This is a genomic window from Limosilactobacillus urinaemulieris (assembly GCF_014838745.1).
In the GTDB taxonomy this organism is placed as follows: domain Bacteria; phylum Bacillota; class Bacilli; order Lactobacillales; family Lactobacillaceae; genus Limosilactobacillus; species Limosilactobacillus urinaemulieris.
Genome location: NZ_JABUXR010000014.1, coordinates 1 through 42,528 on the forward strand (window position 1 = coordinate 1; position 42,528 = coordinate 42,528).

Sequence of the window (42,528 nt, forward strand, 5' to 3'; positions counted from 1 at the left end):
CATAACCTTCTTTACATGATTTTTGTGGTGAATTGATTGTACAACACGAGGACAGCAGTTGTCCTTTTTGTGTACAAAAAAACTGGCATTGATTTTTTATCAATACCAGAAAGTGTATACCTATTAATGAGAAAGGAGTGGGACGATGGATGACCAAGCAAAAATTGCCTTGTTACAAAAGGTAATTCAGTTTAATACCGTTAATGGCAATGAACAACCTTTGGCCGAATATTTGAAAGAGGTGCTTGTCCAACATCATATTGATAGTCAGTTGGTTAAGTTTGCGGATAATCGGACATGCTTAGTAGCTGAGATCGGTGACCAACCCGGGAAAGTGCTGGCTTTTGCTGGTCACATGGATACGGTAGCAACTAGTGATCCGGCAAAATGGAAGTACCCGCCTTTCTCAGGAGAAATCGTCAACGGTAATATTTACGGTCGTGGCTCGGTGGACATGAAAGGTGGTCTAACAGCCATGGTCATTAGCTTAATTCAGATGAAGAAAGCAGGACTGCCAAAGCATGGTAAGGTTCGCTTACTCCTTTCGGTTGATGAAGAAGTTGGTGGTCAGGGATCAATGTTGTTGACGCAAAAGGGATACGCTAATGATTTAGATGCAATGATAATGGGAGAAGCCAGTTCAAACCAGCTTGAATACGCTCACTGTGGTTCGTTTGATTATGAAATTGAATCATTTGGTAAGACAGCGCACAGTTCACGTCCTGATTTAGGCATTAACGCCGTAGCAAATTTGGCCCGCTTTATTGATGGTGAACGGCTTTTGCTGATGCTCAATCGAGTCCCGTCCTTGGTAAGGTGATTCACTCGGTAACCGTCTTCCATGGTGGTGAGCAGTTAAATTCAATTCCGGATTACGCTTACTTGAAGGGGAATGTGCGGACTGTTCCTGAATGTGATAATGAAGAGACACAAGCACGATTGCAAAAAATTATTGATCAGCTAAATAAGCAGGGTGCTCAGCTACGCCTTAAAGTAGTTGCTAGCTTTGCACCAGTCGTAACTGATCCGAATGATTCGTTCATCGATCTTGTTAGTGATGCGGTTGCGGCCACAAAAGGAAGTAAGCCCAAGGTGATTGTTTCACACGGGGCAACCGATGCGTCTCGGTATTCGTTAGCTAAAAAGCCGTTTTCGTTTGTTGAATATGGACCAGGGGATGATCGTCAATCTCACCAGATTAATGAACACCTTTCAGTTGATGATTTTTTGCAGGCACCGATGATTTATCAACAGATTGCTGAAAAGTTTCTAATTTAATTTTAATAAATTTGTTGACTTTATAAGAAATTAGACTATAGTAATAACCAATATTCAAAAACGATCAACAGAATTAGTACTAGGGAATTTTGTTTAGAGAGTTAGCGGTTGATGGGATGCTAACCAAATGACTCTAGGAAACACATCTGCTAGTTGAATTTCTAAAAAAAGTAGGAATGACCGGGGAGCCCGTTATCGCCAAGAGTTTATTGGTTGAACTTATTAAGGTTGTTTTTGTGAGAAAGCAGCAAGGACGAGGTGGGACCGCGGCAACGCCCTCGTTACCATTAATGTGGTAGCGAAGGCGTTTTTTGTTTAATCAACGAACTTAGTGAGTCGGTTATCGTGAGGTGATCGAAAAGTGGGGTGGAACCGCGCATTCGCGTCCTCTAAAGCAATGATGCTTTGGAGGGCTTTTTTATTTAGGAGGGAAATAGTCATGAGAACACAACGACTTATTCGCATATTAATCGCATTAACCTTAATGATTGTTCTATTACCAATTGCTGGCTGCAAGAGATCCGCTAATCCTAATTACCGTGCTAATCACGTTGATCAATGGTCACGGATTAAGAAATCGGGTCAGCTTAATATCGGGGTTGATGATAGCTTTGTGCCAATGGACTTTCGCCAGAAAAACGGGAAATTAGTTGGCTATGACGTTGATCTTTCACGAGCAGTCTGCAAAGTGCTTGGGTTAAAGGCTAACTTTCAATCGATCGACTGGTCAATGAAAGAAACCGAATTAAAGAATGGAACGATTGATGTAATTTGGAATGGCTATACCGCAACCCCAGAACGGCAGAAAAAAGAAGCTTTTAGCCGGGTTTACGAACGTTCTGGACAGTCACTGGTCGTTAAAAAGAACTCGGGAATTAATAGCTTCAAGGATATGCAAGGAAAAAAGCTTGGTCTTCAAGAAGGCTCGACAGCTTTTACTGACTTCAATAAGTACCCACAGTTGCTGAAAAAGTATATTAGCGGGTCGCCAATCATCTATCAGGATAACAACTCTGCCTTTATGGATTTAAAAGCGGGCCGGACACAAGGAGTTCTTGCCGGAACGATTTATGCTGGTTATTATGCAAAAAATTTAGCTAAGACTAACCAATATAAGCTTATTGGTAGTAATGTCTTTCCGCAAGATCGGGTTGCCGTGGGGATGCGAAAGGGTGACCGAACGTTAGTGAAGAAGATTAATTACGCTCTTGGCGTCCTCCAAAAAGACGGGACCCTTCGCCGAATTAATGAAAAATGGTTAGGGATTGATTCTAATTATTTGGGATCGACGAATGAGTTTAAGAATTAGTAGTAACTGAATTTTTAATCGTGCTTATACAAATAGAAAGCGGCTTGACCACAGGAAAATTCTGTAATCAAGCCGCTATTGTAATATTTAAAATTCTATGTAGACACATCCAGAAAACTTAATTAAATAAATTGAACCCCACCGTCAATTTGGATTGCTTGACCAGTCATGTAGTCGGACTTGGTTGAAGCAAGGTAAGATACAAAGTTAGCAACATCTGATGGGTGCTCGACACGACCAAGGGCGATTCCGTCAATGGCAGCCTTTAGGTATTGACCTTTTTCACCGCCGTTTTCTTCCACCATTTTTTCATCAATGAAGTCCCACATATCAGTACCAACGATACCAGGGCAATAGGCATTAACGGTGATGTTGAACTTAGCTAATTCTTTAGCAGCAACTTGAGTTAGGCCACGGATAGCAAACTTAGTTGAAGAGTAGGCACCGAGTTGTTCATAACCGATATGTCCAGCAATACTTGAAGCGTTGATAATCTTACGAATTTTATCACCATCATCTTGCTTCTTAAATTGTTCAGCAGCTGCTTGAATACCAAAGAGAACACTGTCAACATTTGTTGCATAGATCTTATGAAAGTCTTCTGCAGATTCGTCAAGTAAGTTGCCAATTTGAGCAATCCCTGCATTGTTAATGTAAGTATCAAGACGACCAAAGTTATCAACGGCTGTCTTAACAAGCATTTCGTGAGTACTCTTCTTGGAAACATCACCTGGCGCAGAAACAACTTTAAATCCCTTATCAGCTAATTCCTTAGTAGTTTTATCGGTTTCGTCTTTATGGTAGCCATTAATAACCATTGCATAGCCATCTTTACCGAGTTGTTCGGCAATTCCTTTACCAATACCACGACTACTACCAGTAATAACAGCGACTTTTTGTTCTTCAACCATACTAAGATCTCCTTTTATGATTCACAGAGTATCAATCAACAAGTTTATTATTGCACAAAATAGTTAAAATAGATAGAAAGCGCTTTAATTTTAATATCATATTTAGGTTAATTGGGAACTTTTCACGACTCCCTTTAAGATGATAATGCCGCGCGAGGGCGTCCGTCGCCTAAATCGTCTCTACATGAATCAACTTTAAAACAAAAGCCCAAGCGTCACTTCTTTGTCAACGCTTGGGATCATTCTTAAATTAATTTTCATTCCGTAAGCTAGGAATCTCTTGATCATTATCCTTATTTGGACTCCACCAACCTTGCTTGTTAATATAGTTGCTTGGTAAGCACATGAAGACCAATACAACGATTTCTAAAGCAGCCATTAGTCCTTCGCAAAATGCGTTATCAACATTTCCTAAAACAACTGAAAGGAGCCAAACGGCAAATAGAAACCAACCGGAGATACCAACATCTCGAATACGCCGAACAGCAATTGAAATTGCGGGGAAAATATTCGCAAAGCCGAATACTCCCATGATAACCACGATGATTAGTACCATCCCCAGTCCTTGGGTTGTTCCGTTTACCAGTGAGCCAATTGATGAAACCCCAGAAGCGGCTAGTAGCAGCCATAAAATAGCATAAATAATGACATTCATTAACACTGCCCACCAGTAATCCGCCCGGGTTGAAGTTGCTTGGTATTTAAATCCATTTTCCCAATAATATTTGTAAGCCTTTAACATAATTACATTCCTCCTAATCATTATATTTACTATAGCATATTAATGGAGGCCTTAATTATTAAAAACCTCCCTAATGCATATCAGTTTATATTATCCTGTATTCACACTAGAATATAAGTATGGGAAGGAAAGGTATTGGATTTTTATATAAAGGAGCTGTTTTTAATGAAAATTGCCAAAAAGCCACTTTCTAAAAAGCAAAAAATTGCGGCTGTTAGTTTGATCAGCAGCGCAATTGCCTTACCCGTATGTATTTTTGCCAAAAAGCATTCAAAATAAAGAGTAAAATATAACAGTAACTTAAAAACTGTCACCTGAGTTAATAACTTGGGTGGCAGTTTATTTTTGGTATTAATGGCTAAAAATTAAGGATTTATATTTATTGAGCAGTGTAACCCCCGTCAGTAACAAATTCAGAGCCAGTACTGAAGGAAGAACGATCAGAAGCGAGGAAGACACACATGTTGGCAATCTCATCTGCGTCACCGAGCCGGCCCATCGGGTGAAGTGCTTCCAAATCAGCCCGCATTTCTGGGTAGGCGTCAACCATTGGTGTATGAGCGTATCCAGGGTGAACAGAATTAATCCGAATTGGGTAATTCTTGTCACAGCAGTAAAGGGCAGCAGACTTAGTGATCAGGCGGACAGCCCCCTTAGCAGCATTGTAGGAGAAGAGATTTGGAATCCCAATTAATCCAGCGATTGAGCAAAGGTTAATGATTGATCCGCCATTCTCCTTCATGTGCTTGATGGCATACTTTTGACCAAGCATAACTCCATCAAGGTCAACCGAAAGAATCTTGTGGAAGTCCTCCATCTTAACGTCTTCAGCATTATCGAACAGCAGGATTCCGGCGTTATTCAGCAAAACATTCACTGGCCCAAAAGTTTCTTCAGCTTTCTTAAATACTTCTGGCCATGAAGCTTCATCAGAAACATCTTGCTTGATGAAAATGGCCTTATCACCAAATTGTTCAGCCTGTTTTTGACCTTCAGCATCATCAACATCGGTCATGACAACCTTAGCTCCTTCATCAATGAAGGCCTTGGTACTTGCAAGACCGAATCCCTTAGCCGCACCAGTTACAATCGCGATTTTACTTTCTAGTTCACCCATAACGAAACACCCTTTCTATATAGAAACCAACATTAATTTATTTGTAATTGCTTACATGTTAATGTTATCACTAAGTAATAGATAAAACAAACTTAATTGATGATAAAAGATGATTAACTATGTGGCTTCATGGCAGGAACTCCTTTGTTGACTAAGTTTTAATGTTAAATAACTCGTTTAATTGCATTTTTATTTTGATATATTTAATATAATGTATTATTATTCATTAACAACAAATGATTTTAGTATTATATGAATATCAGATGTATGATATGATTTTGTTGTAAGCGATTACCTTAGCAAATCTTTTTTCAGGAGGGGTTATCATGGAAAAACAGAAGCAGATTGAAATTTTATCGAAGCTGATCAGTATTAAGTCAGTAAACGATAACGAGGGTGAAGTCGCTGACTATATCGAATCACTTTTTGCCCCATATCAAGATCAGGGGGTTCAGATTGATCGGATTCAATACGCTCCGGGACGAGATAATTTGGTAGTGACAATTGGTTCTGGTGACCGGATTTTGGGTTTTTCTGGTCATGAGGATGTGGTTTCTGCTGGGGATGAAGCTGATTGGCAGACGGATCCATTCCAAGCAACGATAAAAGATGGCAACTTATACGGTCGTGGCGCTTCTGATATGAAGAGTGGGTTAGCTGCTTTAATTATCAGTATGCTTGAGATGCTCGAAGATAATTCAGTTCCCGGGAAAATTAGGTTACTTTGTACGGTTGGTGAAGAAACTGGCGAGTATGGTGCGGCCCAGCTCACTAAGGAAGGTTATGCGGATGGCCTAGCCGGTCTAATTATTGCTGAACCAGGGAATGATATGACTGAGATCGGCTACACATCAAAAGGAGTCATTGACTATATTGTTACTTCAGTAGGAAAGCAGGCCCATAGTTCTCAGCCGGAAAAGGGAATCAATGCGATTGATCACCTAATTGATTTTGCGACCCAAGTAAAGCCGTTAATGGCACAATTTGATCAGGTAGACCCAATTCTGGGTAAGCTGACCCATGTTCAATCCGTTTTCCAGGGTGGTTCACAGATTAATTCCGTTCCTGATAAGGCAATTATTAAGGGAAATATTCGAACGATTCCGGAATATCCAAATAAGGTCGTCTTTGCTGCCTTGAATAATCTGGTGGAGGAGTTGAATCAAAAGGATGGCTATGATTTAAGTATTCGTTATAGTTTTCCAGAAGAAGCAATGCCGGGAGACAAGAATGCTCCATTGATTAAGCTGATGGAAAAGGTTCATGGTGAAATATTTACGGATCGTCCAGTAAAAGCCATTGGTCAATCTGGTGCAAGTGATGCTTCGGAATTTCTTCATGGAAAAGGTGATTTTGCAATCGCAGAAATTGGACCAGGGAACAATACACAACACCAAACTGATGAATTCGTGAATATTGAAACTTTTTATAAGTCAGTCGAATTCTATAAACAAGTAGCTAAGGAATTCTTTACAAAGTAGGTGAACTTATGGAGGAAAAAGTACAAAAGAAGCATCGGTTTCATATGCCCTCGGCTTTTACAATTCTTTTCTTGCTGATTGCTTTAATCGCAGTCTTGACCTGGATTATACCGGCTGGGGAATACAAAGTTAACGGTGCGGGAAATATGATTTCTGGGACCTATCACACGGTTGCTAGTCACCCGCAAGGAATTTGGGACATCTTTATGGCACCGATTATTGGAATGATTGGTGATAAGGCAACTACTGGAGCAATTGACATTGCATTATTTATTCTGGTAATTGGTGGCTTCCTGGGAGTTGTTAATAAGACTGGCGCATTGGACGACGGTATCCGTTCAATAGTCGAAAATTCTAAGGGTCACGAGAAACGATTAATTATTGTACTGACGATTATCTTTGCGATTGGTGGTTCCACATACGGAATGGGTGAAGAAACTCTCGCATTTTTCCCGTTGATCGTTCCAATCATGATGGGAGTCGGTTATGACTCGCTTGTTGCTGCCGGGATTATTTTGCTCGGTACCAGAGTTGGTGACTTAGCCTCAACGGTCAACCCGTTCTCTACCGGGGTTGCTTCTGGCATTATTAAGATTTCTCCTGGATCAGGACTCGGTTCCCGGATCATCTTATTGATTATTGTGACCGCCCTAACGATTGCTTTTGTATTACGCTATGCTGACAAGATCAAAAAGGATCCGACAAAATCATTAGTTTATTCGCAACGAAAAGCGGATATGAAGTTCTTTGAAGTTGACAAGCGAACGACAAAACCACAACCGTTAACCAAGATTCAGAAGCATGTCCTCTGGGTCTTTGCTTTAACGTTTATCATTATGATTGTGGGGTTAGTTCCCTGGACAAGTATTAATAAGTCCTGGACATTCTTCGAAAGCTTTACTAAATGGCTCACCCAGATTCCGTTCCTTGGCGACTTCTTAGGTGCTGATATGACCGCATTGGGTAGTTGGTAGTTTAACGAAATTACAATGCTATTCTTATTTATGTCAGTCGTCATTATGTTTGTTGGTTACATTAAAGAAACCGAATTTATTAATTCCTTTATGAGCGGGATGAGTGACCTGCTGAATGTTGCAATTATTGTTGCGGTTGCTCGGGGAATTCAAGTTGTTATGAACAATGGTAAGATTACCGGAACAATCCTTCATTGGGGTGAAATTTCTTTAGCTGGAATGCCCAAAGCCGCTTTTATTATCCTGGCCTTTATATTCTTTATTATTCTCTCATTCCTGATCCCATCAAGTTCTGGATTAGCAGCAGCAACGATGGGGATTATGGGTTCGCTAGCTCAATTTGCCCACGTTGACGGGAGTGTGTTAGTTACTTCTTACCAGGCTGCTACGGGATTAATTACTGCGATTACACCGACTGCCGGAATGCTGGTTGGTGCCCTCGCTCTTTCACGGATCCCAATTACGATCTATTGGAAGTGGGTTTATAAATTTATTCTGCTCCTATTCTTAGTAACTTGTGTTTACCTCGCAATCCTAACAGCACTCTAAAAAGAAAAACAGGCAAGCGATCGTCAACCAATTCGATCTCTTGTCTGTTTTCGATTACCTAAATTCTTAAAATTCACCCGGCTTAGCGATGTAATCATCACGACCATTTGGGTTTCCAGACCACTTATACTTGTCATACCAAATTGAATGCTTCTCTTCATCAAGCATTGCAATTGCTTCCATCTCATCCGCATCTAATTCAAAATCATTAATATCACGATTTTCTCGCATCCGTTCTTCATGAACTGACTTTGGGATAACGATGAAGTCTTGCTGAAGCTCCCAGCGAAGGATCACTTGTGCTGGTGTCTTTCCATGTTCCTTCGCAATTTTACTAATTACAGGACTGCTTAGTAGTTGCCCATTACCTAGTGGTGACCAGGCCTCTAATTGAATGTGGTTGTCCTGACAGAAAGCAACGGTATCCGGTTGATGAATTCGTGGGTTGAACTCAATCTGGTTGACCATTGGCATGATATTAGCGTGATCCATTAAATTTTGGAGGTGGTCAACGTCAAAATTGCAAACCCCAATTGCTCGCGCTTGTCCATCGTTATAAATTGCTTCCAGTGCTCGCCAGCTTTCAATATATTTATTAAACACGGGCCAGTGAAGAAGGAGGAGATCAACATGGTCGGTTCCAAGCTTCTTTAGTTGTTCATTAAAATGCATTCCGAAGTTTATCAATGTCTCCTTGATCCCCGTTAAAAATTTTAGTAGTAAGAAAAAGTTGCTCTCGCTCAATTCCTGAGTCTTTAATTCCTTGACCGACTTGTTTTTCATTTCCGTATTGTTTAGCAGTATCAATTAACCGATAGTGATTTTTAATTGCGTTAGTAACAATTTTGGCGGTTTGATTAAACGGAATTTTCCAAACACCAAAACCAATTTGCGGCATTTCAATTCCGTTACTTAGCTTAATTAATTTTTGTTGATCTTCATTCAACATTTTCACCTTCTTAGGTTAATTTTAGCAGTGATTGTTCTGGGTGATGAAGGTGAATTATATTTAACTGGTTTATTTCCATTGATAATTCTTTTGGTTAGGCTTTTTAAGGCCAATTACTTTCTTATTCCGTTTAACCTTAATTGTCACTTGATATTTATCGTTATTTGATTGAACCGATCTGGTAAGAGCGGCGGCTTGATTGCTAATGCTGGTCTTATCATTTTTGGTCATTTCTTGAAAGCCGGACTTAACTTGAATGATAATTGTTTTGCGATCACGGTAATAGATTTTCTGAATATATTTTGCATAATCATAATTCCCTGGATCATTATCGGCATATTCCTGATGTTCTTCAAGGTTATCGGTAAGCTGTTGATTAATCCTTCTTAAAGAGCGTTGCTTAGCGTTTGCATTACCAATGGTTAAGATTAAACTAAAAGTTAAGACTAATAAAATAATGAACAGTTTTTTATGCATGATGTACTCCTTAGTAACTTAGAATAGATAAAGGTGCGAGGTGCTTTTAATGAAAGATGAATTAACGATTTCTAAAATAACGACTGAAGTGATCAAGATACCTTTGGAGCGACCATTTATTACTCATCTCCATACGGTTAATTCAATCCATGCAATCCGGGTGAAGGTAAAATTGAAAAATGGGCTGGTTGGTACCGGTGCCGCAACTCCGAATGAGGTGGTTACGGGCGATAATATTGACACTCTTAAAATAATTATTGAAGAAGTAATTGCACCGCGATTGATTGACTCTTCCCTAGCTAATGTCGAACCCCTGATGAAACGACTACATACTGCTGTAGTAGCAAACGGCCCAGCAAAAGCCGTGGTTGATATCGCAATTTATGATCTTTTAACCCAGATTTACCATGTATCACTTAACCATTTACTTGGTGGGAGTAAACAATCAATGGCGACCGACTATACTATCAGCATTGGTAAGCCAGCTGAAATGGTGGAGCAGGCAAAGAAGACGGTTCAACGTGGGTTTACTGCATTAAAGATTAAACTTGGTGACCATTCCATTGATGAGGATGTGGAGAGTGTTGAGCAAATCGCTCAAGCTGTCGGATCGGACGTCGCATTACGTCTTGATGTTAATCAAGGATGGAGTTATAAGCAAGCCTTGCGAGCCTTCAAAATGCTGGCTGACGCAGCGTTAAACCTTGATTTTATTGAGCAGCCACTACCGGCAAATCAGTTACGTGAGTTAGCGTTGCTCCGTCAACAATCAACCATTCCGTTAATGTTGGATGAAAGTGTATTTACATCAGCGGATGCCTTACGGGTAATTAAAGCGGGAGCAGCAGATTATGTTAACATTAAGTTAATGAAGTGTGGCGGAATCTACGAAGCAACTAAGATTAATCAGTTGTGTGAAAGTGCAGGAATTCCGTGCATGGTTGGTAGTATGATTGAGGCTCCTGAAAGTATTGCGGCTGCGGTAGCCTTTGCTAATGCTCACGCTAATGTTTACTTTATTGATCTTGACTCAGTTTATATGATTAAAAATGATCTCGATTTGGGTGACCTTAAGCGGGTTGGAATCCATTTATGGCACGTGTAATTCTAAATTTCCTGGCATTATTTTATGATGCTAGGATTTTTCATTTTCCACATTACGTCTAAATTCGTTATAATTAATGTATTATTTTTTTCGAGGTTAGACATGAGTAAAGTATATGCAGTTAGGAAGGGGCGGCACCCAGGAATTTATCTTACCTGGCCAGAATGTCAGCAGAAAATTAATGGTTATCCGGGTGCAGTGTATAAGAGCTTTTCCAGTAAGTCGTTAGCTAGAGAATGGCTTGCTGGCGATAATAAAAGTCAAACAAAAGATCATGATGGTAAGCTAAATGATCCAAATATCATTTACCTGTATACAGATGGTGGTTCACGCAATCACGGTAATAAGCCGGGGCAGCACGTTAAGCAAACAGATAAAGCGGCTTGGGCATTGTTGATCAGTAAAGGCAGTCAACGATTTACTAAGACTGGTGGTGAGTTTGGCGCAACGAATAATCGGATGGAATTAATGGCGCTCCGGAATGCTCTCCAGATTTTAGTAAAGAACCGAAAACAAGAGGACCCAATTATTGCAGTTCTTGACTCACACTATGTCCTAGACCCGATCATGAAAGGCTGGCTTAATGGCTGGGCCCGTCGTGGTTGGCAGACTAGTAGTGGTTCACCAGTGGCTAATCAAGAGTTGTGGCAAGAGGTTATTCAATTACTACCACAGTTTAAGCAGCTACATTTTCAATGGACTAAGGGACATGCAAATAACCAAGGAAATATTATTGTTGATCACTTATTAAATCAAACAATGGATCAAATGGGGGAAGAATAATGAAAATCGGAATTGATAAGATGGCATTTGCAACTACTGATGAGTATATTGATTTACGCGAACTAGCTCGTAAACGGGGGGATGAACCTGATAAGTACACAATTGGAATTGGTCAGGATCGACAGGCAGTTGTTCCGCCAACCCAAGATATTGTTACTTTAGGAGCAACGGCTGCCAAGAAGCTTTTATCCCAAGATGATAAAAAACATCTTTCCACCGTGATCGTAGCTACTGAATCAGGGATTGATAATTCCAAGGCAAGTGCCATTTATATCAAACATCTTTTGGGACTGGATGATTTTACCCGTGCAGTTGAACTAAAGGAAGCCTGTTATTCGGCAACGGCAGGGATTCAGTTTGCTAAGGGATTAGTCGCAATGAATCCCCAGTCGACAGTCCTAGTAATTGCAGCTGATATTGCTCGTTATGGGTTAAAAACACCTGGTGAGGTTACCCAAGGGGCTGGGGCAGTTGCAATGTTGATTTCTGCTGTTCCTCATATCTTAGCTCTTGAGGATACTACGGTTTCATATACCAAGGATGTTATGGACTTTTGGCGGCCACTTTACGCAACTGAAGCACATGTGGATGGCAAATACTCGACTAATGTTTACGTTGACTTTTTCCTTCAGTGCTGGCAACGCTACCAGCAAATGACTGGACGACAACTGGATGATTTTGCTGCCTTAACTTTCCACTTGCCATTTACCAAGATGGGAAAGAAGGCACTGGAGGCACTCCTTAAGGACAATCAATCACTGGTTGCTGACAAAATGCGTGAGCAACTGACCGCAAGTCAAAAGTACTGTCGTGAGGTAGGAAACCTCTATACTGGTTCACTTTACCTTGGAGTAATGTCATTGTTGCAAAATGGTCAGGTTAATCCTGGGGACCGGATTGGTCTTTTTAGTTACGGTTCTGGAGCAGAGGGTGAATTCTACAGTGGGATCCTTCAGCCTCACTTTGAAAAATACTTGAGTGACGTTAAGGATGATCTAGCAAATCGTCATCAGGTTTCAATTGCTGAATATGAGAAGCAGTTCAATTCACAACTAGGGATGAACCCGGATGATGTTGAATTAGATTGGCAATCAGATCCAGCACCGTTTATATTAAAGGGTCAAAAGGAACACAAACGGATTTATCAGGAAAAGAAATAAAGTGTTACAATATAATTAACACAAACGGGGAGCTTGTATAACAGGCTGAGAGGAAGATGTGATCTTCGACCCATGGGACCTGATTTGGATAATGCCAACGGAGGGAATTCAGTTAAGAATTTTAAAATCGATCAGGTAGGTGCCTGGTCGATTTTTCTTTATCAAGATCAAGTTTCGCTAATCGATAAAAGGATGGTGGAACTGATGCAACATAAGACATCACTGGTAGAAAATGGAATGATTTGGTGCGGCGCGGGAATATCAATTGCAGAGATTTTGACAGGAACTTACTTAGCGCCATTGGGAATGGTTAAAGGAATAACAGCCATTATCTTAGGTCATTTAATTGGCTGTGGGTTGCTTTTCCTTGCTGGAATAATTGGTGGTCAGCTACACATTAGTGCAATGGAATCGGTAAAAATCAGTTTTGGCCAATTGGGTGGAATCTTTTTTGCTAGTCTAAATGTTTTACAATTGATTGGCTGGACGGGAATCATGATTTATGATGGTTCGCTAGCGGCTAATGGTCTTTGGAAATTGGGCCGGCCACTATGGTGCGGATTGATTGGCTTCCTAATCATAGTGTGGTTAATTATCGGGATTCGTCGCTTAAAATGGCTGAACACCGTTGCCTTAACTGCTTTATTACTTTTAACGGTTTGGTTGTGCTATTTAATCTTTGCTGAACCACATGTAAATAATCATTTAGGGGCATTATCATTTGGACAAGGATTAGAATTAGCCGTTTCGATGCCCCTATCCTGGCTTCCCTTAATTTCTGATTATACTTCGGTTGCCCAAAACCCGATCCAAGCGAGTGGAGTTAGTGCAATCACTTATGGTGTCATTAGCTGTTGGATGGCAATTGTCGGCCTTGGCGCAATCTTATTAACCGGGCAGACAAATATTGCTAAAATAATGGTTAGTGCTGGCGTTGGGATTAGTGGCCTGATTATTGTCCTCCTGTCAACAGTCACTACAACATTTATGGATGCCTATTCTGCAGGAGTCTCTGCACAAACATTAAAGGTTAAGTGGTCTTCACGTTTAACAGCAATTATTGTAACTAGTATTGGTAGCCTTGGCGCAATCGTTTTGCCGATGGATAATTTTAGTAACTTCCTTTATATCATTAGCTCAGTCTTTACCCCGATGATTGCCATTCAGATTATGGATCGCTTTGTTCTTCGACTTGACAATAAGGATCGCTGGATTAGTTGGACTCATTTTATCTTATGGCTAATTGGTTTTATAGTATACCGCTGCTTAATGTTAATAGATCTTCCCGTAGGAAATACGTTGCCCGATATTTTAATTGTGATCTTTTTGGTGTGGATTGTCGATCACAAAAAGGCAGGAATGAACAAAATTATTAGTTCATTCCTACCCTCAATAAAGAAATATTGCTAATTAAAAGGAAAGTTTAGAAAATGTGATCACGGTATAAGACAATAACCTTACCAAGGATAGTAACGTTATCCAGATAAATGGGTGCCATCGCATCGTTCTCAGGTTGAAGACGGAAGCGGTGGTTTTCTGGTTCTTTATAGAACCGTTTGCAAGTAGCTTCATTATCACTTGTCATTGCAATTACAATCTCGCCATCTTTAGCGGTTGATTGCTTACGAACGATTACGTCATCACCATCAAGAATTCCGGCTTTGATCATACTGGTGCCGTGAATTTTTAACATGAATAATCCAGAGGCATCTTTAATTGAAGGTGGTAAAGGAAAATAATCTGTAGTGTCTTCTACCGCTAAAATAGGCTGTCCTGCGGTAACAACACCGATCATTGGGATTTCTTTTTGCTCTGGTTCAATTCCCAGGAGATCTAATCCCTGTTTAGTAATCTCAAGTGCCCGCGGCTTGGAGGGATCCTTTTGTAAGTAGCCTTCCTTGATTAGATTGTTTAGGTGAGAATGAACGGTGGAGGTTGAGGAAAGCCCAACGGTTCCGCAGATTTCACGGACTGTTGGTGGGTACCCGTGATCCTTAACGTGTTTATAAATGCAACTTAATACGGCAATTTGTTTTTGACTTGCTGCTTTTGCCATTTTGACACCTCATTTGGCTAGATTATTATTAAGTCTAGAATATCATAGTAATCGTCAACTTTCAAACGTACGTTCGCGGAGAAGTTAGTACATATCTTGAAAATAGTTATTAAGTTAGCTAAGATCAAGATAAATAGTTAAATTAAGGATATCTGGAAGGTGAGGAGATAATTATGGCTGAATCTACAGACCAAGAAAAATTATTAAAGCGAATTAACGAACTCGCTCATAAAAATAAGGAAGAAGGACTAACAGAGGCCGAAACTAAGGAACGAGCAAAGCTACGGAAAGAGTACCTTAAGAACTTCCGTGAAGCAATGCGGAGTAATATCGAAATGATGCGAATCTTTGATGATAATGGTAAAGAGGTTACTCCAGAGAAGGTTCGTGAAATTCAACGGAAAAAGGGATTACGTGATGATTAACCTTGTTTAGCCCTTTTCAATTCGACTACTTTCGTGTACTATTGAACAGTAACTAAAAAAGGAGGAAAGTAGTTGTGGCATTAACAATTTCATTGGTAATCCTCGCCTTACTAATCGGTTTAGTTGGCGGTTTCTTTGGTACTCGTCGTTACATGGAAAACTATCTCCGCAATAATCCACCTATTAGTGAAGAAATGTTGCGGACGATGATGTTGCAAATGGGCCAAAAGCCATCTAGTCGAAAGTTACATCAAATGATGCAAACCATGAAGGCACAAGCCAAAAAAGCAAATAAGTAATCTTAAATAAAAAAGAAACCGGAAATTTAATTTCCGGTTTCTTTTTCTTTAGAAATCATCGTCTTTTGGTTTAGGCGGCATGATGTATTTATAATTAGGATTGATTTGGTGATCTAACTTATCAAATGATTGCTGCATTTCACTCTCTAATTTAGCTTGACTTTCTTCGTCGAGTTTGTTCTTCCGGTCAATATAAATTGGCTTTCCAAAGGCAATGTGACGGGGATGCCGTTTGAATAATTCGCTAAATTTGAGAGGCCCTTGATACACTGCAGGAACTAGCGGAACGTTTGCTAATTTGGCAATTAATGTTGCACCGCCCTTTAATTTACTGGAATAACGAGAGCCTGATGGAAAAATAATTGTTGATAGATCAGTTTTTCGTAAGATTTGCACTGGCTTTTTTATTGCTGAAGGGCCAGGATGCTTGCGGTCAACCGGGAAGGCATTTAACTTTTTTAAAAAGTAAGCAGCAATTGGGTTCTTGAATAACTCTTTCTTTGCCATAAAACTAAATTTCTTGGGGTAGATCGCGAGGGCAATCAAAACTGGATCCATCCATGTCCGATGGGGAGCAATAATGATATAATTGCCGTCAGGTATATTTTCCTTATTATAAATTTTTGCTTTGCCATTGATTAGGTTTAAGAATGGTTGAACAATGGCAACGAGAAACGAATATAACATAAAATCATCCAATCTAATGTGTATAATAACTGGCATTATTATGACTAAAAAAGTAACTCCTTGCAAGTCTAAAAGAGGTGAATAATAAATGGATAATGATAATTTATTAAAGACAGATGAACGAATTGACCAACTATATAGTCAGGATGTTCAAATTATTCAGAATCCCCATTGCTTCGCTTTTTCGCTTGACGCTGTTCTCCTAGCTGACTTTGTTCGCCCTAATAAGAAGCGTCAGGCAAAAATTGTTGATCTTTGTGCTGGTAATGGTGCGATTGGCCTTTTTCTTCATAATAAGCTTGGCGGTCACTTTACAGAGGTCGAGTTGCAGAAGCCAATCGCCAATATGGCAGAACGAACAATTAAGCTGAACCATCTTGAGGAACGCTATGATGTCTTAAATATGGACATTAAAGATGTTTATAATAAAATTCCCAAGGATTCCGCGGATATCGTCTTGTGTAATCCACCATATTTCCCTAATAATGAACATAGTCAAAAGAATCCTAATCGCGCTTTAGCAATTGCGCGTCACGAAATCACGACTAATTTGACAATGGTTGTGGAAAAAATGAGTGGCTTATTGAAAATGAATGGTCGGGGATATCTTGTTCATAGGCCGGATCGTTTAGCAGAAATCTTGACTGAATTAACTAGCCACCGACTTGCACCCAAGCGAATTCGTTTTATCTATCCTAAACCGGATCGGGAAGCTAATATTGTCTTGATTGAAGTAATTAAGGATGGGGGAACTGGTGGGATTCGGATTGTCCCACCATTAGTGGTTAATCAGTCTAATGGTGAATATGGGGCCGAGGTGCAACAATTATTATATGGAGATAAAAAGTAAACATTATTATATATATGTTCTTCATTGCGCGGATGAGACCCTTTATTGTGGTTTTACCACTAATGTACGGCAACGGTTCAATACTCATCAGTCTTATAAGGGAGCTAAGTATACCCGTGTAAAATCACGGCATCCGCTCCGACTGATGTATTGGTGTGAATACCCAACAAAGCACAAGGCGTTAAGTGCTGAATACTATTTCAAACATCAGAGCAGACGACAAAAGGAACGCTATCTTCATGTAAGAGGAATCAAGATTTAAATTAATTCATTAAGTTAAGGATAAATGCTTGTCAGATGAGATGCTTTTTTGTATACTATATTTCGGTGTTAAACGCCAATTTCACACCCAATAGGATGGTGGTCGATGTGCTAATTTAGTTTGACTGCCAGATGATTATTGGGGAGGAAAAAACATTTTGGAGGTACATATTTTATGTCTGTTGTTACTATGAAGCAATTGCTTGAAGCCGGTGTTCACTTCGGTCACCAAACTCGCCGTTGGAACCCAAAGATGGAAGAATACATCTTTACTGAACGTAACGGTATCTACATCATTGACTTACAAAAGACTGTTAAGTTGATCGATACTGCTTACAACTACATGAAGGATGTTGCTGCTGATGGCGGTGTTGTTCTTTTTGTTGGTACTAAGAAGCAAGCTCAAGATTCAATTGAAGAAGAAGCTACTCGTGCAGGTCAATACTACGTTAACCATCGTTGGTTAGGTGGTACTTTGACTAACTGGAAGACTATCCAATCACGGATTGCTCGTTTGAAAGAATTGAAGAAGATGTCTGAAGACGGTACTTTTGATGTTCTTCCAAAGAAGGAAGTTGCTGTTTTAACTAAGCAACGCGAAAAGCTTGAACGCTTCTTAGGTGGTATTGAAGATATGCCAAAGATCCCTGATGTAATGTTCATCGTGGACCCACACAAGGAACAAATTGCTGTTAAGGAAGCTCAAAAGCTTCACATTCCAATCGTTGCTATGGTTGATACCAACACCGACCCTGACGACATCGACTACGTAATTCCATCAAACGATGATGCTATTCGTGCCGTTCGTCTTATCACTTCAAAGATGGCTGATGCTGTTATCGAAGGTAAGCAAGGTCAAGATGACAACAAGCAAGCTGATACTAACGACGCTACCGAAGAACATGAAGAAGTTTCTGAAGATTCATTAAAGAACCTTAAGGACAGCGTTGAAGGTAAGTAATTAAACGATAATTAAGTATTAAATACTTGGGCTGTTTGCGTACGGACCATTGTGGCCTGAGTACCAAATGGCCTTTTTTATTAAAAAGTTAAACGAAGGAGAGATCTAATCATGGCTGAAATTAAAGCTGCTCAAGTTATGGAATTACGTAAGAAATCTGGTGCTGGTATCATGGATGCTAAGAAGGCATTAGTTGCTAGTGATGGTGACATGGATAAGGCAATGGACTACTTACGTGAAAAGGGTATTGCCAAGGCCGCTAAGAAGAGTGATCGTGTTGCTGCCGAAGGGTTAGCTGACATTGCTGTTAGTGGCAATACTGCTGCGATCGTTGAATTAAACTCAGAAACTGACTTTGTTGCTGCAAGTGACCCATTCAAGGACTTACTAAAGAAGGTTACTAAGTTGATCAGCGAAAACAAGCCTGCAAACGTGGAAGAAGCGCTTGCTATGAAGACCGAAAACGGTACTTTAAATGACGACTTGATCAGCACTACTCAAAAGACCGGTGAAAAGATTAGTCTTCGTCGTTTTGAAGTTATTGAAAAGAACGATAATGACAGTTTTGGTGCATACCTTCACCAAGGTGGCCAAATTGCTGCTCTTGTTGTTCTTGAAGGTGGAAATGAAGATGCAGCTAAGGATGTTGCTATGCACGTTGCTGCCATCAACCCTGAATTCATGACTCGTGATGATGTATCTCAAGATCGTCTTGATCACGAACGTGAAGTCTTCAAGGAAGAAACCTTAAATGAAGGTAAGCCTGCTAAGATCGTTGACAAGATCGTTGAAGGTCGTTTAAACAAGTTCCTTTCACAAATCTGCTTGGCTGACCAAGACTTTGTTAAGAACCCAGACCAAACTGTTGCAGAATTTGTCTCTGCTAACGATGGTAAGTTGAAGTCATTTATTCGTTACGAAGTTGGTGAAGGAATCGAAAAGAAGCAAGATGACTTTGCTCAAGAAGTAAAGGACCAAATGAACTAAACAACGTTCGGCTAAAAAGGGCGTACTCTTTGAAGTGCGCCTTTTTTTGAAAACATTACCATTAGGAGGCAGGTTTATGTCAGACATTAAATACAATCGTGTCATTTTAAAGCTTAGCGGGGAAGCTCTAGCCGGTGAAAAGGGTTTTGGAATTAATCCACCAGTGCTTAAAGATGTTGCCAAGGAATTAAAGGAAGTTCATGAATTAGGTGTCCAAATTGCGATCGTCGTTGGTGGCGGAAATATGTGGCGTGGTGTTACCGGGGCAGAACTTGGTATGGAACGTGCTCAGGCTGACTACATTGGAATGTTAGCAACCATTATGAACGCACTATCTCTTCAAGATGCCCTAGAATCACTTGATGTTCCAACGCGAGTACAAACTTCTATCGAAATGCGTCAAATTGCTGAGCCATATATTCGACGGAAAGCAATTCGCCACCTTGAAAAGGACCGGATTGTGATTTTTGCTGGTGGGACAGGAAGTCCATACTTCTCAACCGATACTACTGCCGCATTACGTGCAGCTGAAATTAATGCCGATGCTATCTTAATGGGGAAGAACGGCGTTGATGGTGTTTACAATGCTGATCCAAATAAGGATGCTAGCGCGGTTAAGTTTGATCATCTAACTCACATGGATTTGATTGAAAAGAACCTCCATGTTATGGATACTACCGCAAGTTCACTTTCTATGGATAATCATATTCCGTTAGTTGTATTTAACCTAAACACTCCCGGAAATATTATGAAGGTTGTTAAGGGACAAGAAGTTGGAACCACGATTGAGGGGGATTAACTTATGGCTACAGGTAAACAAATTTTAAATGAAGCAAAGGACAAGATGGCAAAGTCTGGAGATGCATTACGCCGGACATTAGCTGATATTCGTGCAGGACGAGCAAATGCTAGTTTGCTTAATGGTGTGAAAGTAGATTATTATGGTGCTCCAACACCACTTAATCAGGTGGCATCAATTACAATTCCTGAAGCACGTCAACTACTTGTTACTCCATATGATGAAAGCTCATTGGATAACATTGAAAAGGCAATTTATGCTGCCAATCTCGGCTTAACACCACAAAATGATGGTTCAGCAATTCGGATTTTGATTCCGCAATTAACAGAAGAACGGCGAAAAGAGCTTGTTAAGGATGTTAAGGCTGAACTTGAAAAGGCCAAGGTTGCTGTTCGAAATGTTCGTCGTGAAGCGATGGATGACTTGAAGAAGGGTAACAAAGACGGCGATTTCAATGATGATGAATTTCACGATCTTGAAAAGAAGGTTCAAACCGAGACTGATAACAGGATCAAGAACCTTGAAAATATTGCTGCCGATAAGGAAAAAGAATTAATGGGCTAGATTAGCCTCAATTACTAATTAGGAGTAGGAAAACGAATTAGGAAGCTAGTTCATTCCTGCTCTTTTTTTGGTTGGGGTTGGCTTTTCTCCTTAATACATTTATAATTGATAAGTAGTTTTTACTTTAAACACAAAATTTTGTCTGGAGGGACTATTTTGTTTGGCAAAAAAGAAGGATCCTCGACTAGTAATGCGAAATTAGACCCAAACCGAATTCCCAACCATATCGCGATTATTATGGATGGAAACGGTCGCTGGGCTCAAGAACGTCATTTACCACGAGTTGCAGGTCATAAACAAGGAATGCAGACTGTGAAGAATGTGACGATCGCTGCTAGTGAATTAGGGGTAAAGGTTCTATCACTCTACGCTTTTTCTACCGAGAATTGGAAACGACCTTCGAGTGAAGTTAATTATTTGATGCAACTACCAATCAAGTTCTTTTCAACTTTTGTTCCAGATTTAGTTAAGCATAATGTTCGGGTGATGGTGATGGGCGACATTACTAAATTGCCCCACGGAACTCAAAAAGCAGTTAATGATGCAATTGCTGATACAGCTGATTGTAACGGGATGATTTTGAACTTTGCTTTAAACTATGGCAGTCGTGACGAAATCATTCGTGCTACTCAACGAATTGCAGAGAAAGTAGCTGCTAAAGAGATTAGTGTTGATCAAATTGATGAACAGTTACTGTCTCAAAATATGATGACAGCAGACCTAGATGAGTTAGCAGATCCTGATCTTCTTATCAGAACAAGTGGTGAGGAGCGGATTAGTAATTTTATGCTCTGGCAAATTGCTTATAGTGAGTTAGAATTTACTGATGTTTATTGGCCTGATTTTGATCGGCATTCATTAGAAGATGCTATTGTTAAATTTCAGGGACGTCACCGTCGTTATGGTGGCTTAAAAAATAACTAAGTTTGGGGAGAATAATATTGAAAACACGGATAATAACAGCTGTTGTTGGTTTAGCAATCTTCATTCCGTTAATAGTTTATGGTCACTGGCCATTAACAATTGCCGCAATTGTACTTGGAATTGTTGCTATGAGTGAGATCTTAGCAATGAAGCGGATGTTTTTGATTTCGTTTGAGGCAATTGTTTCCTATCTTGGAGTTGCGCTATTGATCTTACCTGATAGTTGGTTAGACTTCTTACCAAGTGTTGCAACGCGTTGGTTTGCATTCTATTTCTTGGTAATTTTATTACTATTACATACGGTGATTAGAAAGCAGCGGTTTACCTTTGATGATGCTGGTGTGTTAACATTAGCAATTCTTTACATTGGATTAGGTTTTCGTTACTTTGTCGAAGCACGAGCAGTCAACTTCCAAACCTTACTATACGGGATGTTAATTGTTTGGATTACCGATAGTGGAGCATACTTGATCGGAAGAAAAATCGGAAAAAATAAGTTAGCACCCAAAATTAGCCCGAACAAGACTTGGGAAGGCTCAATTGGTGGGACCGTTTCTGCCACAATTCTGATTGCTATTTACCTATACTTTATTCCGGTTGGTGGATCTTTCATTCCAATGGTTTGCCTAACGTTAATTTTGTCAATTATGGGCCAGTTTGGTGATTTGATTGAATCATCGCTTAAACGGTTCTATGGCGTAAAGGACTCTGGAAAAATTTTACCGGGACATGGCGGTATCCTTGACCGGTTTGATAGTATGTTAATCGTTATGCCAATGATGCACCTCTTAGGTATTATTTAGTTCTGAAAGAAGAGGGGATTTTGTGATAATAACAATCATCACCTTTATAATCGTTTTCGGAATACTGGTCTTAGTCCATGAATTTGGTCACTATTATTTTGCAAAGCGAGCAGGGATTCTAGTCCGTGAGTTTTCAATTGGAATGGGTCCCAAAATTTGGTGGAAACAGTCTGGTGGTACGACGTATACTATTCGGATCTTGCCATTAGGGGGATATGTTCGTCTTGCTGGTGCGGATGATGAGGACGAAGATGAATTACGTCCAGGAACTCCAGTAACTATTCAACTTAATGATCAGGATCAAGTTACTAATATTAATGCAAGTCAAAAGGCAACATTATTCCAAGGGATCCCGTTGCAAATTGTTGATTCCGATCTAGTTAATGATTTATGGATTAAAGGATACGTCAATGGTGATGAAAACGATTTGAAAGTTTACAATGTTGCTCATGATGCTTTAATTACTGAGCATGATGGTACAGTTGTTCAAATTGCACCTAAGGACGTTCAATTTAATTCTGCTAGTTTACCAGCACGAATGATGACTAATTTTGCCGGTCCAATGAATAATTTCATTTTGTCCCTTGTTGTTTTTATTATTCTCGGGTTCCTCTTAAGCGGTGGCATTCCGGTGAATAGCAACAAGATCGGGCACGTTAATGCCAATTCAGTTGCTGCGCGGGCGGGTCTCGTAAGCGGCGATCGGATTAAGCAAGTTAACAATACTAAAATTAAAGATTGGACAGCTTTGTCAACTGCAATCTCTAGTCACCCGGGGAAGAAAATTACCGTAACTTATGAACACCGCGGGAAACAGCACACCATCACAATGGTCCCTAAAACAGTCAAACGGTCAGATCAAAAGGTTGGTCAAATTGGGATTCTTGAAGAAACGGATAAGAGTTTCTCAGCACGGCTTAATTTTGGTTGGCAACGGTTTGTTCAAGCAGGTACACTAATTTTTAGTGTTCTCGGTCACATGTTTACCCATGGCTTTTCATTAAATGATTTTGGGGGACCAGTCGCAATTTATGCAGGAACGTCACAAGCAACGGCGCTCGGATTTACGGGTGTTTTGAATTTCTTAGCACTTCTTTCAATTAACCTCGGAATTGTTAACCTATTACCAATTCCGGCGTTAGATGGAGGAAAACTGTTGTTAAATATCATTGAGGCGGTTATTCGTCGCCCAATTCCGGAAAAAGCCGAAGGAATTGTGACGATGATTGGTTTCTTCTTGCTGCTAGTGTTAATGATTTTGGTTACGTGGAATGACATTCAGCGTTATTTCATTCGATAAGGGAAAAGGAGTATTTTAATGCAACAATCAAAGATTTTAATTCCAACAAAAAAGGAAGCGCCAAGTGATGCGGAAGCGCTTAGTCATAAGATGATGGTCCGCGCCGGCTACATTTATCAAGTATCTGCTGGTGTTTGGGCTTACTTACCAATGGCCTACCGGGTAATTCGGAAGGTTGAAAATATCATTCGTGAGGAAATGGAAAAAGCTGGTGCGGTTGAAATGATGATGCCAGCACTTCTTCCTGCTGACTTGTGGAAAGAATCTGGTCGGTATGAAAGCTATGGCGATAACCTATTTAAGTTAAAGGATCGTCGTGATCGTGACTTTATCATGGGACCAACTCATGAAGAAACGTTTACTGAAGTTATCCGTGACAGTATCAAGTCATATAAGAAGTTGCCATTGGTTGTTTACCAATTGCAGGATAAGTTTCGGGATGAAGATCGCCCTCGTTATGGGATCCTTCGTGGTAAGGAATTTGAAATGCTTGATGGTTATTCATTCTCTGCTGATCAAGCAGGTTTAGATCAGGCATATGATCTTCAAGCAAGAGCATACCGTAATATTTTTGACCGGATTGGCTTAGACTACAAGGTAATCCTAGCCGATTCAGGAACAATGGGTGGTAAGAACTCACAAGAATTTTCTGCTCCAGCAGAGGTTGGTGAGGATATCATTGCTTATACTGACGGGGATTACGCTGCTAACTTGGAAAAGGCTACTAGTAAGTTTACCGGTGTTCAACAAACCGCTGAACCAGAAAAGCTTGAAAAGAAGCCAACTCCAGGGGCTCACAGTGTCGACGAGGCTGCGGAAAGCCTTGGAATAGACTCAACGCAAATTATCAAGGCAATGTTCTACATGGCTAAAATGAGTGAAGAGGAAACGCAACCAGTTCTTGTTTTGATGCGCGGTAACGATGAAGTTAACGAGGCAAAGCTGAAGGATGAACTAGGCTGTGAAGAATTAGAGTTAGCTGATGAAGAAGACGCTGTGAAGTATTTAGGAGCACATCCAGGTTCACTTGGTCCAGTTGGTGTTGGTGAAGATGTTAAAATCTATGCTGACAATTACGTTAAAGTAATGGTTAATATGGCCTGTGGGGCTAACGATGACGGTCACCACTACATTAATGCCAATATTGATCGTGACTTCCGGGTGGATCAGTTTGGTGATTTCCGTAACGTTAAGGAAGGCGAAATTGCACCGGATGGTCATACAATCAAGTTTACCCCAGGGATTGAAATTGGGCATATTTTTAAGTTAGGGACCCATTATTCAAAGAAGCTTGGTGCACAAGTGCTCGACAATAATGGCCGCCTAGTTGATGTTATTATGGGAAGCTACGGGATAGGTGTTAGTCGGTTGCTTTCTGCAGTTGCTGAACAAACTGCTGATGACAATGGATTAGTATGGCCCGACAGTATTGCACCATTTGATGTTCATGTAATTCCTGTAAATGCCAAAAAAGCAGATCAAATGGAAATGGCAAATGAACTTACCGTAGCTCTTGAAAAAGCTGGCTATGATGTCTTAGTGGATGACCGAAAAGAACGTGCTGGTGTTAAGTTTGCCGATTCTGACTTAATTGGGATTCCAATTCGGATTACTGTTGGTAAGAAGGCTTCAGACGGTATTGTTGAAATTAAGATCCGGAAGACCGGTGAAACAGTTGAAGTTAAGACTGAAGAAGTCGTTAATACTGTTGCAATTTTGCTTAAGCAACTTAGTGGACAAGATGCTACTGAAGCTAAATAATTAGTCTAATCATTAATTGGTGGTGACGATGGTAGAATTTAATTTATCAACGCGCCACTTTTTATTGTAGGAGGATAAAAAGTGAGTTTATCACGACAAGAATTATTTCAAAAGCTACTTGAACAAATTCACTTTCCCGAAAAAGATAACCCTGCCTTTCATGATGCAAAGGTTCAATCTGTCGTGGTTCATAAGGATTCGCGTTTATGGGAATTTCATTTAATGCTTCGACAGCCGTTACCATTTAACCTTTTTAGTGAATTTTCTAATGCACTAAAAATTGGTTTTCGGGATATTGCTAATACGCGGGTGAAAATTAGCAGTCCAATGACTGATCTTGATCCCAAACTAATTGGTGATTATTGGGAGTATGTAGTCCGGCAAACGGCACCTGATTCACCGATGACTCAACAAGTTTGTACACAGACAGCACCTGAGGTTAAGGACGGTCGAGTAACTCTTGTTATTGAAAACGAGATGATGAAAGACTTCCTTACTAAAAATATTTTAGGAAAGATTGAAGAGGACTATGTTGACCTTGGTTTTCCTAAATTTCGGATTCACCCATTTGTTGATGAATCTGCTTCGGAGGCCCGGATTAAGGAATTGAAGGCCAAGCATGAAGCAGACGATGCCGCACTTGCTGCTAAAGCAATGGAACAGATTAAAAAGAATAACGTTGCTAAAAAGAAAAAGCAGCAAAGTAAGGTTGCTCCTGCCGATGGACCTGTTCAACTTGGCCGAGTAATTAATGATTCTCAAGAAGTTAAGCAAATGAAAGATATTGCTGAGGAAGAACGCTCGGTTGTCGTTGAGGGCTATGTCTTTAGTACTGAGGTACGGGAACTACGCTCAGGTAGGCAATTACTGACATTTGAAATTACCGACTATACTTCTTCGTTTGCGGTAAAGAAATTCTCTCGCAATGAAGCTGATGAAGCCCAATTTGCAAATATCAAAGAGGGAATGTGGCTTAAAGTTCGTGGGCCGGTACAAGAAGATACATGGATGCATGATTTAGTTATTAATGCCTTTGACGTTAATGAAATTAAGCATGAAGAGCGTCAGGACAAAGCGCCGGCTGATGATAAGCGAATTGAGTTACATGCCCATTCAGAAATGAGTCAAATGGATGCCACTAATTCAATTACCGAATTAGCTAACCGTGCTCATTCATGGGGACAGCCTGCAATTGCAATTACGGATCACGCAGATGTTCAAGCGTTCCCAGAAGCGTTTAAGGCAGCTAAAAAAACAGGAATTAAGATGCTTTATGGTGTAGAAGCAAACGTGGTTGATGACGGGATCCCGTTGGTGTACAACGAAAATGACACACCGCTAGATGGTCAGACATATGTTATCTTTGATGTTGAAACAACGGGGCTTTCAGCTATTTATGATAAGGTGATTGAACTTTCCGCTTCGAAGATGAAAGATGGTGAAGTCTTGGAGCGGTTTGATGAATTTATTGATCCAGGGTTCCCTCTTTCTGAACAGACAACTAACCTAACATCAATTACTGATGAAATGGTTCAAGGCTCAAAAAGCGAGGAAGAAGTCTTTAAGATGTTTAGGGACTTCTGTGAAGGGTGCATTATTGCTGGTCACAATGTCTCCTTTGATATGGGGTTCATGAATACTGGTTACCGTCGCCATAACATGGAAGAAATTACGGCTCCTGTTATTGATACTTTACCGTTGGCCCGGTTCCTCTATCCTCATATGCGAGGATATCGTTTGAATACCTTAAGTAAGAAGTTCAAGGTTGCTCTTGAACACCACCACCGGGCAAACTATGATGCCGAAGCAACAGGGAAGCTGCTGCATATCTTCTTAAAGGATGCGGAAAAGCGGTATGGAATTAAACTAATCAGTGACTTGAATAAACACATGACTGATAATGATGCTTATCGGCATGCGCGACCATTTCATGTTACGATTCTTGCCCAGACTCAAGCAGGACTGAAAAACCTCTATAAGTTGGTTTCACTGTCTAACGTTAAGTATTTTGCACGAGTACCGCGGATTCCGCGTAGTGTTCTAACTAAGTATCGCCAGGGACTCCTTTTGGGTACTGCCTGCTCTTCTGGTGAAGTATTTACCGCAATGATGGAAAAAGGATTCGCTGAAGCTGAGCGAAAGGCTAAGTATTATGACTTTATTGAAGTTCAGCCGAAGCCTAATTACCAGCCATTATTAGAGCAGAAGGTTATTGCTGATGATGCCCACTTGGAAGATATTTTGAAGAACATGGTTAAACTAGGTGAAAACCTAGAGAAGCCAGTTGTTGCAACGGGGGATGTCCATTATTTAGATGCTCATGATGCCATTTACCGTAAGATCCTTATCAATTCTCAAGGTGGTGCTAATCCACTTAACCGAACTAGAAGACCAGATGTTCATTTTAGGACAACGGATGAGATGCTTAATGAATTTAGTTTTCTTGGCGCTGATGAGGCTCATCAAATCGTTGTCACAAATACCCATCAGGTTGCTGATCTGATTGATGACGGTATTTGTCCGGTTAAGGATAAGCTCTATACTCCTCATATGAAGGGAGCAGAGCAAGAAATTCAGGATCGTACGTGGGACACTGCTAAGAAATGGTATGGTGATCCGTTACCAAAGATTGTTCAAGACCGGGTTGAACTTGAGCTAAATAGTATTGTTAAAAACGGGTTCTCGGTAATTTACCTGATTGCTCAACGGCTAGTAGCAAAGTCAAATAAGGATGGTTATTTAGTAGGTTCTCGGGGATCCGTTGGTTCAAGTGTGGTTGCTACGCTGTCTGGTATCACGGAGGTTAATCCGTTGCCACCACACTATCGATGCCCGAAGTGTCATTATTCCCACTTCTATACCAAGGGGGAATACAGTTCAGGATTTGACCTTCCAGAAAGAAAGTGTCCTAAGTGCGGAACGCTATTAGTTAAGGATGGTCATGATATTCCGTTCCAAACTTTCTTAGGGTTTAAGGGAAATAAGGTTCCAGATATTGATTTGAACTTCTCTGGAGACTACCAGCCAATTGCTCATAACTACATGAAAGTGTTGTTCGGTGAAAAGAACGTTTTCCGTGCTGGAACGATTGGTACTGTTGCTGATAAGACTGCCTATGGTTATGTTAAGGCCTATGAACGTGATACGGATAAGCAGTTCCGAGGAGCGGAAGAGGATCGGCTTTCCCATGGTGCTACTGGTGTTAAACGAACAACAGGACAGCACCCGGCTGGAATTATTATTGTTCCTGATGATATGGAGATTTATGATTTTACGCCAGTTCAATACCCGGCTGATGATCAAGAGGCAGCTTGGGAAACAACTCACTTTGATTTCCACTCCATCCACGATAATATTTTAAAGATGGATATTTTGGGACATGATGATCCAACGATGATTCGTGCATTACAAGACTTATCTGGGGTTGATCCACAGACTATTCCGATGAACGATCCGGGAGTAATGAGTTTATTCTCTAGTCCCGAGGCATTAGGGGTCAGTGAAGAACAGATCCAAAGTAAAACGGGAACTCTTGGTTTACCAGAATTCGGGACCCGTTTTGTTCGGGGAATGTTTGAGGATACCCACCCGAAGAATTATTCGCAACTCTTGCAAATCTCCGGACTTTCTCATGGAACGGGCGTGTGGTTGGACAACGCTCAAGAGTTAATTAAACAGGGCGTTGCAACAATCGCCAATGTGATCGGGTGTCGGGACAACATTATGACCGACTTAATTCACTATGGTCTTGATTCTGAAACCTCATTCCAGGTAATGGAATCAGTTCGTCACGGTCGGGGAATCCCTGATGATTGGCAAAAGAAAATGCGTGAGGCTAATGTTCCGCAATGGTACATGGACTCATGCTTGAAGATTAAATACATGTTCCCCCGAGCTCACGCGGCCGCCTATGTTTTAATGGCATTACGGATTGCGTACTTCAAGGTATACTTCCCGCTTGTTTATTACTGTGCCTTCTTCTCTGTCCGTGCTGATGACTTTGACGTAGTTGCAATGTCACACGGTAAAGATGCCGTTAAGACACGGATGAAAGAAATTAGTTCGCAAGGAAACGACGCAAGCGCTAAGGACAAGAGTTTATTGACGATCCTCGAATTAGCTAATGAAATGCTAGAACGGGGCTTTAAGTTCAAGATGGTTGATCTTGAGCGATCTGATGCAAGTAATTGGCTAATTGATGGTAATTCATTAATTGCTCCATTCCGTGCAGTTCCTGGTTTGGGATTGAATGTTGCTAAGCAGATCGTCGCTGCTCGTGAAGAAAAGAAGTTCCTATCGAAGCAGGACCTAGCTGAGCGGGGAAAGGTTTCCCAGACAATTATAGATTTTCTTACTCAGAACCATGTCCTAGACGGATTGCCGGATGAAAACCAATTAAGTCTGTTCTAGGGATAGTTGCTTGCTAGTTGAGCAAGTTCATGCTACAATTAATTATGGTAAATAACTCGTTGGAGTGAGCAGAGATGCTCGCTCTTTTTATTGCAAATAATGGAGGTGACGCAGTTGAGCAATGTCGTTGAAATAGTAACCGGATTAGCTAAGCCGATTTTAGCCAAGCATGATTGCTACCTTTACGATCTTGAATTTGTTAAGGAAGGCAAAAGCTGGTACTTACGAGTTTATGTTGATAAGGATGGGGGAGTTACCCTAGAAGACTGTGCAGATATTAGTGATGAACTAAGTGAGGCACTTGATAGCACCGAGCCTGATCCAATTCCTCAGGCATATTTCCTTGAGGTTTCTTCTCCTGGTGCCGAACGTCCATTAAAGAAGGAAGCTGATTATGAGCGAGCAATCAATGATTATATTCACGTTTCCCTTTACCAGCAGATAGAAGGGAAAAAGGCATATGAGGGAACGTTGGTTGAACTTACGCCTGACGAACTAACATTGGAATATATGGATAAAACTCGTCAGCGTCGAATTAAGATTGAACGTAAAATGATCGCACAAGCACGATTGGCAATCGACTTTAGTAAGATTTAAAGGGAGTGTTAAAAGGTGAGCAAAGCAAAAACAAACACTGAAATGATCGCCGCTCTAGATTACTTAGAGAAGGAAAAAGGGATCAAGAAGGAAATTGTTATTGAAGCCTTGGAACAGGCTTTGGAACTCGCATATAAGCAAAATTACGGTGAAAAGAACGTTGAAGTTGACTTCGACGGGGTTACTGGTAATATCAAGGTTTACGCTGTTAAAACGATTATCGATAATGAAGACTTGGTTGAAGAAGATGAGAACGAGTATATGAGCCTTGCTGATGCGCGAAAGTTGCCACATGGCCAAGGATACGATGTTGGTGATGAGATTCGTGAAGAAGTTACGCCACGTGATTTTGGCCGAATTGCAGCCCAAACAGCAAAGCAAGTGGTAATGCAACGGTTACGCGAAGAAGAACGCAAGATCATCTATAATAAGTACAAGACTTACGAGAATGAAATTATTACTGGTGAAGTTTCTCGTGAGGATAAACGTTTTACGTGGGTTGACCTTGGTGATGGTGTTGAAGGTGCCATGGGTTACCGGGATAAGATGCCTAATGAACACTACCACATTCACGATCGGATCCAGGTTTACGTTTCAAAAGTAAATGATGATCGTCATGGTCCACAAATCTTTGTCAGTCGAACAGCTCCAGAATTATTAAAACGGCTATTTGAACGGGAAGTTCCTGAAATCAAGGACGGGACAGTTTTAATTGAGAATATTGCCCGTGAGGCTGGAGATCGTGCTAAGGTAGCTGTTTATTCCAATGATCCAAACGTTGATCCTGTTGGTACTTGTGTCGGTCCTCGTGGTTCACGCGTTCAAGCAATTGTTAATGAACTTGACGGTGAGAACATGGATATTGTTGAATATGTTAAGGATCCGGCTCAATTTATTGCTAATGCTCTTAATCCTGCAGAAGTTCTGGATGTTATTTTTAATGAACCAGAAGCTCCAGTTACTGAGGAACAATCAGAAGAAGATTCAACTGATGCCTCTGTAACGGAGAACACCGATGCCGTAACTGAGATGGAGAATACTGAAGAAGCGGAACCTGTTGCAACAACTGAAGAACGTTCATGCACGGTTGTAGTTCCTGATAGTCAGCTCTCACTTGCAATTGGTAAGCGGGGTCAAAATGCACGGTTAGCTGCTCGGTTAACAAAGTATAAGATTGATATTAAGCCAGCTTCTGAGATGGAAAATAGTACTGATACACTCAAAGAAGAAACAGACGCTTCAGAAGATTAAAGCAGCGGGGTGAAATAAATGAAAAAGAGAAAAGTACCGATGCGTAAAGATATTGTTACCGGCGAAATGATGCCGAAGCGACAATTAATCCGGGTAGTTAAGAACAAGGAAGGCGAAGTTACGCTTGATCCAACCGGTAAGAAGTCTGGTCGGGGCGCATACATTGCAGTAGATGTAGAGATCGCTAAGCGGGCAAAGGAAGAAAAAACCTTTGAAAAGGCTTTTCATGTTAAGTTGGATGATTCATTTTATGATGAATTGATTCAATACACGGATCACCTTCAAGCACGACAAGCTTTATTTGGTAACAATGAAAAATAATCAACAATCCGTTTTAAACTTACTCGGATTAGCACGCCGCGCCAAACAAATTCAAAGTGGCGAAGGCGGTGTCTTAAAATTAATTCAAACAGGAAAAGCCCAGTTTGTTTTCTTAGCTCAGGATGCTGGTTCAGCAACACTAAAGAAGTTTACGGATAAATGTACCTTTTACAAGGTTCCACTCTGTACACTTTTTACTAAAGAACAACTAAGTCAAGCAATTGGACAGTCAAGAACTGTTATTTGTGTAACGCAATCTGGATTTGCAAGAAAGTTTGAGGAACTACTAACGATGAATTAAGGAGCGTGAGTACATGGCCAAAGAACGAATTTATGAATTAGCCAAAGAACTCAAGATGCCAAGCAAGAGCCTTGTAAATGTAGCTAAGGATCAAGGGATGGATATTAAAAGCCATATGTCATCTGTAACACCTGATCAAGCACAAAAGTTACGTCAAGTTGTTAAGGGGAACAACAAGAATGACGCTAACCAATCAAAAAAGCAGGCTAAGCATCACGAAAAAAATTCTCAGGTAAAAGCAGGTCATAAGGGAAACCAACAATCAACAAATCAAGCTAACCATAACAAGAAAAATGAACATCATGATCAAAAGCATCATGATAATAACCATTCCTCTAAGCAATCAGGCCAAAGTAATAACCGTCATCAAAATGATAACAACGGTCGCTTTGGTGGCAGCTTAAATGAATCTGGTCGAAAGGGTAAGCGATTCAACAAGAAAAACAAAAAGCGAAACAAGAAACATAACAACAATGGTCGCCTTCGTGAAGTTAAGCATCAACAACCTACTCAGCGAAAGGATAAGCCATTACCAGATGTTCTTGAATATACCGAGGGAATGAATGCACAAGATCTTGGAAAAATCTTGCACCGTTCACCAGCCGAAATCATTAAAAAGCTCTTTATGCTCGGTGTAATGATTAATCAAAACCAATCCTTAGATAAAGATACGATCGAATTGTTGGCAACTGATTACGGCATTGAAGCTAAGGAAAAGGTTGAAGAAGACATTTCAGATATCGATAAGATGTTTGAAGAAGAGCAAAACAATACGGATCACTTAGTTTCTCGTCCGCCAGTTGTTACGGTTATGGGGCACGTTGACCATGGTAAGACTACGTTGCTTGATAAGCTTCGTCACTCACATGTTACTGAACATGAAGCTGGGGGAATTACTCAGGAGATCGGTGCTTACCAAGTTCATTACAAGGATGATCTAATTACATTCTTGGATACGCCAGGACACGCTGCCTTTACAGAAATGCGTGCTCGGGGAGCTAATATCACTGATATTACCGTATTGGTTGTTGCCGCAGATGATGGTGTTATGCCTCAAACTGTTGAAGCTATTCACCACGCCCAAGCTGCTAAAACACCAATTATTGTTGCGGTTAATAAGATCGATAAGCCAGGTGCTAATCCAGAACGGGTAATTGAGGAATTGGCTAAGTACAACTTGATTCCGGAAGACTGGGGTGGTGACACAATCTTTGTTAACATCTCAGCTAAGTTTGGAAAGAACATTGATGAATTGCTTGATATGATTCAACTCCAAGCTGAAATGATGGAATTGAAGGCTAACCCAGACCAAAATGCTGCTGGTTCCGTTGTTGAAGCACGACTCGATCAAGGTAAGGGATCTGTTGCTACCGTTCTGGTACAACAAGGAACTTTGCATGTTGGTGACCCAATTGTTGTTGGAAACACCTATGGCCGTGTTCGGACGATGACAAACGAAAATGGTCGGCGGATTAAGGAAGCGACCCCATCAACTCCTGTCGAGATTACCGGGCTTAATTCTGTTCCGGAAGCAGGGGACCGCTTTGTTGTCTTTGACGATGAAAAGACTGCTCGTGCTGCTGGTGAGAAGCGTGCAGAACAAGCCCAAGAAGAGGAACGGAAACGGACTTCTCACGTTACATTGGATAACTTATTTGATACGATGAAGAAGGGGCAAATGAAGACTCTCCCATTAATCATTAAGGCCGATGTTCAAGGTTCAGTAGAAGCACTTAGTCAAAGTCTTCAAAAGATTAAGGTTGATGGTGTTCGGGTTGATATAATTCACCAAGCTGTTGGTGCAATTAATGAATCCGATGTAACATTAGCTGAAGCTTCTAATGCCGTTATTATTGGGTTCAATGTGCGGCCAACTTCGCTTGCTAAGTCATTAGCTGATTCAAATAAAATTGATATTCGTCTCCACCAGGTGATCTACAACGCAATTGAAGAAGTTGAAGACGCAATGAAGGGGATGCTTGAACCAGTTTATAAAGAAGAAACTATTGGTCAAGTTGAAGTACGGCAAATCTACAAGGCTTCCAAGGTTGGGACAATTGCTGGGGGAATGGTAACTTCTGGTAAGATTACCCGTGATTCCAAGGTTCGGCTTGTTCGTGACGGGATTGTCGTTTATAGCGGTGAACTTGGTAGTTTGAAACGGTTCAAGGATGATGTTAAGGAAGTTAAGGCTGGCTTTGAATGTGGTTTGACAATTCAAAATTACAATGACATTAAGGAAAATGATGTTATTGAAGCTTACCAAATGAAGGAAGTACCAGTTAAGTAAACCGAGGTGAATAAAATGCCTAATAAGCAATATTGTGTTGATCGGTTAGCTCAAGAAATTCAACGTGAAGTTGACGATATTCTCTTAAAGCGGGTTCGTGATCCTCGCGTACAAGGAGTAACCATTACTGGTGTAGATGTTACTGGCGATCTTCAACAAGCAACAATTTACTACAGTATCTTGTCCGATAAAGCTTCTGATATGGAAAAAGTTCAAGCTGGTTTGGATAAGGCAACTGGTTTAATTCGGAGTGAATTAGGTGCACGGTTGAATATTTTCAAAACACCTGAAATTAAATTTGAACGAGATAAGTCAATTGCCTACGGAAGTCGGATTGATCAACTGATCAATAAGCTTCACCAGCAAGAACAAGATAAGTAATTAAGGATGAACGAGCTGGGAGCTATCTCTTAGTTCGTTTTTTTATGGAGAGAATTATATGGATGGAATTATTCCCTTGTACAAAGAACGTGGAATGACAAGCTTTGATTGTGTCAGTCGATTGCGGCGAATACTAAAAACTAAGAAAATTGGCCATTCAGGGACGTTGGATCCGTCTGTTGATGGCGTATTACCAATTTGTGTCGGTAATGCGACTAAAGTGGTAGAATATTTGATACAGTCTGGTAAAGAATATCAGGGAGAACTAGTAATTGGGAAAGCAACAACGACTGAAGATTTTGACGGTGAAGTGATTGAAACTAAGCCAGTTGAAGCGTCAATTAGTAGTGAACTAATTAAAACAGCAATGCAGAAAATGACGGGAGAAATTATTCAAATTCCGCCAATGTACTCTGCCGTCAAGGTAAATGGTAAACGTCTTTATGAATATGCTCGTGCTGGTGAAATTGTGGAACGCCCACGACGGAAGGCAATAATTAGTAGTTTTATAATGTGTCGGAACGAATATGATCCAATACACCAAGAACAACATGTTTATTTTAAGGTAAAGTGTAGTAAGGGAACTTATATTAGAACACTTGTCGCTGATTTAGCGCGCTCACTTGGCTATCCTGGTGCGATGAAATGGCTAACCCGGCTTGAAAGTGGCGGCTTTACACTTGATCAAACGTTGAGCCTGAACGATATTCAAGATGCGGTAGCTCACCAAACAATCAACCGGCATCTTTACCCAATTGATTATGCATTAAAAGAATATCCAGCAGTAGAATTAACTCCGGCACAATGGCATTCTGTCCAGCATGGGGGTTGGCTTAAGAAAGATGAGCTACAAACGGTGGCAAGTGATGTGGTCCTGAAATATGATGGGTCGACTAAGGCACTATACCACTTAACTGCTCAAGGATATAAACCAACAAAGATGTTCTCTGTAAAGTGAAGGAGGAAGAACAAGTGGAAGTAATAAGGATCCACCACCCATTGCAGAAAGAGTTAGTGCCTGCTGGTCCAGTAGTGCTCGCAATGGGCTTCTTCGATGGTGTTCATCGTGGTCACCAACAAGTGATTAATACTGCCAAAAGGGTTGCTGAACGGGAAGGCCTCCCGCTAGCGGTATTAACTTATGATCATGCGCCTGGAATCGTTTATCAACAATATCCTGGTGGTTTTAAATATCTGTCAACAACGCCACGAAAGTTAAATCTTCTAAAACAATTAGGGGTTGATTTGGTATATTTAGTTAGCTTTACTTCTTCATTTGCGAGTCTCTCACCACAAGAATTCGTTGATCAATATTTAATTGGATTTCACGCCAAAATTGTGGTGGCGGGCTTTGATCATACTTACGGTAAAGCTGCGGTGGCAACAATGGCGCGTTTACCGAAGTATGCTAACGACCGATTTAACGTAATTACGGTTCCCAAGTTTACCGGTAATGGCAACCATAAGATTGGTTCACGGGTTATTCGTAAAGCTATTGATCGGGGGGATGTTGAGCTGGCTAACCAGATGCTCGGTTATTATTACACGACAACGGGAATCGTTGTTCATGGTTTGGCACGAGGACGAACACTGGGCTTCCCTACAATTAACGTTGAAACTCCTGAAGGTGAACGTCTTCCTGGTATTGGCGTATACACTGTTCAAGTCCAGATTGGTCAAAAATGGTATGGTGGGATGGCAAGTGTCGGTCATAACATTACTTTTGGTGATCAAAATAGTCTTACTGTTGAAATATACCTTTTTGACTTTGATCAGCTGGTATACGGTGAAGAAGTCAGGGTTCGGTGGTTTTATTATCAACGTGGTGAAATGAAATTTAGTGGTGCTGACGAACTTGTTATCCAGATGAGGCAGGATGAACAGTTAGCCCGCCAGAATTTACAAAAAATTACTCCTGACATACAACAACTATTAATTTAATTCTTTCAATTGAGTTTGGAAGTTGAGAAACCGTTAATTATAGAAAAGGCCAGAGAAGCATTTTGCTTTTCCGGCCTTTTTCCTTTATTAATGACGACTTGCCCGATGATTGGTTGATTGATTAATTTTATGAATATGGCGCTTAAACTTTGTGCCGCCGTCCGTAACTAACTTGAAGTGGCGCATTTTAGCGTTAAACGGGCGGTTCGATAGGCGAATTGAAACCCAGCGACGCATAATCTCTATCATTTCATCAAGATCTTTACTGAGACGCTCGTTATCGGCTTTTATTACGGCATCGTGAATATCAGTCTGTAACCGATTAATCAAATTATTATGATAGTCAAGCAGCTCCCTTGTTAGGGGGGCGTTCCTGTAACTATTGAAGAGCTTCTGAATAATTCGCATAGCATCTTCGGGACCACTTGGCTGAATAAATCGTTGCTTCTTATGTTTCATTAAAAAACTCCTAGATTTTATTTGACGTTTCTTGACTTTTACTATTCAGATTGTTATATTATACATGTGTTTAGCACTTAACCCTATAGAGTGCTAAAAGGGGAAGTGATACAAATGCTAACACAGCGTCAAAACAAGATCCTGCAAGCGATTGTACGTCAATATACCGCAACAGGTCAACCTGTTGGGTCAAAACACCTGGCAGAACAGTTGCCTTTTAAGGTGAGCTCTGCTACGGTTCGAAATGAAATGGGGGTTCTTGAAGAAGTTGGTTTTGTTACCAAAGAGCACTCATCTTCAGGACGGGTACCTTCTAAAAAGGGTTACCGTTATTATGTTGACCATTTGCTTGATCCAGAGGTTATTACTGACAATGATTTAGTAGTAATCCAAAATTCACTAGGAACAAGTTTTCAAAAGATTGATGAGATCATTTCGCACTCGGCTGATATTTTATCTGATCTTACTTCCTATACAGCCTTTACACTGAAGCCCGAACAAGCCGATGTCCGGTTGAGCGGCTTTCGGGTTGTTCCGTTAGGTAATCGAAAGGTAATCGCCATTTTAGTCACTGATAGCGGTGATGTCGAAAGTCAGGCATTTACGTTACCACGAAATTACGATACAGATGCTCTCCAGGCCGTTATTCGGATGATTAATGACCAGCTAGTGGGGCAGCCATTAGCTAACGTGATGAAACGACTGAACGATGATATTCCGCTTCGGGTGATGCACTATATGCAAAGTGCAGATGGCTTTTTGGATCTGTTTGATAGTGTCGTGTCAAGGGCAGCACGTGAGCAATTCTTTGTTGGCGGCCGGTTAAATCTCTTAGATTTCTCAGAAAAGCATGATTCGGTTGACTTACAGACACTGTATAGTTTGCTTGACCATAACGATCAATTATCTCATTTATTAGATTCAAATGTTTCTGATGATGGGGTAAACGTTAAAATCGGTTCCGAGATTTCTAAAGATAAGGCCTTAGATAATTATAGTTTGATCACGGCAACTTATGATGTTGACCAATATGGTAAGGGCATTATTGCGGTACTAGGTCCAACGAGAATGCCTTATTCACGGACGATTGGTTTAGTGAATGCATTCCGTCAGGAGCTAGCAAAACGACTCTTAAACTTTTACCGTCATTACTACGATTCATAGGAGGCGAGTCGATTGGCAGAAGACAAAGCTGCAAAGCAAACAGGTAAGGAAGCAAAGCACCAAAGTAAAAATGCTGCTTCTGAAAAAAACGACCAGTTTGATGCTAAAGAGTTACAGACTCAAGTGACAAAATTAGAAAGTCAAGTTAAAGATTTACAACAGCAATTAGATGAGAAGGACGATAAGTATTTGCGGGCTGAAGCAGAAATTCAGAATATGACTACCCACTTTAAGAAAGAGCGTGCTCAACTGCTAAAGTATGATGGTCAAGATTTAGCGAAGTCCGTTTTACCTGTTCTGGATAACCTTAAACGAGCACTGACGATTGAAGTTCATGACGAAAATGGTCAGCAGCTAAAGAAGGGGATCCAGATGGTTCATGACCACTTAATCAGTGCATTAAAGGACCACGGAATTACTGAGATTGATGCAGACGGTAAGCCGTTTGATCCGACCCTTCACCAGGCAGTGCAAACAGTACCGGTGGAAGGTGATCAGAAGGCCGAAACAGTGGTGAAGGTACTCCAGGCCGGCTATCAATTAAAGGATCGGGTTCTTCGTCCCGCAATGGTTGTAGTTGCACAATAAAAATAAGAGAGGGAATAAACAATGGCAAGTAACAAGATTATTGGTATTGATTTAGGTACTACTAATTCCGCCGTTGCCGTTATGGAAGGTAACGAGCCAAAGATTATTACAAATCCAGAAGGAAGTCGGACAACTCCATCTGTAGTTTCATTTAAGAATGGTGAAACTCAAGTTGGTGAAGTAGCAAAGCGTCAAGCAATTACTAACCCTAATACTATTTCATCAATTAAGAGTCATATGGGTGAAGCCGGATATACCGTTGAGGTTGACGGTAAGAAGTATACTCCACAAGAAATTTCTGCAATGATTCTTCAATACTTGAAGAAGTACGCTGAAGATTACATTGGTGATACAGTTAGCCAAGCAGTTATTACTGTTCCTGCATACTTTAATGATGCTCAGCGTCAAGCCACTAAGGATGCTGGTAAGATTGCCGGATTAGATGTTAAGCGGATCATTAACGAACCAACCGCTTCATCACTTGCTTATGGTCTTGATAAGAAAGACAAGGATGAAAAGATCCTTGTTTATGACCTTGGTGGTGGGACCTTTGATGTTTCCATCCTTGAATTGGGCGATGGTGTCTTCCAAGTTCTTTCTACTAATGGTGATACTCACCTTGGTGGGGATGACTTCGATAAGAAGATCATGGATTGGTTAATTGACGGTTTCAAGGAAGAAAACGGTGTTGACCTTTCTAAGGATAAGATGGCTCTTCAACGGTTGAAGGATGCTGCTGAAAAGGCAAAGAAGGACTTATCAGGTGTTCAAGAAGCTCAAATCAGTTTGCCATTTATTTCTGCTGGTGAAAATGGTCCACTACACCTTGAAAAGACATTAAGTCGGGCACAATTTAACCAATTAACTAATGATTTGGTTGAACGGACTAAGCAACCAGTTATGAATGCTTTGAAGGATGCCGACTTAACCTTTGATGATATTGATGAAGTAATCCTTAATGGTGGTTCTACTCGTATTCCAGCTGTTCAAGAAATGGTTAAGGAATTGACTGGTAAAGAACCTAACCACTCTATTAACCCAGACGAGGCGGTTGCCCTTGGTGCTGCTATCCAGGGTGGTGTCCTTACTGGTGATGTTAAGGATGTTGTTTTACTTGATGTTACGCCACTTTCACTTGGTATTGAAACCATGGGTGGTGTCTTCACCAAGTTGATTGACCGGAATACTACTATTCCAACATCCAAGAGCCAGATCTTCTCTACTGCAGCTGATAACCAATCTGCTGTTGATATTCATGTTCTTCAAGGTGAACGACCAATGGCAGCTGACAACAAGACTTTAGGTAACTTCCAACTTACTGACATTCCAGCTGCTCCTCGTGGTGTTCCTCAAATTAAGGTTACCTTTGATATCGATAAGAACGGGATCGTTAACGTTTCTGCCGAGGATCAAGGAACTCATAAGAAGCAAAACATTACTATTAAGTCTAACTCTGGCTTAAGTGATGAAGAAATTGAACGAATGAAGAAGGATGCTGAAGAACACGCAGCAGCTGATAAGAAGAAGAAGGAAGAGGTTGACTTGAAGAATGAAGTTGACCAAGAACTCTTCCAAGTAGATAAGACTTTGAAGGAAGTTAAGGGTAAGGTTCCTGAAGAAGATATTAAGAAGGCCGAAAGTGCTCGTGACGACTTGAAGAAGGCTAAGGAAAGCGGCAACTTAGATGATATGAAGGCTAAGAAGGACGCATTAAATAAGGTGATCCAAGATCTTAGCGTAAAGCTTTACCAACAAGCCCAAGGTGCTCAAGGCGGTCAAACAGGTAATGCCGGTAATAATGGCACTAACGGAAACAATAATAATTCTGGTTCCGATGATGGCAAGACCGTTGATGGTGACTTTAAGGACGTTACCCCAGATGACAAGAAGTAATTCTATCAGCCGTTAATAAACAATTGTTAAAAGCCAAAGGCCGGAGAAAAGGACTTTGGCTTTTACTTTCGTTTGTCATGTATGGTATAACTAAACAAGCAATATAAATGGAGGATCCGTATGGCAGAAGAAAGTTACTACGACATCCTAGGTGTAAAAAAGGATGCTTCTGAAAAAGAAATTAATCGGGCTTACCGGAAACTTGCAGCGAAATACCACCCGGATATTAACCATGAACCTGGTGCTGAAGAAAAATTTAAGAAGATTAATGAAGCGCATGAAGTACTGAGTGATCCACAAAAACGGGCCCAATATGATCAGTTTGGTTCAGCAGGACCAAATGCAGGAGCTGGTCAAGGATTTGGTGGCTTCGGTGGTCAACAAGGCTATGGTGACTTTGCCGGTGGCGATTTTGGTGATATTTTTAGTCAATTCTTTGGCGGCGGTGGTCGTCGTCAAGCTGATCCGACGGCACCACGTCAGGGTCGTGATTTGCAATATTCAATGACGTTAGACTTTATGGATGCTGTTTTTGGTAAGACCACAACAATTAAGTATGAACGGGATGCCCAATGTGACGTCTGCAAAGGGAGTGGTGCAAAACCTGGAAAGTCTCCCGCAACATGTTCACGATGTCATGGTAGTGGAGTCATTCTTACCGTACGGCGGACGCCCCTTGGTAATATTCAAACCCAAACCACCTGTCCTGAGTGTAACGGGACTGGTAAGATCATTAAGCCGGAAGATCAGTGTACTAAGTGCCATGGTTCTGGGCATATTCATGAACGGCATGAATTGGAAGTTAAGGTTCCTGCAGGAATTGATGATGGTCAACAAATGCGGTTAGAACACCAAGGTGATGCCGGTGAAAATGGTGGCCCTTATGGTGACCTGTACATTGTTTTCCGTGTAACGCCAAGTTGGGAGTTCCGACGTGATGGTTCAACGATCTACGTTGATCAAGATATTTCATTTGCCCAAGCCGCATTAGGTGATGAAGTGAAGGTTAAGACTGTTCATGGTGATGTTAATCTTAAGATCCCTGCTGGTACTCAATCTGAAACAAACTTCCGTCTTCGGGGGAAGGGTGTTCCCCACTTGAATGGCAATGGCAATGGGGATGAACATGTTACAGTTCATGTTCATACACCGAAGAGTCTTAATAAGCGTCAAAAAGAGGCAATGATGGCCTTTGCTGCTGCTAGTGGTGAAGACGTCAAGGGAGTTAAGAAAACCGTCCTTGACAAGCTTCGGGATGCATTTGAAGATAAATAAAGAGTCAAAATAAGCTAGTAATATGGGTATCTGTCAACTGGTATTGATGGATATCGATACCACTCACAGAAATGTGGGTGGTATTTTTTATACAAAAAGACAATCAATTCTTAAAAAGAAAAATTTTTGATTGGCAAAACCATAA

Annotated in this window: 39 protein-coding genes, 4 pseudogenes, 1 riboswitch and 1 other annotated feature; of the genes and pseudogenes, 35 read left to right on the plus strand and 8 right to left on the minus strand. The window is 40.8% G+C overall.

The window, feature by feature from the left end; genetic code table 11:
- Positions 1-145 precede the first annotated feature (145 nt).
- The 3 genes from HUK45_RS09590 (at position 146) to HUK45_RS07210 (ending at position 2,587) form a co-directional block, all read left to right on the plus strand.
- Positions 146-820 carry a M20/M25/M40 family metallo-hydrolase gene (locus HUK45_RS09590; RefSeq protein WP_268890012.1) on the plus strand — a complete coding sequence of 225 codons (675 nt, stop codon included), beginning with the start codon at positions 146-148 and terminating at the stop codon, positions 818-820.
- A complete protein-coding gene (locus tag HUK45_RS09595) occupies positions 817-1,278 on the plus strand; it encodes a M20/M25/M40 family metallo-hydrolase (RefSeq protein WP_328797167.1) in 462 nt (153 codons plus the stop codon). Before HUK45_RS09590 ends, HUK45_RS09595 begins: the two co-directional genes overlap by 4 nt.
- 54 nt (positions 1,279-1,332) lie before the next feature.
- Positions 1,333-1,671, plus strand: a binding site (T-box leader).
- Between the two features lie 91 nt (positions 1,672-1,762).
- The gene (locus HUK45_RS07210) at positions 1,763-2,587 is read left to right on the plus strand and encodes an amino acid ABC transporter substrate-binding protein (protein WP_235972071.1); all 825 of its coding nucleotides are present in this window, start codon (positions 1,763-1,765) and stop codon (positions 2,585-2,587) included.
- Between the two features lie 122 nt (positions 2,588-2,709).
- Here the strand turns inward: HUK45_RS07210 and HUK45_RS07215 are convergent, their stop codons facing one another.
- The 3 genes from HUK45_RS07215 to HUK45_RS07225 all read right to left on the minus strand — a co-directional run bounded on the left by HUK45_RS07215 (position 2,710) and on the right by HUK45_RS07225 (position 5,357).
- Positions 2,710-3,498, minus strand: coding sequence for an acetoin reductase (locus HUK45_RS07215; RefSeq protein ID WP_191911766.1), 789 nt, complete (start codon positions 3,496-3,498; stop codon positions 2,710-2,712).
- A gap of 250 nt (positions 3,499-3,748) precedes the next feature.
- Positions 3,749-4,240 carry a DUF805 domain-containing protein gene (locus HUK45_RS07220; RefSeq protein WP_191911767.1) on the minus strand — a complete coding sequence of 164 codons (492 nt, stop codon included), beginning with the start codon at positions 4,238-4,240 and terminating at the stop codon, positions 3,749-3,751.
- A gap of 379 nt (positions 4,241-4,619) precedes the next feature.
- Positions 4,620-5,357 (minus strand): glucose 1-dehydrogenase, encoded by a 738-nt coding sequence (locus tag HUK45_RS07225; RefSeq protein WP_191911768.1) that lies wholly within the window; start codon positions 5,355-5,357, stop codon positions 4,620-4,622.
- Between the two features lie 326 nt (positions 5,358-5,683).
- Between HUK45_RS07225 and HUK45_RS07230 the strand changes: the two genes are divergently transcribed.
- Positions 5,684-6,838: an ArgE/DapE family deacylase gene (locus HUK45_RS07230; protein ID WP_191911769.1), complete on the plus strand. Its 1,155-nt coding sequence runs from the start codon at positions 5,684-5,686 to the stop codon at positions 6,836-6,838.
- 8 nt (positions 6,839-6,846) lie between these two features.
- Positions 6,847-8,361: pseudogene (locus HUK45_RS07235) on the plus strand (YfcC family protein).
- 66 nt (positions 8,362-8,427) lie between these two features.
- On the opposite strand, the pseudogene HUK45_RS07240 reads toward HUK45_RS07235, so the two are convergent.
- Positions 8,428-9,310 (minus strand): annotated as a pseudogene (locus HUK45_RS07240) (aldo/keto reductase).
- A gap of 69 nt (positions 9,311-9,379) precedes the next feature.
- Positions 9,380-9,787: a hypothetical protein gene (locus HUK45_RS07245; RefSeq protein WP_191911770.1), complete on the minus strand. Its 408-nt coding sequence runs from the start codon at positions 9,785-9,787 to the stop codon at positions 9,380-9,382.
- Between the two features lie 49 nt (positions 9,788-9,836).
- Between HUK45_RS07245 and HUK45_RS07250 the strand changes: the two genes are divergently transcribed.
- The 4 genes from HUK45_RS07250 (at position 9,837) to cytX (ending at position 14,245) form a co-directional block, all read left to right on the plus strand.
- Positions 9,837-10,892: a dipeptide epimerase gene (locus HUK45_RS07250; RefSeq protein WP_191911771.1), complete on the plus strand. Its 1,056-nt coding sequence runs from the start codon at positions 9,837-9,839 to the stop codon at positions 10,890-10,892.
- Between the two features lie 102 nt (positions 10,893-10,994).
- A complete protein-coding gene (locus tag HUK45_RS07255) occupies positions 10,995-11,675 on the plus strand; it encodes a ribonuclease H family protein (RefSeq protein ID WP_191911772.1) in 681 nt (226 codons plus the stop codon).
- Complete coding sequence (locus tag HUK45_RS07260) at positions 11,675-12,835, plus strand: hydroxymethylglutaryl-CoA synthase (protein WP_191911773.1); 1,161 nt, start codon at positions 11,675-11,677, stop codon at positions 12,833-12,835. The genes HUK45_RS07255 and HUK45_RS07260 overlap by 1 nt, the downstream gene beginning before the upstream one ends.
- A gap of 15 nt (positions 12,836-12,850) precedes the next feature.
- Positions 12,851-12,958, plus strand: a riboswitch (TPP riboswitch).
- Between the two features lie 81 nt (positions 12,959-13,039).
- Positions 13,040-14,245: a putative hydroxymethylpyrimidine transporter CytX gene (gene cytX, locus HUK45_RS07265; RefSeq protein ID WP_191911774.1), complete on the plus strand. Its 1,206-nt coding sequence runs from the start codon at positions 13,040-13,042 to the stop codon at positions 14,243-14,245.
- 13 nt (positions 14,246-14,258) lie between these two features.
- Here the strand turns inward: cytX and lexA are convergent, their stop codons facing one another.
- Positions 14,259-14,891, minus strand: coding sequence for a transcriptional repressor LexA (gene lexA, locus HUK45_RS07270; protein WP_191911775.1), 633 nt, complete (start codon positions 14,889-14,891; stop codon positions 14,259-14,261).
- A 173-nt stretch (positions 14,892-15,064) separates the two neighbouring features.
- Between lexA and HUK45_RS07275 the strand changes: the two genes are divergently transcribed.
- Both HUK45_RS07275 and HUK45_RS07280 read left to right on the plus strand, forming a co-directional pair.
- A complete protein-coding gene (locus HUK45_RS07275; RefSeq protein WP_003716916.1) occupies positions 15,065-15,316 on the plus strand; it encodes a DUF896 domain-containing protein in 252 nt (83 codons plus the stop codon).
- Between the two features lie 74 nt (positions 15,317-15,390).
- Positions 15,391-15,615, plus strand: coding sequence for a YneF family protein (locus HUK45_RS07280; protein WP_191911776.1), 225 nt, complete (start codon positions 15,391-15,393; stop codon positions 15,613-15,615).
- Between the two features lie 48 nt (positions 15,616-15,663).
- On the opposite strand, the gene HUK45_RS07285 is transcribed toward HUK45_RS07280, so the two are convergent.
- Entirely contained in the window at positions 15,664-16,302 is a 639-nt protein-coding gene (locus tag HUK45_RS07285) for a lysophospholipid acyltransferase family protein (RefSeq protein WP_191911777.1), read from the minus strand.
- An 88-nt stretch (positions 16,303-16,390) separates the two neighbouring features.
- Between HUK45_RS07285 and HUK45_RS07290 the strand changes: the two genes are divergently transcribed.
- The 20 genes and pseudogenes from HUK45_RS07290 to ribF all read left to right on the plus strand — a co-directional run bounded on the left by HUK45_RS07290 (position 16,391) and on the right by ribF (position 37,004).
- The gene (locus HUK45_RS07290; protein ID WP_191911778.1) at positions 16,391-17,152 is read left to right on the plus strand and encodes a tRNA1(Val) (adenine(37)-N6)-methyltransferase; all 762 of its coding nucleotides are present in this window, start codon (positions 16,391-16,393) and stop codon (positions 17,150-17,152) included.
- Positions 17,142-17,414: a GIY-YIG nuclease family protein gene (locus tag HUK45_RS07295; protein ID WP_191911799.1), complete on the plus strand. Its 273-nt coding sequence runs from the start codon at positions 17,142-17,144 to the stop codon at positions 17,412-17,414. The genes HUK45_RS07290 and HUK45_RS07295 overlap by 11 nt, the downstream gene beginning before the upstream one ends.
- A 174-nt stretch (positions 17,415-17,588) precedes the next feature.
- Positions 17,589-18,374, plus strand: coding sequence for a 30S ribosomal protein S2 (rpsB, locus tag HUK45_RS07300; RefSeq protein ID WP_191911779.1), 786 nt, complete (start codon positions 17,589-17,591; stop codon positions 18,372-18,374).
- Between the two features lie 111 nt (positions 18,375-18,485).
- On the plus strand, positions 18,486-19,361 hold the full coding sequence (tsf, locus tag HUK45_RS07305) for a translation elongation factor Ts (RefSeq protein WP_191911780.1): 876 nt from the start codon (positions 18,486-18,488) through the stop codon (positions 19,359-19,361).
- Between the two features lie 76 nt (positions 19,362-19,437).
- Positions 19,438-20,160 (plus strand): UMP kinase, encoded by a 723-nt coding sequence (pyrH, locus tag HUK45_RS07310; protein WP_102168724.1) that lies wholly within the window; start codon positions 19,438-19,440, stop codon positions 20,158-20,160.
- Positions 20,161-20,163: 3 nt separating this feature from the next.
- Entirely contained in the window at positions 20,164-20,724 is a 561-nt protein-coding gene (gene frr / locus HUK45_RS07315; protein WP_191911781.1) for a ribosome recycling factor, read from the plus strand.
- 156 nt (positions 20,725-20,880) lie between these two features.
- The gene (locus HUK45_RS07320) at positions 20,881-21,648 is read left to right on the plus strand and encodes an isoprenyl transferase (protein ID WP_191911782.1); all 768 of its coding nucleotides are present in this window, start codon (positions 20,881-20,883) and stop codon (positions 21,646-21,648) included.
- Positions 21,649-21,665: 17 nt separating this feature from the next.
- A complete protein-coding gene (locus tag HUK45_RS07325) occupies positions 21,666-22,451 on the plus strand; it encodes a phosphatidate cytidylyltransferase (protein ID WP_191911783.1) in 786 nt (261 codons plus the stop codon).
- Positions 22,452-22,473: 22 nt separating this feature from the next.
- Positions 22,474-23,751 (plus strand): RIP metalloprotease RseP, encoded by a 1,278-nt coding sequence (gene rseP, locus HUK45_RS07330; RefSeq protein ID WP_191911784.1) that lies wholly within the window; start codon positions 22,474-22,476, stop codon positions 23,749-23,751.
- An 18-nt stretch (positions 23,752-23,769) separates the two neighbouring features.
- Entirely contained in the window at positions 23,770-25,512 is a 1,743-nt protein-coding gene (locus HUK45_RS07335; protein WP_191911785.1) for a proline--tRNA ligase, read from the plus strand.
- Positions 25,513-25,593: 81 nt separating this feature from the next.
- Positions 25,594-29,922: a PolC-type DNA polymerase III gene (locus tag HUK45_RS07340; protein ID WP_191911786.1), complete on the plus strand. Its 4,329-nt coding sequence runs from the start codon at positions 25,594-25,596 to the stop codon at positions 29,920-29,922.
- A 114-nt stretch (positions 29,923-30,036) separates the two neighbouring features.
- Complete coding sequence (gene rimP, locus HUK45_RS07345; RefSeq protein WP_191911787.1) at positions 30,037-30,519, plus strand: ribosome maturation factor RimP; 483 nt, start codon at positions 30,037-30,039, stop codon at positions 30,517-30,519.
- Positions 30,520-30,534: 15 nt separating this feature from the next.
- The gene (gene nusA, locus HUK45_RS07350) at positions 30,535-31,770 is read left to right on the plus strand and encodes a transcription termination factor NusA (protein ID WP_191911788.1); all 1,236 of its coding nucleotides are present in this window, start codon (positions 30,535-30,537) and stop codon (positions 31,768-31,770) included.
- Positions 31,771-31,788: 18 nt separating this feature from the next.
- Positions 31,789-32,091: an RNase P modulator RnpM gene (gene rnpM / locus HUK45_RS07355; protein WP_098044624.1), complete on the plus strand. Its 303-nt coding sequence runs from the start codon at positions 31,789-31,791 to the stop codon at positions 32,089-32,091.
- On the plus strand, positions 32,081-32,392 hold the full coding sequence (locus HUK45_RS07360) for a L7Ae/L30e/S12e/Gadd45 family ribosomal protein (RefSeq protein WP_191911789.1): 312 nt from the start codon (positions 32,081-32,083) through the stop codon (positions 32,390-32,392). Before rnpM ends, HUK45_RS07360 begins: the two co-directional genes overlap by 11 nt.
- 13 nt (positions 32,393-32,405) lie before the next feature.
- A pseudogene (locus tag HUK45_RS09805) lies at positions 32,406-32,571 on the plus strand (translation initiation factor IF-2 N-terminal domain-containing protein); the annotation flags it as partial.
- Positions 32,572-32,747: 176 nt separating this feature from the next.
- Positions 32,748-34,682 (plus strand): annotated as a pseudogene (gene infB / locus HUK45_RS07365) (translation initiation factor IF-2); the annotation flags it as partial.
- A gap of 15 nt (positions 34,683-34,697) precedes the next feature.
- The gene (gene rbfA / locus HUK45_RS07370; RefSeq protein WP_191911791.1) at positions 34,698-35,063 is read left to right on the plus strand and encodes a 30S ribosome-binding factor RbfA; all 366 of its coding nucleotides are present in this window, start codon (positions 34,698-34,700) and stop codon (positions 35,061-35,063) included.
- 58 nt (positions 35,064-35,121) lie between these two features.
- The gene (truB, locus tag HUK45_RS07375; RefSeq protein WP_191911792.1) at positions 35,122-36,021 is read left to right on the plus strand and encodes a tRNA pseudouridine(55) synthase TruB; all 900 of its coding nucleotides are present in this window, start codon (positions 35,122-35,124) and stop codon (positions 36,019-36,021) included.
- 14 nt (positions 36,022-36,035) lie between these two features.
- Positions 36,036-37,004, plus strand: a complete 969-nt coding sequence (gene ribF, locus HUK45_RS07380) for a riboflavin biosynthesis protein RibF (protein ID WP_191911793.1) — start codon at positions 36,036-36,038, stop codon at positions 37,002-37,004.
- 87 nt (positions 37,005-37,091) lie between these two features.
- Here ribF and HUK45_RS07385 read toward each other — a convergent pair whose 3' ends face one another.
- The gene (locus HUK45_RS07385) at positions 37,092-37,463 is read right to left on the minus strand and encodes a hypothetical protein (protein ID WP_191911794.1); all 372 of its coding nucleotides are present in this window, start codon (positions 37,461-37,463) and stop codon (positions 37,092-37,094) included.
- A gap of 114 nt (positions 37,464-37,577) precedes the next feature.
- On the opposite strand from HUK45_RS07385, the gene hrcA reads away from it, so the two are divergent.
- The 4 genes from hrcA to dnaJ all read left to right on the plus strand — a co-directional run bounded on the left by hrcA (position 37,578) and on the right by dnaJ (position 42,383).
- Positions 37,578-38,627: a heat-inducible transcriptional repressor HrcA gene (gene hrcA, locus HUK45_RS07390; RefSeq protein ID WP_191911795.1), complete on the plus strand. Its 1,050-nt coding sequence runs from the start codon at positions 37,578-37,580 to the stop codon at positions 38,625-38,627.
- Positions 38,628-38,639: 12 nt separating this feature from the next.
- The gene (grpE, locus tag HUK45_RS07395) at positions 38,640-39,215 is read left to right on the plus strand and encodes a nucleotide exchange factor GrpE (RefSeq protein WP_191911796.1); all 576 of its coding nucleotides are present in this window, start codon (positions 38,640-38,642) and stop codon (positions 39,213-39,215) included.
- Between the two features lie 21 nt (positions 39,216-39,236).
- Positions 39,237-41,108: a molecular chaperone DnaK gene (dnaK, locus tag HUK45_RS07400; protein WP_191911797.1), complete on the plus strand. Its 1,872-nt coding sequence runs from the start codon at positions 39,237-39,239 to the stop codon at positions 41,106-41,108.
- Between the two features lie 120 nt (positions 41,109-41,228).
- Positions 41,229-42,383 (plus strand): molecular chaperone DnaJ, encoded by a 1,155-nt coding sequence (gene dnaJ / locus HUK45_RS07405; protein ID WP_191911798.1) that lies wholly within the window; start codon positions 41,229-41,231, stop codon positions 42,381-42,383.
- Positions 42,384-42,528 lie beyond the last annotated feature (145 nt).

Excerpts from the sequence above, each read along its gene's own strand:
- HUK45_RS07255 (WP_191911772.1), top strand. The coding sequence starts at position 10,995 with ATGAGTAAAGTATATGCAGTTAGGAAGGGGCGGCACCCAGGAATTTAT.
- HUK45_RS07215 (WP_191911766.1), bottom strand. The coding sequence starts at position 3,498 with ATGGTTGAAGAACAAAAAGTCGCTGTTATTACTGGTAGTAGTCGTGGT.
- HUK45_RS07210 (WP_235972071.1), top strand. The coding sequence starts at position 1,763 with ATGATTGTTCTATTACCAATTGCTGGCTGCAAGAGATCCGCTAATCCT.
- HUK45_RS07290 (WP_191911778.1), top strand. The coding sequence starts at position 16,391 with ATGGATAATGATAATTTATTAAAGACAGATGAACGAATTGACCAACTA.
- HUK45_RS07285 (WP_191911777.1), bottom strand. The coding sequence starts at position 16,302 with ATGTTATATTCGTTTCTCGTTGCCATTGTTCAACCATTCTTAAACCTA.
- HUK45_RS09590 (WP_268890012.1), top strand. The coding sequence starts at position 146 with ATGGATGACCAAGCAAAAATTGCCTTGTTACAAAAGGTAATTCAGTTT.
- lexA (WP_191911775.1), bottom strand. The coding sequence starts at position 14,891 with ATGGCAAAAGCAGCAAGTCAAAAACAAATTGCCGTATTAAGTTGCATT.
- HUK45_RS07360 (WP_191911789.1), top strand. The coding sequence starts at position 32,081 with ATGAAAAATAATCAACAATCCGTTTTAAACTTACTCGGATTAGCACGC.
- HUK45_RS07220 (WP_191911767.1), bottom strand. The coding sequence starts at position 4,240 with ATGTTAAAGGCTTACAAATATTATTGGGAAAATGGATTTAAATACCAA.
- HUK45_RS07250 (WP_191911771.1), top strand. The coding sequence starts at position 9,837 with ATGAAAGATGAATTAACGATTTCTAAAATAACGACTGAAGTGATCAAG.
- HUK45_RS07260 (WP_191911773.1), top strand. The coding sequence starts at position 11,675 with ATGAAAATCGGAATTGATAAGATGGCATTTGCAACTACTGATGAGTAT.
- cytX (WP_191911774.1), top strand. The coding sequence starts at position 13,040 with ATGCAACATAAGACATCACTGGTAGAAAATGGAATGATTTGGTGCGGC.
- HUK45_RS07335 (WP_191911785.1), top strand. The coding sequence starts at position 23,770 with ATGCAACAATCAAAGATTTTAATTCCAACAAAAAAGGAAGCGCCAAGT.
- HUK45_RS07225 (WP_191911768.1), bottom strand. The coding sequence starts at position 5,357 with ATGGGTGAACTAGAAAGTAAAATCGCGATTGTAACTGGTGCGGCTAAG.
- truB (WP_191911792.1), top strand. The coding sequence starts at position 35,122 with ATGGATGGAATTATTCCCTTGTACAAAGAACGTGGAATGACAAGCTTT.
- hrcA (WP_191911795.1), top strand. The coding sequence starts at position 37,578 with ATGCTAACACAGCGTCAAAACAAGATCCTGCAAGCGATTGTACGTCAA.
- dnaJ (WP_191911798.1), top strand. The coding sequence starts at position 41,229 with ATGGCAGAAGAAAGTTACTACGACATCCTAGGTGTAAAAAAGGATGCT.
- HUK45_RS07385 (WP_191911794.1), bottom strand. The coding sequence starts at position 37,463 with ATGAAACATAAGAAGCAACGATTTATTCAGCCAAGTGGTCCCGAAGAT.
- pyrH (WP_102168724.1), top strand. The coding sequence starts at position 19,438 with ATGTCAGACATTAAATACAATCGTGTCATTTTAAAGCTTAGCGGGGAA.
- rpsB (WP_191911779.1), top strand. The coding sequence starts at position 17,589 with ATGTCTGTTGTTACTATGAAGCAATTGCTTGAAGCCGGTGTTCACTTC.
- HUK45_RS07275 (WP_003716916.1), top strand. The coding sequence starts at position 15,065 with ATGGCTGAATCTACAGACCAAGAAAAATTATTAAAGCGAATTAACGAA.
- HUK45_RS07230 (WP_191911769.1), top strand. The coding sequence starts at position 5,684 with ATGGAAAAACAGAAGCAGATTGAAATTTTATCGAAGCTGATCAGTATT.
- HUK45_RS07245 (WP_191911770.1), bottom strand. The coding sequence starts at position 9,787 with ATGCATAAAAAACTGTTCATTATTTTATTAGTCTTAACTTTTAGTTTA.
- tsf (WP_191911780.1), top strand. The coding sequence starts at position 18,486 with ATGGCTGAAATTAAAGCTGCTCAAGTTATGGAATTACGTAAGAAATCT.
- rbfA (WP_191911791.1), top strand. The coding sequence starts at position 34,698 with ATGCCTAATAAGCAATATTGTGTTGATCGGTTAGCTCAAGAAATTCAA.
- dnaK (WP_191911797.1), top strand. The coding sequence starts at position 39,237 with ATGGCAAGTAACAAGATTATTGGTATTGATTTAGGTACTACTAATTCC.
- rnpM (WP_098044624.1), top strand. The coding sequence starts at position 31,789 with ATGAAAAAGAGAAAAGTACCGATGCGTAAAGATATTGTTACCGGCGAA.
- frr (WP_191911781.1), top strand. The coding sequence starts at position 20,164 with ATGGCTACAGGTAAACAAATTTTAAATGAAGCAAAGGACAAGATGGCA.